Origin of the sequence: uncultured Clostridium sp. (assembly GCF_963527835.1) — a bacterium.
Lineage (GTDB): Bacteria > Bacillota > Clostridia > Clostridiales > Clostridiaceae > Clostridium.
In genome coordinates, this window is the sequence record NZ_CAURTC010000013.1 from 1 (window position 1) to 57671 (window position 57671).

The 57671-nt window shown below is 29.7% G+C and carries 53 protein-coding genes, 1 pseudogene and 1 riboswitch; of the genes and pseudogenes, 53 read left to right on the plus strand and 1 reads right to left on the minus strand.

Features of this window, described 5'->3' with window-relative positions; translation table 11 throughout:
• Positions 1–272: 272 nt before the first annotated feature.
• From RYM86_RS08350 to RYM86_RS08430, 17 genes are all read left to right on the plus strand, one after another.
• Positions 273–1589: an FAD-binding oxidoreductase gene (locus RYM86_RS08350; protein WP_315079517.1), complete on the plus strand. Its 1317-nt coding sequence runs from the start codon at positions 273–275 to the stop codon at positions 1587–1589.
• The gene (locus RYM86_RS08355) at positions 1549–1788 is read left to right on the plus strand and encodes a CHAP domain-containing protein (protein WP_315079521.1); all 240 of its coding nucleotides are present in this window, start codon (positions 1549–1551) and stop codon (positions 1786–1788) included. Before RYM86_RS08350 ends, RYM86_RS08355 begins: the two co-directional genes overlap by 41 nt.
• 44 nt (positions 1789–1832) lie before the next feature.
• Positions 1833–1932: riboswitch (purine riboswitch) on the plus strand.
• A gap of 95 nt (positions 1933–2027) precedes the next feature.
• Complete coding sequence (locus RYM86_RS08360; protein ID WP_315079522.1) at positions 2028–3431, plus strand: NCS2 family permease; 1404 nt, start codon at positions 2028–2030, stop codon at positions 3429–3431.
• Positions 3432–3665: 234 nt separating this feature from the next.
• On the plus strand, positions 3666–4364 hold the full coding sequence (locus RYM86_RS08365; protein WP_315079523.1) for a DapH/DapD/GlmU-related protein: 699 nt from the start codon (positions 3666–3668) through the stop codon (positions 4362–4364).
• 65 nt (positions 4365–4429) lie between these two features.
• Positions 4430–4600: a hypothetical protein gene (locus RYM86_RS08370; RefSeq protein ID WP_315079525.1), complete on the plus strand. Its 171-nt coding sequence runs from the start codon at positions 4430–4432 to the stop codon at positions 4598–4600.
• Positions 4601–4883: 283 nt separating this feature from the next.
• Positions 4884–6212 (plus strand): nucleobase:cation symporter-2 family protein, encoded by a 1329-nt coding sequence (locus tag RYM86_RS08375; RefSeq protein ID WP_315079526.1) that lies wholly within the window; start codon positions 4884–4886, stop codon positions 6210–6212.
• A 536-nt stretch (positions 6213–6748) separates the two neighbouring features.
• Entirely contained in the window at positions 6749–7018 is a 270-nt protein-coding gene (locus tag RYM86_RS08380; RefSeq protein WP_315079527.1) for a hypothetical protein, read from the plus strand.
• Between the two features lie 61 nt (positions 7019–7079).
• Positions 7080–8417: a sulfite exporter TauE/SafE family protein gene (locus tag RYM86_RS08385; RefSeq protein WP_315079529.1), complete on the plus strand. Its 1338-nt coding sequence runs from the start codon at positions 7080–7082 to the stop codon at positions 8415–8417.
• 30 nt (positions 8418–8447) lie between these two features.
• Positions 8448–8681: a hypothetical protein gene (locus tag RYM86_RS08390; RefSeq protein ID WP_315079531.1), complete on the plus strand. Its 234-nt coding sequence runs from the start codon at positions 8448–8450 to the stop codon at positions 8679–8681.
• 33 nt (positions 8682–8714) lie between these two features.
• The gene (locus RYM86_RS08395; protein WP_315079532.1) at positions 8715–9329 is read left to right on the plus strand and encodes a DUF2318 domain-containing protein; all 615 of its coding nucleotides are present in this window, start codon (positions 8715–8717) and stop codon (positions 9327–9329) included.
• Positions 9330–9366: 37 nt separating this feature from the next.
• Positions 9367–9543 (plus strand): cation transporter, encoded by a 177-nt coding sequence (locus tag RYM86_RS08400; protein ID WP_315079534.1) that lies wholly within the window; start codon positions 9367–9369, stop codon positions 9541–9543.
• A 187-nt stretch (positions 9544–9730) separates the two neighbouring features.
• On the plus strand, positions 9731–10435 hold the full coding sequence (locus tag RYM86_RS08405; protein WP_315079535.1) for a response regulator transcription factor: 705 nt from the start codon (positions 9731–9733) through the stop codon (positions 10433–10435).
• A gap of 4 nt (positions 10436–10439) precedes the next feature.
• Positions 10440–11864: a HAMP domain-containing sensor histidine kinase gene (locus tag RYM86_RS08410; RefSeq protein ID WP_315079536.1), complete on the plus strand. Its 1425-nt coding sequence runs from the start codon at positions 10440–10442 to the stop codon at positions 11862–11864.
• Between the two features lie 392 nt (positions 11865–12256).
• Entirely contained in the window at positions 12257–14158 is a 1902-nt protein-coding gene (locus RYM86_RS08415; RefSeq protein ID WP_315079537.1) for an acyl-CoA dehydrogenase family protein, read from the plus strand.
• Positions 14159–14220: 62 nt separating this feature from the next.
• Positions 14221–15420: an FprA family A-type flavoprotein gene (locus tag RYM86_RS08420; RefSeq protein WP_315079538.1), complete on the plus strand. Its 1200-nt coding sequence runs from the start codon at positions 14221–14223 to the stop codon at positions 15418–15420.
• A 495-nt stretch (positions 15421–15915) separates the two neighbouring features.
• Positions 15916–17421: a glutamate/gamma-aminobutyrate family transporter YjeM gene (gene yjeM, locus RYM86_RS08425; RefSeq protein ID WP_315079540.1), complete on the plus strand. Its 1506-nt coding sequence runs from the start codon at positions 15916–15918 to the stop codon at positions 17419–17421.
• A 53-nt stretch (positions 17422–17474) separates the two neighbouring features.
• The gene (locus RYM86_RS08430) at positions 17475–17606 is read left to right on the plus strand and encodes a hypothetical protein (RefSeq protein WP_315079542.1); all 132 of its coding nucleotides are present in this window, start codon (positions 17475–17477) and stop codon (positions 17604–17606) included.
• 205 nt (positions 17607–17811) lie between these two features.
• Here the strand turns inward: RYM86_RS08430 and RYM86_RS08435 are convergent, their stop codons facing one another.
• Complete coding sequence (locus RYM86_RS08435; protein ID WP_315079544.1) at positions 17812–18186, minus strand: MerR family transcriptional regulator; 375 nt, start codon at positions 18184–18186, stop codon at positions 17812–17814.
• 185 nt (positions 18187–18371) lie between these two features.
• Here RYM86_RS08435 and RYM86_RS08440 point away from each other — a divergent pair, with 185 nt between their 5' ends.
• The 36 genes and pseudogenes from RYM86_RS08440 to RYM86_RS08615 all read left to right on the plus strand — a co-directional run bounded on the left by RYM86_RS08440 (position 18372) and on the right by RYM86_RS08615 (position 57562).
• Positions 18372–20132 (plus strand): 1-deoxy-D-xylulose-5-phosphate synthase, encoded by a 1761-nt coding sequence (locus RYM86_RS08440; protein WP_315079545.1) that lies wholly within the window; start codon positions 18372–18374, stop codon positions 20130–20132.
• Between the two features lie 123 nt (positions 20133–20255).
• On the plus strand, positions 20256–21137 hold the full coding sequence (locus tag RYM86_RS08445; RefSeq protein WP_315079547.1) for a Cof-type HAD-IIB family hydrolase: 882 nt from the start codon (positions 20256–20258) through the stop codon (positions 21135–21137).
• Between the two features lie 307 nt (positions 21138–21444).
• Positions 21445–21909: a UPF0158 family protein gene (locus tag RYM86_RS08450; protein ID WP_315079548.1), complete on the plus strand. Its 465-nt coding sequence runs from the start codon at positions 21445–21447 to the stop codon at positions 21907–21909.
• A 204-nt stretch (positions 21910–22113) separates the two neighbouring features.
• Positions 22114–23292 carry a M20 family metallopeptidase gene (locus RYM86_RS08455; protein WP_315079549.1) on the plus strand — a complete coding sequence of 393 codons (1179 nt, stop codon included), beginning with the start codon at positions 22114–22116 and terminating at the stop codon, positions 23290–23292.
• A 56-nt stretch (positions 23293–23348) separates the two neighbouring features.
• Complete coding sequence (locus tag RYM86_RS08460) at positions 23349–24959, plus strand: family 20 glycosylhydrolase (RefSeq protein WP_315079552.1); 1611 nt, start codon at positions 23349–23351, stop codon at positions 24957–24959.
• A gap of 151 nt (positions 24960–25110) precedes the next feature.
• On the plus strand, positions 25111–25242 hold the full coding sequence (locus RYM86_RS08465; RefSeq protein ID WP_315079554.1) for a hypothetical protein: 132 nt from the start codon (positions 25111–25113) through the stop codon (positions 25240–25242).
• Between the two features lie 347 nt (positions 25243–25589).
• Positions 25590–26726, plus strand: coding sequence for a DUF1349 domain-containing protein (locus RYM86_RS08470; RefSeq protein ID WP_315079556.1), 1137 nt, complete (start codon positions 25590–25592; stop codon positions 26724–26726).
• Between the two features lie 249 nt (positions 26727–26975).
• Positions 26976–27752: a hypothetical protein gene (locus tag RYM86_RS08475; protein WP_315079557.1), complete on the plus strand. Its 777-nt coding sequence runs from the start codon at positions 26976–26978 to the stop codon at positions 27750–27752.
• A gap of 291 nt (positions 27753–28043) precedes the next feature.
• The gene (locus RYM86_RS08480) at positions 28044–29192 is read left to right on the plus strand and encodes a 1-propanol dehydrogenase PduQ (protein ID WP_315079559.1); all 1149 of its coding nucleotides are present in this window, start codon (positions 28044–28046) and stop codon (positions 29190–29192) included.
• Between the two features lie 311 nt (positions 29193–29503).
• Positions 29504–30340 (plus strand): MerR family transcriptional regulator, encoded by an 837-nt coding sequence (locus RYM86_RS08485; RefSeq protein WP_315079561.1) that lies wholly within the window; start codon positions 29504–29506, stop codon positions 30338–30340.
• Between the two features lie 573 nt (positions 30341–30913).
• Positions 30914–32011, plus strand: coding sequence for a hypothetical protein (locus tag RYM86_RS08490; protein WP_315079563.1), 1098 nt, complete (start codon positions 30914–30916; stop codon positions 32009–32011).
• A complete protein-coding gene (locus RYM86_RS08495) occupies positions 32011–32277 on the plus strand; it encodes a hypothetical protein (protein ID WP_315079565.1) in 267 nt (88 codons plus the stop codon). Before RYM86_RS08490 ends, RYM86_RS08495 begins: the two co-directional genes overlap by 1 nt.
• Positions 32278–32301: 24 nt before the next feature.
• A complete protein-coding gene (locus RYM86_RS08500) occupies positions 32302–32598 on the plus strand; it encodes a BMC domain-containing protein (RefSeq protein ID WP_315079567.1) in 297 nt (98 codons plus the stop codon).
• Positions 32599–32624: 26 nt separating this feature from the next.
• Positions 32625–32930, plus strand: coding sequence for a BMC domain-containing protein (locus RYM86_RS08505; protein ID WP_017353937.1), 306 nt, complete (start codon positions 32625–32627; stop codon positions 32928–32930).
• A gap of 74 nt (positions 32931–33004) precedes the next feature.
• The gene (locus tag RYM86_RS08510; RefSeq protein WP_315079571.1) at positions 33005–34495 is read left to right on the plus strand and encodes an aldehyde dehydrogenase family protein; all 1491 of its coding nucleotides are present in this window, start codon (positions 33005–33007) and stop codon (positions 34493–34495) included.
• A gap of 53 nt (positions 34496–34548) precedes the next feature.
• Positions 34549–37089, plus strand: coding sequence for a choline trimethylamine-lyase (gene cutC / locus RYM86_RS08515; RefSeq protein ID WP_315079573.1), 2541 nt, complete (start codon positions 34549–34551; stop codon positions 37087–37089).
• Between the two features lie 167 nt (positions 37090–37256).
• Positions 37257–38210 (plus strand): choline TMA-lyase-activating enzyme, encoded by a 954-nt coding sequence (gene cutD, locus RYM86_RS08520; RefSeq protein ID WP_315079575.1) that lies wholly within the window; start codon positions 37257–37259, stop codon positions 38208–38210.
• Positions 38211–38249: 39 nt separating this feature from the next.
• Positions 38250–38603: a BMC domain-containing protein gene (locus tag RYM86_RS08525; RefSeq protein WP_315079576.1), complete on the plus strand. Its 354-nt coding sequence runs from the start codon at positions 38250–38252 to the stop codon at positions 38601–38603.
• Positions 38600–39040: a EutP/PduV family microcompartment system protein gene (locus tag RYM86_RS08530; protein WP_315079577.1), complete on the plus strand. Its 441-nt coding sequence runs from the start codon at positions 38600–38602 to the stop codon at positions 39038–39040. Before RYM86_RS08525 ends, RYM86_RS08530 begins: the two co-directional genes overlap by 4 nt.
• 14 nt (positions 39041–39054) lie before the next feature.
• Entirely contained in the window at positions 39055–39726 is a 672-nt protein-coding gene (locus RYM86_RS08535) for a cobalamin adenosyltransferase (protein WP_315079579.1), read from the plus strand.
• Positions 39708–40553 (plus strand): ethanolamine utilization protein EutJ, encoded by an 846-nt coding sequence (gene eutJ, locus RYM86_RS08540; protein WP_315079582.1) that lies wholly within the window; start codon positions 39708–39710, stop codon positions 40551–40553. The genes RYM86_RS08535 and eutJ overlap by 19 nt, the downstream gene beginning before the upstream one ends.
• 15 nt (positions 40554–40568) lie before the next feature.
• Positions 40569–40871 (plus strand): BMC domain-containing protein, encoded by a 303-nt coding sequence (locus RYM86_RS08545; RefSeq protein ID WP_315079584.1) that lies wholly within the window; start codon positions 40569–40571, stop codon positions 40869–40871.
• On the plus strand, positions 40868–41131 hold the full coding sequence (locus tag RYM86_RS08550; RefSeq protein WP_315079587.1) for a EutN/CcmL family microcompartment protein: 264 nt from the start codon (positions 40868–40870) through the stop codon (positions 41129–41131). The genes RYM86_RS08545 and RYM86_RS08550 overlap by 4 nt, the downstream gene beginning before the upstream one ends.
• A gap of 17 nt (positions 41132–41148) precedes the next feature.
• Complete coding sequence (locus tag RYM86_RS08555; RefSeq protein WP_315079588.1) at positions 41149–42477, plus strand: 4Fe-4S dicluster domain-containing protein; 1329 nt, start codon at positions 41149–41151, stop codon at positions 42475–42477.
• Position 42478: 1 nt separating this feature from the next.
• On the plus strand, positions 42479–43027 hold the full coding sequence (locus RYM86_RS08560; protein WP_315079590.1) for a BMC domain-containing protein: 549 nt from the start codon (positions 42479–42481) through the stop codon (positions 43025–43027).
• A gap of 56 nt (positions 43028–43083) precedes the next feature.
• Complete coding sequence (locus tag RYM86_RS08565) at positions 43084–43746, plus strand: cupin domain-containing protein (RefSeq protein ID WP_315079592.1); 663 nt, start codon at positions 43084–43086, stop codon at positions 43744–43746.
• Positions 43747–43768: 22 nt separating this feature from the next.
• Positions 43769–44527 (plus strand): BMC domain-containing protein, encoded by a 759-nt coding sequence (locus RYM86_RS08570; protein WP_315079593.1) that lies wholly within the window; start codon positions 43769–43771, stop codon positions 44525–44527.
• Between the two features lie 39 nt (positions 44528–44566).
• Positions 44567–46126, plus strand: a complete 1560-nt coding sequence (locus tag RYM86_RS08575) for an acetaldehyde dehydrogenase (acetylating) (protein ID WP_315079595.1) — start codon at positions 44567–44569, stop codon at positions 46124–46126.
• Positions 46127–46777: a phosphate propanoyltransferase gene (locus tag RYM86_RS08580; RefSeq protein ID WP_252213616.1), complete on the plus strand. Its 651-nt coding sequence runs from the start codon at positions 46127–46129 to the stop codon at positions 46775–46777. It begins immediately after the preceding gene.
• 58 nt (positions 46778–46835) lie between these two features.
• On the plus strand, positions 46836–47126 hold the full coding sequence (eutM, locus tag RYM86_RS08585; RefSeq protein WP_012425061.1) for an ethanolamine utilization microcompartment protein EutM: 291 nt from the start codon (positions 46836–46838) through the stop codon (positions 47124–47126).
• Between the two features lie 116 nt (positions 47127–47242).
• A pseudogene (locus RYM86_RS08590) lies at positions 47243–47707 on the plus strand (transposase); the annotation flags it as partial.
• Between the two features lie 1015 nt (positions 47708–48722).
• Positions 48723–50357, plus strand: coding sequence for a DNA cytosine methyltransferase (locus RYM86_RS08595; protein WP_315079599.1), 1635 nt, complete (start codon positions 48723–48725; stop codon positions 50355–50357).
• An 18-nt stretch (positions 50358–50375) separates the two neighbouring features.
• The gene (locus RYM86_RS08600; RefSeq protein WP_315079601.1) at positions 50376–51839 is read left to right on the plus strand and encodes an ATP-binding protein; all 1464 of its coding nucleotides are present in this window, start codon (positions 50376–50378) and stop codon (positions 51837–51839) included.
• Positions 51829–54558, plus strand: a complete 2730-nt coding sequence (locus RYM86_RS08605; protein WP_315079603.1) for a Z1 domain-containing protein — start codon at positions 51829–51831, stop codon at positions 54556–54558. The genes RYM86_RS08600 and RYM86_RS08605 overlap by 11 nt, the downstream gene beginning before the upstream one ends.
• Entirely contained in the window at positions 54555–55496 is a 942-nt protein-coding gene (locus RYM86_RS08610; RefSeq protein WP_315079605.1) for a PD-(D/E)XK motif protein, read from the plus strand. Before RYM86_RS08605 ends, RYM86_RS08610 begins: the two co-directional genes overlap by 4 nt.
• Complete coding sequence (locus RYM86_RS08615; RefSeq protein ID WP_315079607.1) at positions 55487–57562, plus strand: AIPR family protein; 2076 nt, start codon at positions 55487–55489, stop codon at positions 57560–57562. Before RYM86_RS08610 ends, RYM86_RS08615 begins: the two co-directional genes overlap by 10 nt.
• The last annotated feature ends 109 nt before the right edge of the window (positions 57563–57671 follow it).

A 57671-nucleotide genomic window follows, 5' to 3' on the forward strand; every position in this document is an offset into this window, starting at 1 on the left:
CTTTTAGCTGCTTAATCCTCTTTTTAAATGTCCTTGACATAGGGTCCATTTTAAAATTTGAATCCTCTTTTTTGAGCATAATGTTAGAGTATAATTTTAGCGGATAGAAATAGTAATTAAAACTATTTAGAGAAGGTAATATTGATGATGGATAAAAAAATATAAAATATAGTTGCCAATTTTTACTTGACTCAAACCCTAAGTTATTAACATATATTATAACATTACATATAATATTATAATATATGTTAATAAGGTTGGAGGAAATCAATATGACAGAGGGGTTAACAGGACTTATTATAACTGAAGCAGATAAAAGTTATAATATTGTTCGTAGAGATGCAAATTTATATTTTAGTTACTATCCAAAGGTAATTGTATATCCTAATAATATAACAGATGTAGTTAATGCAGTAAATTGGGCAAGAAAACAAGGATTAAATATACGTTGTAGAAGTGGTGGTCATAACTATGAATCATTTTCTGTGGGAAATGATGTTGTTGTGATAGATGTTTCTAATTTACTTGATTTTGAAATAGATACTAACGAAGGTTATGTAAGAATAGGGGCAGGATATAAGCAAGAACAACTTTATCCTAAGGTAGCTAAACATGGATTTGCATTTGTTGGAGGAAGTTGTGGATCTGTTGGTGTTTCTGGAATTACATTGGGCGGAGGGGTTGGCTATTTACAAAGGGAATATGGATTAGCATGCGATAATTTAGTAGAAGCACAAATAGTAGATGCTTTTGGGAGGATAATAACTGCTAATTCATATCAAAATCAAGATTTATTTGCTGCATTAAGGGGAGCAGGTAGTAATAATTTTGGAGTAGTAGTGTCACTTACTTTTAAAGTACATCCCATCGATAAAGTAACAGTAATAACTGCTGAGTGGCCTAAAAAGAGTAGATATGAAGTAATTCAGGCATTTCAAAAGGTAGGGGAACACTTAGATAATAGGTATACGATTAAGGCTTATATGACTAAAGATACTATTGAGCTATATGGAGTAGGCTTAAGAAGCACAGAAAAAGAAATGGAAAAAGCTTTAAGCGTTTTATTAAAAGTTCTTAACAAAATGAATTATACAGCAAAGCGTATTAGTTTTAAGGAATCTGTACAGGAGCGTCCAGATTTTGTGTCTACACCAAAAGGATTTAAGACTACAGGATTATTGGCATATAAGTCATTAGGAAAAGTACCTTGTCAAATAATGTTTGACTATTTAGATAATTCACCATCTATACAACCACCTATAGAAATTGGATTCCTCCTATTGGGCGGAAAGATTGCAGAAAATGAATGTTTACCTAGTGCTTATCCTCATAGAGGTGCTAAAGTATTAGTACAAATTGATGCCGAATGGATTCCTGAGTATAGTATATATGCTAATGATATAATTAGATGGGTAAATAGTTTAAGAAAATCCTTACTTCCATATGCAGGCTTTGGATATCTTAACTATTGCGATATTAATATACCTAATTATTTATATAATTATTTTGGTAATAATGTATCTTGGTTAAAAACTGTAAAAGAAAAATATGATCCATATAACTTATTTTATTATCCTCAAGGAATATAATATAAATGAGAAAGCATATCCATATGGAAAAACTCCTAAGTTAGGGGCAATAGCAGTGTGGGGAGGTTATGGAAATAATCCATATGGTCATGTAGCTGTAGTTGAAGAAATAAATGATAGCATAATAACTTTTTCAAAATCTCAATATAGTGGAAAAGTATTTAATACATTTAAAATAAAATATAAATTTGTTGAATAGTAGGGGATAATACCGTTACATTTAGAAAATTCCATGTTATAATAAACTTATAATTTAATGATATCCATATAATTTTTGCAATTGGGCAAAGAGTTTCTACAAGAAGCCGTAAACTTCTTAGCTATGGGTTAATCCGTTTTTGCTATATAATATTCCATATAAATTTAGAAATTGTAGCTACCATTGGATTTACCTATATCCAATGGTAGCTTTTTTATATTTATTTTTAGGAGGAGAGTATGAATAATAAAGGAATTCTCGAAAAACTATTTAAGTTAAAGGAAAATGGAACAACAACTAAAACAGAAATTTTAGCTGGAATAACAAGTTTTGTAACTATAGCCTACGCCATATTAGTTATTCCCAATATTCTTAAGGGCGCTGGTATGAATTCTCAAGGAGCCTTGGGAGATGCAGCTAATAATTTAAGTATAATAAATGACCCTGTAGTAGGTGCTATATTTACAGCTACTTGTGTTATTTTTACCATAACTACATTATTTATGGGTTTGTATACTAATCTTCCATATGTGCTAGGACCAGGTATGGGGCTTGTAGCCTTCTTCACTTATGGAGTATGTTTAACTATGGGATTTACCTGGCAACAAGCGGTGGCAGCTGTATTTATATCAGGTATTGTATTCATAATATGTACAGTAACATCTTTAAGAAAGTTAATAGTAAACTCTTTGCCTCAAAATTTAAAAATTGCAATGACTTCTGGTATAGGACTATTCATAGCTTTGATAGGACTTAAAAATGGGGGAATAGTGATAGCAAATCCAGGAACTTTAATGCAATTTGGAGACTTTACTCAAAATGGAGTTTTACTTACTATTATAGGAATGGTCATAATGTTAATTTTAATGGTAAGAAATGTTAAGGGATACATGATTATTGGCATGGTTGCAACTACTCTTATTGGAATCCCTATGGGTATAACAAATTTAAATAATGTAAAAATATTCTCACTTCCTCCATCTTTGGCACCAACATTTATGAAGATGGACTTTAGTGGTCTTATATCTCATAATGGGGCTGGGGCTGTAGGCGCAATAACAGCTGTGGTAATGGTTATTTTAACATTTTCATTAGTGGATATGTTTGATACTATAGGAACTTTGGTAGGTACTTCACAGAAGGCAAATATGATAGATGAAAATGGAACACCTAAAAATATGAACAAAGCTCTTATAGTAGATTCCTTCTCAACTGCTCTTAGCGCATGTTTTGGACTTCCTACTATTTCAGTGTATATTGAATCAACTGCTGGAATTGCAGAGGGTGGTAGGTCAGGTTTAACAGCTGTAGTGGTAAGTATATTTACAGCTTTAACTTTATTCTTTTCTGGTTTAGTTGGGATAATACCTGCACAAGCTACTGCACCAGTTTTAATTCTTATAGGTATTTTAATGATTCAAACAATAAAAGAGGTTGATTTCTCAACACTAGATGAAGCTATACCAGCTTTCTTTACTATAGTTATGATGCCTTTTAGCTACTCAATAGCTAATGGAATAGCTTGGGGTATAATTACTTATCCAATAGTTAAGTTGGTTGCAGGTAAAAGAAAAGAGGTTCATCCTCTTATGTATATTTTAGCAGCATTATTTATTTTAAGATATATGTTAATACCACAATAGAAAAATTGTTATAAAAGAATCAAGTATAAGGGACTGTTACATATAGACGGACACTTATAAAAAAGTGTTCACCAGTCAAATAGTAAAAGAAAATATGAAAATGGAAATTTTGAATGGAAATAGATCTAGGCGGAGTAAAGGTAGAGCATATAAATGTTATTTATTGTATAAAATGATTAACGAACTGATCTTAAACTTAATATAATGTAATATTAAGCTTAAGGAGAATTTATAATGGATAAGAGTACAAAAAAAGATTATAAACCAATAGGACCAACAAATGTATATGCTTACTTTATTGGAGAAAATCCACCTACTTCATTTAACCCTATAAGTATATATCCTCAAATAGATAAAAGTGCATTTATAGGACCATTCTCAAGTGTAATAGGTGATATAAGGATAGAAAAGAATGTGTTTGTAGGCTGTAATGTAGTGCTAAGAGCAGATGAGGGAACACCATTTCATATAGGTTGTAATTCTAATATACAAGACGGAGTAATATTTCATGGACTAAAAGATGCTAAATACTGTGTAAACAGAAGATCATATTCAATATATATTGGAAATAAAGTAAGTATAGCTCATGGAGCATTAATTCATGGACCGTCTATTGTAGGTGATAATACATTTGTTGGATTTAATGCAATTATATTCAATGCCATAGTAGAGGATAAATGTTATATTGACACTGGGGCAATAATAACGGGTGGGGTTAGGATTCCTGCAAATAGATATGTTCCAGTTGGTGAAATTATAGACACACAAGCCAAGGCAGATGCACTCTTAGAAGTACCGAAGGAACAATCAGATTTTGCAAAAAAAGTTATTACAGTGAATGTAGAACTTTCAGAAGCCTACGACTTAAAATTCGGTGATACACGCTGTAGTTGTGGTATTTGTTGTAATCATAACACCTTAATTCACAATTAAATAAAAATCCAAGAGATATTAAAAGCAGTGTATTATGAAAAAATGAAATCCACAACATTTTTGTCGTGGATTTTTTATTTTATAAACAAGCTTTAAATAATAAAAAATGTTATTTAGAAAAGCATAACGGTGACGAAGATAAAATTAATTTTGTTTGTACATTAGCAGAAAAATATGAGATTCAAGATTTTATATTTATTTGTCAACTTATAATAAATTATGTATTGAGTTTTTAGTTATATTGCCAATTTTTGATTTAATTTATTAAAATGATAAATTAAATAACAGAGAATAGATGAAAAGCAGAGAAATAAAAAGAAAAAAATATTATTAAAATGAGAAAAAATTATCAAAGTGATAATTTTTTAGATTTTTTTAGAAGATAAAATGAATTTAATTATTATAAAGTAAAAAAAGAGATGAAAATAAGAATTTTAATTGGCATAAGTATTGCTTAATAATAGTTATAGGAATCATTGTAAACGTATAACAAAGTTTTAGCACAAGGGGGAGTTTTTTATGGAATCAAATGAGAAGTCTTTACTTTTTCAATTTGAAGGTAGACCAAATTTGAAAGAAATAGTTCCGTTAGGATTACAACATGTTGTGGCTATGATTATTGGGTGTGTTACTCCAGCTATAATAGTAGCAGGTGTATGTGGTTTAAGCTCAGAAGATAAAATTCTACTTGTTCAATCATCATTATTTTTCGCAGGGATAGCAACTTTAATTCAACTTTTCCCTATATTTAGAGTAATAGGTTCAAGATTACCTATAATTGTAGGAACAAGTTTTGCTTATGTACCAACATTAATAGCGATAGCTGGTGAATTTAATATTGCAACAATTTTGGGAGCACAAGTAATTGGAGGAATAGTGGCCGTTATTTTTGGAATATTTGTTAAAAAGTTGGTTAAATTCTTCCCATTAATAGTAACAGGAACAGTTATATTCTCAATAGGTTTATCATTATATTCAGTTGCTATTAAATATATAGCTGGTGGAGCAGGAAGTTCAACTTTTGGTTCACCTCAAAATTGGGGGATTGCACTTATAACTTTATGTGTAGTAATATTTTTAAATTATTTCACTAAAGGATCATTAAAGCTTGCATCTATATTAGTCGGAATTATTGTTGGTTATATTGTTGCTTTATGCTTTGGAATGGTTTCTTTTACAGATGTTCAAACAGCAGGGTGGATGCAAGTACCTCGATTTATGCATTTTGGAATGAGCTTTAATGCTACAGCAATTATATCTATGGTTATAATGCATATTGTAAATTCAGTTCAAGCAATAGGAGATTTTTCAGCTACTACTGGGGGAGGAATGAATAGAGTTCCTACAGATGAAGAACTTTCAGGCGGAATAATTGGTAATGGTATTAGTAGCATTGTTGGTGCGTTTTTTGGAGGTATGCCTACTGCAACATTTAGTCAAAATGTTGGCATAGTAACGATGAACAAAGTTATAAATAGAAGTGTATTTGTATTTGCTTCAATAGTTATTATAATATCAGGAATAGTACCTAAATTTGCATCAATACTAACAAGTATTCCACAGTGTGTACTTGGGGGAGCTACACTATCAGTATTTGCAACTATTACAATGACTGGAATTAAGATGATTTCATCAGTTAAACTTACAGCTAGAAATACTGCTATTGTAGGATTATCAATTGCTTTAGGTGTAGGAATAGTACAAGTTCCAGATTCATTAGCTTTATTTCCGGCTTGGTTTATATCAATTTTTGGAAGATCTTCAATAGTTGTTACTACATTAGTAGCTATATTTTTAAATTTGATTTTACCAAAAGATGAGGAAGATAGGTCAAGTGATAATGAATAATAGAATATAAATAACAAATTATAAGTATAGCAAGAAAGAGCTAATGGATTTAAGAAATTATATTTCAAATCAATTAGATTTTTTTATTTATAGTTTAACAAAATATGAATATTGTAATATATTTAGATTTTTATTAGAAATTCAAATATATGCACATAAAATATATGTAGCATAATGGAGAACAATAATAAACATAAGTATGTAAGTTAATTTACAAGAAAAAATTTTAATATAGGTTGTAATTTAAAAGAAACTGGAGCTATTTTATGGTGTCAGTTTCTTTTTATTTTATAGGATATTTAGTAACAGGAATATAAGTTCTAATAAATATAATTCGTTAAATAGGTTGACTTCAATAAATAAAATTTATTAAACCTGATAAAGTAGAAAATAAAATAAATTAATTTAATTAGAACTTATAGATATTAAATATTTCTATACTTCTACATAATTTCTACATAAGTTTTATTTAATATTAAATAAAACTTATGTAGAAATTATTCTAAAATATTAAAAATTTATAAGGAGATGTTTAAATGAATTGTTGTAAAAAAGATAAGTCAGAGAAAAAAGGACCTTTAAAATTCATTGGGATGATGGGAGCCTGCTGTTTGCTTCCAATAGTGCTAGTTGCTATGGTGCCACTTTTAAGCAGTAATTCAGGAATATCTAGGTTTATTCAATTTTTAGCACCGCTTATTTGTCCAATTATGATGGGACTTATGATGCTTGGTTTATTAAAAAACAAGGATGGGCATGGTAGTTGTTCAAAAGATGAAAAAGAAAAGATAGAGCCAATAGAATAAATAGATAAAAAGAATAAATATAACAAATTTAAAAATTACAAAAAAGAAGGGAGGAGAATATTTGCAAATAAACATTAAAACAATGGAATTAATAATTGATGGAATGACATGCGTAAATTGTGAGAATAAAATACAGAGAAAGTTATCATGTGTAGCTGGAATACAAAAAGTGAATGTAAGCTATAACAAAGGTATTGCTAAGATAAGATATGATTCAGATATTATTTCAATCAATGACATTAAAAACATTATAGAAAAGCTTGATTATAAGGTAATTAAAGACAGGAAGAATTTAAAAGGTCACATTGAAAATAAAAAGATATTTGGAATACTTATAGTCATTTTAGCAATATACAAGTTATTGCAGTATTTTGGTTTAAATAATCTATTTAATTCATTTCAAGAAGCAAGAGAAGATATGGAATATAGAATGTTATTTATAATAGGTTTAGTGACATCAGTTCATTGTATTGCCATGTGTGGCGGGATTAATTTATCACAATGTATTTCACTTACTGAAAAGCAAAATAAGAATTCAAATTGCAAACACACTTCAACTTTAAGACCCAGTGCTCTATATAATCTTGGTAGAGTGATTTCCTACACAATTGTAGGGGGAATTGTTGGGTCAGTTGGTTCTGTTGTAAGCCTCTCTGGAAATGGTAAAGGAATTATACAAGTTTCGGCAGGCGTATTTATGGTGATAATGGGATTAAATATGCTTAATATATTTCCATGGCTTCGAAAATTTAATCCAAGAATGCCAAAAATTTTTAAAGAAAAAATGTATTCAGAAAAAAAGAGCAATAGTCCCTTATATGTAGGGCTTCTAAATGGACTAATGCCTTGTGGACCACTACAAGCAATGCAATTATATGCTTTATCAACGGGAAGTCTAATAAAAGGTGCTTTTTCAATGTTCATATTCAGCCTTGGAACTGTTCCATTAATGTTTGGGCTAGGTGCACTTAGTTCCATATTAAGCAAGAAATTTACAGGAAAAGTAATGAAAGTAGGGGCAGTTTTAGTTATAGTTTTAGGAATTTCAATGCTTAATAGCGGATTAAGCTTATCAGGATTTTCAACATTGAATTTATCATCAGGAAATACTGTAAATCAAGCACTAATAGAAGATGGAGCTCAGATTGTAAAAACTAATTTATCATCTGGGAGTTATGAAACTATAAGTGTAAAAAAGGGCATTCCAGTAAAATGGATAATAAATGTTGAACGTGGAACTTTAAATGGATGCAATAATAAAATTCAAATTTCAGAGTATGGAATAGAGAAAAAATTACAGTTTGGTGAAAATGTAATTGAATTTATACCAGAAAAAACAGGAACTTTTTCCTATAGCTGTTGGATGGGAATGATACGAAATAGTATTAAGGTTTATTAAAATAAATGGAAGCTTAGGAGGTTCACTATTATGAATGAAGAAAATAAAACTTCAAAGTTTAAGTTTAGTAAAAAGACAATCATTATAGTTTTGTTAATAGTTGTAGGAATTATTTTTGTGATTGATATCTTTATGTTTAGAAATTGTTCTAACATATTTGGAAATGGACAATCACCTTATAATTCTAAATCTAACATACAGGAAGATTATAGTTCCGATTATAATATACAAGAAAACTATAATAGAGCATATGGATGTCACTAAAAATGAAATATATTTATAAAAAGGAGAAATTAGATGAATAAGAAAAATATAAATAAGAAAAACAATAATAATAAAACTATAATGGTTATTGTTGTAAGTATTATAGTTTTGGGATTTGGAATTTTTACATTTATTAACAAGGAGGGATATTCAAACTCAGATATTAATATAGTTGGAAATACTGATTTAGGTACTAATAATAATACAAATGGAAATTCAAGTTTAAATAATAATATATCAGAACCTAATAAGAAAGAAACTGTAATTTTATCTGAGACTGGAAAGCTTGTTATTCCAATAGAAGAGATTAGTGCAAAAGCAACGTTTTATCCAATTGATGTTAATGGAACAAATTTGGAGATTTTAGCTGTAAAAGCTCCAGATGGGTCAATAAGAACAGCGTTTAATACTTGTCAGATTTGCTATAGTTCAGGAAGAGGATATTATGTGCAAAACGGTGATAAGCTAGTATGTCAAAATTGTGGTAATAAGTTTGCAACAAGTGAGGTAGAAGTAAATAGAAATGGATGTAATCCAGTTCCCATTACAGGCAGTGACAAAACTGTTGATGAAGAAAATATTACAATTTCAAAGGAATTCTTAGATGAATATAAGGTTATTTTTGAAAATTGGAAGAATGAATTTTAGGAAGAATAAATGGATATAACTAGAAAAAGTTGAAGGAATGTCGTGCTCACACTGTGAAAGTGCAATTAAAAAATGTGTAGGGGATTTAGAGGGAGTAACTAGTGTATTAGTAAGTCAAAAAGATGGCACAGTAAGTGTTAAGTACAATAGTAAAAAAGTTATGTTAGATAAAATAAAGTGTGAGATAGACAATCAAGGATACGATATTATATAAAAATAATTCTACTATAAGAAAAAATAAGATCTAACATGAGTAAATGAAAAAAATTTTATTCATATTAGACCTTATTCTACTTTATAGGATATTATATTAGAATTGAGAAAATGTTATAATGCATTTGTTAAGAAATAAAATGATATCATAATATTTTAGACATGAGATAGTGGGAGGAATAATTAAAATGGATTATAGTAGTGAAAAAAACATTCTTGTTGTAGATGATGAAATTAAGATATTAGAAGTAGTAGTTTCATTATTAGAAAGTAGAGGATTTAATGTATTCACAGCAGAAAATGGAATGGATGCATTAGAAATATTCAAGAAAGAAAATATTTCACTTATTGTATTAGATCTTATGCTTCCTGATATTTCAGGTAAAGATATTTGTAAAACAATAAGAAAAAAATCACGAGTTCCAGTTATAATGCTGACAGCTAAAGTTGAAGAAAATGATTTATTAGAAGGACTAAAAATAGGTGCCGATGATTATATTACTAAGCCTTTTAGCTTAAAAGTATTAAATGCAAAAATAGAAACTGTACTTAGAAGAGCTAGTGATGATTTAGTACCTCTTTTTATAAAAAATTCATTTCATAATGGAGATTTAATAGTAGATTTTGAACAGAATATTATTAAAAAGAAGCAAAATATAATCAATTTGACTCCAACTGAAATGAAGATTTTGTCAGTATTAATTAAGTATCCTGGAAAAGTATTTACACGAGATGAATTAATACGCTTTGCATTAGGAGAGGATTTCTTAGGATTTGACAGAGCAATTGATAGCCATATTAAAAATCTTAGGCACAAAATAGAGGATAATCCCAAAATGCCAGTTTATATTATTACGATACATGGAAAGGGATATAAATTTGGAGGAGAATAAAAAAATGCAGAAAAAAAGTTTAAAAATGCAGTTATCACTCAGAATTGCATTAGTTTCACTTATTACTGTTGCATTAATAAGTTTTTTATCTAATATTTTAATAAATCAACAATTTAAGGAATATAGGTCTAATCAGCAAAAGCAAAAGGCCAAAGAAATTACACAGAGTATAAGTAACAAGTATTACGGGAAAGAAAATAAATGGGACATATCATCTATACATACAATTGGTATGTCAGCACTATATGATGGTTATATTATTAAAGTTTTTGATAAGAATAATGATATTGTATGGGATGCAGAAACTGATGATACAAATTTATGCTCTGAAATAATGAGTGATATTTCAGAAAATATGAAATCTAAATATCCTAATAGTAATGGAAAATTTTCAGTACAAAACTTTGATTTAATTTTAAATAATAAAATAATAGGAAGCGTTACTATTAATTATTATGGACCCTACTTTTTTAATAAAGATGATTTTGATTTTTTAAGCAAATTAAATATGATTTTAATAGGAAGTGGGATTTTTTCATTGATTTTCTCAATTATTATTGGCTTTTTATTGGCAAAACATATAACTAGACCGATAACAAAAACAATTGATATTGCAAAACAAATTTCTCAAGGGGAGTATGAGATTTATTTTGGGGGGAAAACGAAAACCAGAGAATTAGATGAACTTGTAACTTCAATTAATCAGCTTGCAGGTGATTTGAATAATCAGGAAAAGTTTAGAAAACAGCTTACAGCAGATGTTGCTCATGAGTTACGTACTCCATTAACAACACTTTCTACACATTTAGAAGCTATGATAGAAGGGATTTGGATGCCAACAGAAGAAAGGTTAAGTAGTTGTTATGAAGAAATAAATCGTATAATTAATCTAGTAAAACACCTAGAGAGTCTTGCTAGGGTAGAAAGTGATAATTTGAAATTGAATAAAACTGTAGTAAATGTTAAAGAAATTATTTCTACAATACAAGATAATTTTGCATTTGAATTAAAAAATAAAAATTTAAAATTCAATTTAGAAGGAAATGATACTTATATTTTATTAGATAAGGATAGAATTACTCAAGTTATTCTAAACTTAATATGTAATGCAATAAAATATACTACAAATGATGGAAGGATAAGCGTAAAAATAATAGAAAATGATATAGAAGTTATAATTGTAGTTGAAGATGATGGGATTGGAATTCCAGAAGAAGAATTATCGCTTATATTTGAAAGATTCTATAGAACAGAAAAATCTAGAAATAGGAAAACTGGTGGAGCAGGTATAGGTCTTACAATTGTTAAAGCTATAGTTTTGGCACATGGTGGCAGAGTAGAGGCCACAAGTGATTTAGAACATGGAAGCTGCTTTAAAGTATTTTTACCCAAAAATAATGAAATGTATGATGAAAATTTATTGAACTAAAATTTATGAAGATAACATTATTTATAAAAGAGTAATAAGATTGTTAAATGAAGACATTCTTATTATTCTTTTTTCTATGTAATATAATTAGATTATTTCTAATAATATCTTAAGAAGAATAGTTTAATTTAGTTTATTTATGAAATAAAATTCATTTACGGAAATAATTGACAAACAATATTAAATGTTCTATAATAATAATTATTACAGAAGAGGAAAAATTATATAATTCATTATAAGAACATGAAAAACTATATACACAGTTTAAGTACTCAACTTGTATTATTAGTATTAGTGTGTTTTTAAAATTAAAAAATGTATATCTTTATAAATTTTTAATATTATAACTTATAGAAATTAAAATAAAACGAAAAATTAAAGGAGGCAGCATTATGTTATTTAAGACTACTGAACAACACGAAACTTTTCGTGCAAAAATTAGAGAATTTGCAGAGACAGAGGTAAAACCACTAGCATTTATGCTAGACAAGGAAAGTAAATTTCCAACTGAAGCAATCGAAAAATTAGCTAAAATGGGAGTATTAGGTACACCATACTCTAAAAAGTATGGTGGTAAAGGTTTAGATGTACTTAGTTATGCCATTGCTGTTGAAGAACTTTCTAGAGTAGATGGTGGTACAGGTGTAATTTTATCTGCACATGTTTCTTTAGGAACGTATCCAATTTCCGCATATGGAACTGAAGAACAAAAGCAAAAATACATGATTCCTTTAGCAAAGGGTAAAAAGATTGGTGCTTTTGGTTTAACTGAACCTAATGCTGGTAGTGATGCTGGTGGAACTGAGACTACAGCTGTGCTAGAAGGAGATTATTATCTTTTAAATGGTGGAAAGATTTTCATAACTAATGCAGATAAAGCTGATATATATGTTGTATTTGCTGTAACAACACCAGATATAGGAGTTAAAGGTATAAGTGCTTTTATAGTTGAAAAAGGATGGGAAGGATTTACTTTCGGTGATCATTACGATAAGCTGGGAATTCGTTCATCTTCAACTGCAGAGTTAATATTTAATAATGTTAAGGTACCTAAAGAAAACTTGTTGGGTAAAGAAGGTCAAGGCTTTAGGATAGCTATGGAAACCTTAGATGGTGGGCGTATTGGTATTGCTTCTCAAGCACTAGGAATAGCACAAGGGGCTTATGAAAATGCTTTGGAATATTCAAAGGAAAGGATTCAGTTTGGAAAACCTATCGCTCAACAACAAATAATTTCTTTCAAATTAGCTGATATGGCAACCAAGATAAGAGCAGCAAGATTATTAGTTTATAGTGCTGCTGAACTTAAAGAAAATCATGAATCTTATTCCATGGAAGCTGCTATGGCTAAACAGTATGCTTCAGAAATATGTTTAGAAGTTGTAAATGATGCATTACAAATTTTTGGGGGAAATGGTTATCTTAAGGGAATGGATGTAGAAAGAGCTTATCGTGATGCTAAAATTTGTACTATTTATGAGGGAACAAATGAAATTCAAAGAATAGTAATTGCATCTCATATAATTGGGAAAATGCCTAAAAATGATAGAAGATCTTTAACTCGTGAACCAGCGACTGGTGCCCGTAAGAAAGTAATTATGAAAGATGGTACAGCAGAAGAAAGAGTTTCTAAGCTTGTAGAAGCATTAAAAAAAGATGGTTATGACTTTACTGTTGGTATTGATATAAACACTCCAATTTCTAAGGCAGATCGTGTTGTTAGCGTAGGAAAAGGAATTGGTGAAGAAAAAAATATGGAACTAGCCAAAGCTTTAGCTGTACAAGCTGGTGCTGCTATTGGGTCATCACGTCCTGTAGCTGAGACTTTAAAATATTTACCTTTAAATCGTTATGTAGGTATGTCAGGACAAAAATTTAATGGCAACCTTTATATTGCCTGCGGTATATCAGGAGCTGGACAACACCTGAAGGGAATAAAGGATGCTACTACTATAGTTGCTATTAATAATAATCCTAATGCTGCAATATTTAAGAATGCTGATTATGGTATTGTTGGAGATGTACTAGAAATAATGCCGTTACTAACATCCGCTTTAGATAATGGAGAACCAAAAAAAGAAGCTCCTCCTATGAAGAAAATGAAGAGAAGTATTCCTAAAAAGACTGTTCCTAATTGGAAGAGATATGTTTGCAATGGTTGTGGCTATGAATATGATCCAGGTGTGGGTGATGAAGAAAATGAAGTATTCTCTGGAACTTTATTTAAAGACCTTCCAGAAGAATGGATATGCCCTGATTGTGGTGAAGAGAAAGATATGTTTATAGAGATCTAATTTTATGGTAAAATATAGTAGTGAATTAAAATGTTTTGTAGTAAAAGAAGGAGGAGTAAATTATGTTTTGTGTTAGAAAAGTAAATGAAGATCTTTACTGGGTAGGAGGTAATGACAAGCGTCTAGCTCTTTTTGAAAATATTCATCCAATTCCAAGAGGAGTCTCATATAACTCATATTTATTATTAGATGAAAAAACTGTATTATTTGATACCGTAGATTGGTCAATAAGCAGACAATTTATAGAAAATATACAACATGTTCTTAATGGAAGAGAATTAGATTATTTAGTTATAAATCATATGGAACCTGATCACGGTGCATCAATTGAGGAGATATTGTTACGTTATCCTAATGTTAAGATTATAAGTACTGAGAAGGCATTTCTTTTAATGAGACAATTTGGATTTGATATTGATGGTAAAGAAGAAATAGTAAAAGAAGGAGATACAAAATCATTTGGTAAACATGTAGTAACATTCATAGCTGCACCAATGGTACATTGGCCAGAAGCTATGGTTACATTTGACACTACAAATGGCGTTCTTTTCTCAGCTGATGCTTTTGGAAGTTTTGGGGCATTAGATGGTAAGCTATTTAATGATGAGGTTGACTTTGAGCATGATTGGATTGATGAAGCTAGACGATATTATACAAATATTGTTGGTAAGTATGGCCCACATGTTCAGGCATTATTAAAAAAAGCCAGCGGAATTGATATCAAAATGATTTGTCCACTACATGGTCCAGTTTGGCGTACAAATATTGGATATTTTATTGATAAGTATGATAAGTGGAGTAGATATGAACCAGAGGAAAAAGCAGTAATGATAGTTTATGCTTCAATGTATGGTAACACTGAGAGTGCAGCTACATCTTTAGCCACTAAATTCGTGGAAAAAGGCATGAAAAACGTAGTTATGTATGATGTTTCAAGTACTCATGTATCTGAGTTGATTTCTGAAACATTTAGGGTAAGTCATGTTGTTTTAGCATCTGTAACCTATAACCTTGGTATTTATCCACCTATGCATAATTATCTTATGGATATGAAGGCTCTTAATCTTCAAAAGAGAACTTTTGCAATTGTTGAAAATGGATCATGGGCATGTAAATCTGGAACATTGATGCATGAATTTCTAGATAAGATGAAAGAAATGACAATTCTAGAAGACAAAGTTACACTTATGTCTTCAATGAAAGAAGATAATATTATAGATATGGATGAACTTGTTAAAAGTGTTATGGAATCCATGGAATAGTTATAAAACCATTATGCGAATTTCATGACATAGCATACGCCTTCTATAAAAAGTCTGCCACAGAAATGTAGAGACAGCATTAACAGGTTATACTTTATATCAATTATAATAAAAAAACACACTGTATAAGTGTGTTTTTTTATTATAAAATTTATTATTGAGTTTTTATAAAGCGAAATATATTAGGGTATTCTTATTTAGATTAATAAATTTTCTGAGTTTTTCATTCGTTTCATCTATATAATCAAAAATAAATAATTCATAATCCCTTCATATTGGATAAGTTTGTTATTTTTTTATAGGTAAAAATATGTCGCAAAATTGATTTAATTCTTGCTTCTAGTTGTATCCGCTTTATGCTGTACAATTTAGTTGTTAGTGTTAATACATAAAAATAATGTGATATGGAAAAAATACTGTTGTTGTAATTGAAATAAAACAACAGTATAGAAATGTGAAAGAGAAGATTTAACAAATTTAAAATAAGGAGGAAAAATGAAGTTAAGCTCAAAATCAACAAAAAAATTAACATTGATACCTTTGACATTAATGATTTTTACATCTGTTTATGGATTTAACAACATTCCAAGATCATTTTATAAAATGGGCTATGCGGCTATTCCTTGGTATATATTTTCAGCAATAACCTTCTTTGTTCCATTTGCATTAATGGTAGCTGAATTTGGATCTGCTTTTAAGGATGAAAAAGGTGGAATATATTCATGGATGAACAAATCTATTGGAGCCAAATTCGCATTTATAGGAACATTTATGTGGTATTTTGCTTATATAACTTGGATGGTTAATGTTGCATCTAGTATGTGGATTCCAGTATCAAATGCTATTTTTGGAAAAGATACAACACAAAACTGGACTTTGCTTGGTCTTAAAGGGTCGCAAGTTTTAGGCGTATTAGGAATTGTATGGATATTAATAGTAACTTATACATCAACAAAAGGATTAGATAAGATAAAGAAAGTAACTTCATTAGGTGGAACGGCAGTTTTATTATTGAACATATTTCTTTGGATTGGAGCAATAGCAGTATTTATTGGAAATCATGGTCAATTAAATCAACCAATTGAAGGCCTTAAGTCATTTATACAAACTCCACATCCTAAGTATACTGGAAATATAATTGTTTCATTAGCATTTGTTGTATATGCTTTATTTGCTTATGGAGGAATAGAAGCAGTGGGGGGATTAGTTGACGAAACTGAAAATCCGGAAAAAAATTTTCCTAAAGGAATTATTATTTCAGCAGCTATAATATCAATAGGATACTCAATAGGAATATTCTTCATAGGAATATTTACTAACTGGGAGAATGTGATGGGGATTAGGGATGTTAATTTAGGAAATGCAAGTTATATAGTTATGTCTAATTTAGGATATTCACTTGGCACAGCATTTGGAGCTAGTGAGAGTACAGCTACAATGTTAGGAAATGGTGTTGCTAGATATGTTGGACTTTCAATGTTTTTAGCATTATCTGGAGCATTTTTTACACTTATGTATTCACCATTGAAGCAATTAATTGAAGGTACACCAAGTAAATTATGGCCTGGAAAAATTGGAGAAACTAAAAAGGGCTTACCTATAAATGCTATGTGGATTCAAGCTATTATAGTTTGCTTAATGATAGCACTAGTATCTTTTGGTGGAAGTTCAATGACTATATTTTTCAATATACTTGTTTCTATGACTAATGTAGCTATGACATTGCCATATATGTTTATAGCTATTGCATTTCCATATTTTAAGAAGAAAACTGAAATTAATAAACCATTCATAGTTTATAAAACTCAAATAAGTGCAAACTTTTGGACTTGGATAGTTGTATTAACAGTAGGATTCGCTAATTTATTTTCTATAATACAGCCAGCTATAGAAGGAGATATAAAAACAACAATCTGGAGCGTAGCTGGACCAATAATCTTTTCAATAGTTGCATGGTTAATGTATGGCAATTATGAAAAGAAAACTAATGCAGCAATATAAGGGGATTTCAGAAGAAATTTTAAATATAAAAAGTTTATACAGATAAAGCTAAGATGAGATTTAATAATGAATTAATTGAGTATTTATTAGTATTGAAATGGTGGGATTGGTCTGAAGAAAAGATAACCAATAACCTTGTGGTACTTTGTAGTTCAAACTTAGATGAAATTAAATCTATTAAGTAAATTTTATTTTAAGGATAATAATAATGTTTTACAGATAATCTTAAACTATGTATATTGGTGAATTATCCCATAAACTATAAAATCCATGATAATACTTTGTTACTATTATCGTGGATTTTTATAGATGAATTTAATGACTAAATTAATAGCTAGACTATCTTTTGAATTTTAACATTTAAATTATATTTAGAGAAAATCTTTAAGTTTATTTACAAATTATAGATTTTTGTTCTTTAATATAATGATTTATTTTGTTATCTACAACTCTAAGATATGAATTGAAATTTTCTATCTCATTTTCTATATATTTCTTATGTTTTAAAAGTATATCCTCACGTTTACAAATAGTTTCAGGGCCTTCTATGCATAAATCAACATATTCTTTGATTTTAGCTATAGGCATATTAGTATTTTTTAAACAACATATTATATTAAGCCATTCTAAGTCCTTATCACTAAAAATTCTATTACCCTGTTTATTACGTTCAATAAATGGAAGTAAACCTTCTTTTTCATAATAGCGAAGAGTATGAACAGATAAATTATATTTTTGAGCTACTTCTTTAATAGTATATGGCATTGTGTTACCTCCTAAAAATAAGTGATATTATATTATACCCATTAGAGTTAACTATAAGTAAAGCAAAAGTTAGAAAAAATAATTATTAGAAATTATCTATTGACTTAGAGTTAGCTCTAAGCTTTATACTAATCAACATAGCAAGCATTACTGCTTTAAAACTTAAAAAATTAGGAGGCATTAATATGTCATTGAATATTTTAAATAAAATTAATGAGCCAAAAGACTTAAAAGGATTTAATAATGAGGAATTAAAATTATTATCTAGTGAAATAAGAGAAAGTTTAATAACAAGAGTAAGCAAGACAGGTGGACACTTTGGACCAAACTTAGGTATGGTTGAAGCAACAATAGCACTTCATTATGTATTTAACTCACCAATAGATAAGATAGTTTATGATGTTTCACATCAATCATATACACATAAAATTTTAACTGGAAGAAAAAATGCATTTATAAATCCAGATGAATATAAAAGTGTTACAGGATATACTTCACAAAATGAAAGTAAACATGATTTCTTTACAGTAGGGCATACATCAACTTCAATTAGTTTAGCATGTGGCCTAGCAAAAGCACGTGATGTAAAGGGAGATACAGAAAACATTATAGCTGTTATAGGTGATGGATCTTTAAGTGGAGGAGAAGCTTATGAAGGCTTAAATAATGCATCTGCATCAGGAAAAAATATAATAATACTTGTAAATGATAATGATATGTCTATAGCAGAAAACTATGGTGGACTTTATCAAAATTTAGCTTTGCTTCGTAAAACTTACGGAAAAGCAGAAAACAATTTCTTTAAATCTTTAGGATTTGATTATCATTATGTTAAAGATGGAAATGATATTGAATCATTAATTGAAACATTTTCAAAAGTTAAAGATATAGATCATCCAGTGGTAGTTCATATACATACAGTTAAAGGAAAAGGATATGAAGATGCAATGGAAAACAAAGAAGCTTTTCATTGGGTAATGCCATTTAACTTAGAAACTAAAGAATCTTTAGTTAAAAATGCTAGTGAAACATATGGAAATATTGCAGGAGAAATTTTATCACAAAAGGCAAGAAAAGATAGTAGCATTGTAGCAATAACAGCAGCTACTCCAGCTTCAGTAGGTTTAAGTTCATTTAGACATGAATTTAAAGATCAATTTATAGATGTTGGAATAGCAGAGGAACATGCTATAGCACTTGCATCAGGTATAGCATCACAAGGAGGTAAGCCTGTTGCATCTTTTGTAAGTTCATTCATACAAAGAACTTATGATCAATTATCTCAGGATCTTGCTATAAATAATAATCCTGCACTTATTATGGTTCATGGTGGAGGAATAAGTGGTGGAGATGTAACGCATCTTGGAGTATTTGATATACCGTTAATATCTAATATTCCTAATATAGTATATCTTGCACCAGCTAATAAAGAAGAATATATTGCTATGATGGAATGGGGAATAGAACAAGATAAATATCCTGTTGCAATACGTGTTCCAAATATGACTGTAGTATCGAAAGGAATTAAAGTTGAACCTAACTTTGATAACTTGAACACTTATGAGAAAGTTAAAGATGGAAGTGAAGTAGCAATAATTGGTCTTGGAAGTTTCTATCATCTTGGCGAGAAAGTACAAAAAAGATTAAAAGAAACAACAGGAATAAATGCTACGTTAATTAATCCAAGATTTATAAGTGGAATAGATAAAAGTTTACTAACTCAGTTACTAGAAAATCATAAGTTAGTAATAACATTAGAAGATGGAATTCTTGATGGTGGATTTGGTGAAAAGATTTCAAGATTTTATGGAGATAAAGATATGAAAGTATTAAATTTTGGAGCTTCAAAAGAATTTACTGATAGTGTACCGTTAGAAGAATTATATGAGCGTTATCATTTAACAGAAGAGCTAATAATATCAGATATAAAAGATACTCTCAAATAAAGTGAAGTTTAAAATATAATTTTGACATAACAATAAAAATTAAAATTAGTATATAATTTTATGTAAAATACATGATACTATATATTAAAGACAATAAATTATATTAGGAATGGAGTGATTCTAATGATAAAACTTATAGCGTCAGATATGGATGGTACTTTATTAAATAATAACCATGATATAGATGTAGAAACAGTTGAAGCAATTAGAAAAGCAGAAGAAGCTGGAATAATATTCACAATATCTACAGGTAGAGAATATGATAGCGTTAAATATATATTAGATAAACATAATATAAAATGTCAATGCATTCTTTCTAATGGAGCAGAATATAGAGATGAAGAAGGAAAAATTTTAGAAGTAATAAACATAAACGAAGAATATGCAAAACAAATAATAAAGATATTAGATGAAAACAAATTACCAGCTCGTATATTTACTGATAAAGGTGTATTCACTACATCAACAAGAGAAGAAGCACTTCAAGAAGTTGTGTTTAGAACTATGACTTTTAATCCGAATTTAACAGAAGATGAAGCTAGAAAAATGTCAGAGAAAGAAGGTTTTTTCACAAGTTTAAAATATATTGATGATGTAGAAAAATTCTTTGAAGATAACATAGAAGTAAGAAAATTTGTAGCATTTCACAAAGATATAGAATTAATAAATAAAATGAAGAGGATTATAGGAGAACTTGAAGGACTCGCAATATCTTCATCATTTCATGATAACATAGAAATAACGGATTTAAATGCTCAAAAAGGGATCATATTAGAACAAGTAGCTAAAAAAATGAATATAGATACAAAGGAAGTTATGATTCTTGGAGATAGTTTTAATGATTACTCAATGTTTGAAATATTTGAAGAAAGTGTTGCTATGAAAAATGCAATACCAGAAGTTAAAGAGATAGCTAAGTATATAACAGATAGCAATGATAATTTAGGTGTTGCAAAAGCTATTTATAATATTCTTAATAATGAAATGAAAAATATGCTTAAATAGATTTAATTGAGGGTCTGTATCAAATTTTATTGATACAGCCCTCTTTTATATTGATAATTGAAATTAAATAGAAATAAATGTTATGAATTACAAAGAAAAGTGTAATAAGTGTTTTATGAATTTAAGTTATAGTCTATAATTATAAATATTAGCTAAAAATTTATTAGATGTATTAGACAATAAGTCAATAGCTATAAAAACTGGATTGACAATAGGTTAAATACAAAGATTAAGATAAATAAAAAAATATAATTATTTTTATGTGAATGTATCAATTAAAAATATAATGCAAGTGAAGAGGTAAAGTATGCAAGTAAATTTAAGTGATGTAATAGAGGCAATAGAATTTGAAGGAGAATTACTAAGTCATTATTACAATAAAAAAACAGGTATAATTATATATTTAGAAGATGAGAGTACTTCAAATTATAAAGCAGAGGATATTAATAATATTGAAAATTTTGAAGAGTGGGAAAGAGAATTAATACTTTGTTTACATGATTTAAAGGAAAATTTTGAAGATTATATTCAATTACCAAATAAAGATGAGATAAATGAATATAGTATGATGATAGATTTTTGCAAGTCTTTAGGTGATGAAAACTTTAAAGATAAGAATTTAGAAGAATTACAAGAAGAATATTCATTACGTAAATTAAGAGAATATATTGAAAATAATGAACGTCTTGGTGATTGGTATGATTATAGAGAAAATGCAGAATATCAATTGGCTGTTAATTGGTGTGAAGAAAATAATATAGAATATATTTAAAGGTATATAATAAATAGATTTTTTAATAAAACTTATTTATATAAATTATATGCTAAGTGGAAACTTTAAACCCCATGATAATACTTTAGTAATGTTATCAGGGGGTTTATTTATAGAAAGTATTAGAAACTAATATAGTTTATTATAAAAATACATATAATAAGATTGAATTTTTAAATAATGAAGTAGTAGAGGAGTATAAATATGTGCAGATTTTTTGAAAGAGCCAAGGAAATTCAAGGAGAAATTATAAAAAATAGAATATTTCTACATGAAAATGCAGAGGTTGGAAATGAGTTACCTATAACAAAAAAATATGTAATAGAAAAACTTAAAGAAATAGGATGTAGGCCAGAAGAAATATGCAAGAGTGGAATAGTGGCAACAATAGGAGGAAAAAGAAAAGGGAAAGTAATATTGTTAAGAGCTGATATGGATGCTTTACCAATGAAAGAAGAAAGTGGATTAGAATTTTCTTCAAAGACACAATGTGCTCATACTTGTGGTCATGACACCCATACAGCAATGTTATTAGGTGCTGCTAAGTTATTGAAAGAAAAAGAAGATGAACTAGAAGGAACAGTTAAACTTATGTTTCAGCCAGACGAAGAAGGTCTGGGAGGGGCAAAAGCAATGATAGATGCAGGAGTATTAGAAAATCCTAAAGTAGATAGTGCATTTGGAATGCATATATTATCTAAAATTATGCCAACGGGACATTTAGCATATGGTACAGGATATTGTGCAGCTTCTTCAGATATTTTTAAGATTTTTATTAAAGGGCAAGGCGGACATGGGGCTATGCCAAATCAAACAATAGACCCTATAAATGTAGGAGTACATATACATCTAGCATTACAGGAATTAATAAGTAGAGAAAGTGATCCAAACGATACGGCTGTAATTACTATTGGAACATTTAATTCAGGAGATAGTGCTAATATCATACCAGAAGAAGCTACTCTAACTGGTACTATGAGAAGTTTTTCAAAGAAAAATAGAGAAAAATTACTTGAAAGATTGAATGAAGTGGTGGAATTTATTGCTAAAACTTTTAGGGCAGAAGCTAAACTAGAGATTATTGCTTCTACACCAGCTTTATATTGTGAACCTAAAATATCAGAGGAATTTGCTGAATACTTAAAAAAAGAATTAGGCAATAATATATCTAAAATAGATATAAATTTAGGTGGTTCTGAAGACTTCTCTCAAGTATTAGACAAAGTACATGGAACCATGGTCATTTTAGGCGGTGGCAGTGAACAAGAAGGATTTAAGTATGGTCAACACAATCCAAAAGTTATATTTAATGAAGAATGTTTACAAATAGGTGCAGCAGTTTATGCACACAGTGCATTTGAATGGTTAAAGAATAATAAATAGATATAAAAAACATATTAGAATTTATATATTTTAAAATATTTAAGGATGGTAAGCTAATGAGGAATACATCTAATAAGCATTGGAAGTTTATATCAATAATAATGCTAATATTAGTAATTGTTTCTATTGGAATGATTATTAAAGGCGATAATGAATCAAAAGTAACTTTTGCAGCAGAAAATAGTAATAATGATATTATTCCAAAGCCTCTAAGTTATAAAAATGGTGAAGGTAATTTTATACTTACAAAAGATACTTCAATTTATGTAAATGGAAATACGAAAGAAGAAACAGAGGAGATTAGTAAAATTGCAGAATTTATAAAAGGCAAATTAAAGGCTTCAACTGGATTTGAATTAAATATTATTAAGGGAAAAGAGGGCAAAGCAGGTAGTATTTATTTAACTACTATAGGATCAGAAGAAAATCAAGGCAATGAAGGTTATAAAATAGTAAGTACACCTAAAAACGTTAAAATTATAGCGTATAAGCCAGAAGGTATTTCCAGAGGAGTTCAAACATTAAGACAATTATTGCCACCAGATATTGAAAAAAATACTGTAGTTACTGATGTAGAATGGAATATTGCAGTTTCAATAATAAATGATAAGCCTGAATATAATTACAGAGGATTAATGATTGATGTGGCTAGACACTTTTTTACTATAGATGAAGTTAAACGTCAGATAGATCATGCAGCTCAATACAAAATAAATAGGGTTCATTTACATCTCAGTGATGATCAAGGATGGCGTTTAGAAATAAAAAAATACCCTGACTTAACTACAATAGGTGGAAGTACAGAAGTTGGTGGAGGAAAAGGAGGATATTATACACAAGAAGAATTTAAAGATGTAGTTAAATATGCAGCAGAAAGATATGTAGAAATAATTCCTGAGTTTGATATGCCAGGTCATAGTAATGCTGCACTAGCTTCTTATGGATTTCTAAATAAAGATGGTAAAAGGAAACCTTTATGTACAGAAATAGATGTAGGATGTAGTTCTTTAATGACTCATAATGAAGAGACATATAAATTTATTGAAGATGTTATAAAGGAAGTTTCAGAAATATCTCCTTCAAAATATATTCATATAGGTGGAGATGAAGCTTACAGTACTAAAAAAGAAGATTATGATTATTTTGTAGGTAGAGTATCTAAAATTGTTGAGAAGTATGGGAAAACTTCAATAGGCTGGGATCCTATTGATACATCTCCAGAAATAAATTCAAGTGTAATATTACAAAATTGGAAAGATTCAAATGAAGCAGCTAGAAAAAAAGAAATGAAAATGATTATTTCAATTGCACAAAAAGCTTATTTAGATATGAAATATAATGAAAGTACACCATATGGATTAACATGGGCAGGTTACATTCCAGTAGAAACTGCATATAAATGGGACCCTACTGATTATGCTCCAAAGGAATTAGTTTTAGGCATAGAAGCACCACTGTGGACAGAGACAATTTCTGATACAAAAGCTATGGACTATATGATATATCCAAGGTTGCTAGGCTATGCCGAAATAGGATGGACACCAAAAGAAAATAGAAATTGGGATAAATACAAAGTAAGGTTGGAAAAACAAGGAGAGAGAATGAAAAATCAAGGAATAAATTACTATAAAGATATTAGTATATGGGGAGATAAAAAAAGCAATTAATATGGAATTGAAATAGAATATGGTAAAGGTGAAAATAATGTTAATTATTTAATCAAAGATGGAAAGCTAGTAATAAAACAAGATAATTTACAAGGTATAATGAATAATATACATTTTGGTATAGGCAATATATATACCTAGTTATATTAAGGTGTATGTTCCTAGTGAAGTAGATTTAGATACTATAGATGTGAAATCAAGTAATACAAATTTCACTATAAATAGTATTAGTATTAATAAACTTTTTAGTAATAATGGTGATATAAATGTAGATTTTAAGTAATAGATTTAAAATGATGAATTTATAAATCTTTATAGTGTACATAACTTAGGGATTAAAGTTGAAGCAACAGATGAATTTATAACAATGTATTAATATATTTCACCTCATTAAAACTTGCAATGGATATTGCTAATGTATTTGATAAAATAGTAGAAGCGGTATTTAAATTATTGACTTTCAAAATGGTAGTGATATATGGATAGATAAAAAAGAAAGAGAATTGATAAAGTCAGTTTTGTGTTATTTATTATCAAATTAGTGCAAGTGAATATCTATTTTATTAAATATAATAACAATAAGTGTAAATTTTTACAGAAATAAAAGTACAAATTTGAGGAGATATTATAATGAATGAAAAAGAGAAGATATTAAATGAAGAATTATATTCTTTAATAAATAAAAAAATAAAAGAAAATAGTAAAGTAATAATTGGAATAAGTGGTATAAGTTTGAGTGGTAAGACTACTTTTGCTAATAAGATAAAGAAATTTTATAAACCTAATTATGATGTTTCTGTAATCTCTTTAGAAGAAAATAAAGATGTATTTAAAGAGTCTCTTAAGGATAAGAATCCATGTAAGTTTTATTATGAAAATGCCTATGATTTTTGTAGTGTAAAAAGTAAAATTGAAGAGTGTTGTGAAGAAAGTGATATAGTTATAATTGAAGGATTATTATTATTTAAAAATACAGTAAACATTAATTTTGATATAAAGGTATGGTTAGATTGTACTTTTACATCATCAATAGAAAGAAGTAGTGAAGATAAAAAAGAATTATATGAAGAGTATTTTATGTGGCTTCAAAGACAACATTTTTCAATAGATAATCCCAAAAATAATGTAGATATAATAATCCCAAATGATAAAGTATTAGAAAATGATCCAGAAGTTTTTGTTGGCTTATTAAATAATACTGAATCAGTAAAAAAGATGAAATGGTTATATGAACCATCAATATGGGAATTTAGAAAAAATGGAGTTTATGTAGAAACCGATAAAATAACGGATTTTTGGCAAAGAACTCATTATGGTTTTAGAAATGATAATGCTCATATGTTATATATAGAAACTGAAAAAGATTTTATAATGACAACAAAGGTTAAGTTTGATCCGGTTCATCAATTTGATCAATGTGGATTAGTAGTAAGAATAGATGAGGATAATTGGCTAAAAACTTCTATTGAATATGAATTAGGTAATCCACCAAAGTTGGGTGCTGTTGTAACAAATTTAGGATATTCAGACTGGTCTACTGAAGAATTAAATACACAAGTAAATGAGGCTGAATTTAGAATTAGTAGAGAAGGAAAAGACTATAAAATAGAAGTTAATGTTTTAAATAGAGGATGGAGACAACTAAGAATTTGTCACCTTCATAGTGAAGAAAAAATGGTTAAATGCGGAATATATTGTTGTAGTCCTATTGATAATGACTATAAAGTATTATTTACAGATTTAAAAATAGAGGAAAAATATTTCTAAAATAAAAAAAGCAAATTCCAATGCCATTTCGCCATTATACTACAATATCAACACTATTTTGAAACATAGTCAAATAAAACTAAATAACAGATAAATAGTAAAGAGGCTTGGTATACCAGGTCTCTTTACTATTATAAAAAATTAAAAGGTATATAGGGTAATTTTAAGTTTAAACATACACATACTATTTACATAAAATCATTATTAGATTTATTATAGCAATTGGATAAAGTAGTTAGGAGAAGAGTTATGAAAAAATTATTATTACCACAAAGTGCAAAGGTAACACCAAAGGAAGTATTAGATGAAATTAATAAGTTTGAATATATTAATAGAAGTCCATATAGTTTAAGTTATTATAATGTACCAGGAGTTTCTTGGGATTATAAACCGGAAGGGAGTTTAAGAATATCAGATCATTGGAATTTTGTATCTCATGGAAATAAGCATTGTCTTTTAGTTGATACAGAAGAAGAAATACAAAATAATTGGATATTAGCAAAATATATAGACGGTCAATACCATATTTTAAAAGAGTTAGGGGGAAATGTTCCAGGATATAGATTTATTGAGTTAAATAAAAATGAATTAGAGTTACTTAAATATTTATACAGTAAGGGTGGTATAGTTAGTTCGAAAGAATTGTATAGGAAGTATCGAGAGAGACCTAAATTAGTAAAGGAAGGTCATACCAAAAATAAAAAATCATTATTAAAAAGTATAGGTGATGAGAGGTTTAAAAAATTTAAGCAGGAAAATAAAGAAACAAGAAAAGTAGTTTTTATTGAAGAAAAGAATATGAATACAATTAATAAAGCGTTAATTCTATATGAAAAAAGCAGTGAACTTGATGAGTTTTGTAAAACAGAACAAGGAATTAATGAATTAATTAATACATATAAGGCTTACAAATTTAAGGAGGATGAACTTGAATCACTTGAAGAAATATTTATTTTAGTATTAGATAATGGAATGGCTATTAAGTTTGTAAGGTTGGATAATCTAAATAACAAGGTAATCCAATGAAAATGGAGAGTTAAAAAATATCTGAGGAATTTGGTGAATATCTAAAGAAAGAATTAGGCAATAATATATCTAAATTGGACACAAAATTAGGTGGATTTGAAGATTTTTCTGAAGTATTATATATTAATAATATGTTGCCTATTATCATTTTAGCGTGGTACAATGTAGCAATAGGTATTTGTTTTTGAAATTGTTATAATTTTAACATTGTAGTCTAGTCATTAAACTGTAAATTAAAGAATAACTAAATCATTCATATTTTATAAACTTAAAAATTAGGAGAGTGTGTATATGAAAGAATTTAGTATTAGCACAAATGTGTATTTTGGAGAAGGCTCTTTAAGTAGATTAAGTGAAATAAAAAATAAAAGAGTACTGATTGTATGTGATAAATTTATAGAATCTTCAGGAATGGCTGAAAAAATACAAGAAAAGTTAGTTGACTGTCAGGTAACAGTGTTTAGTGAGATAGTACCTGATCCTCCAGTAGAAATTATTGCTGCGGGTATTCAAACATTAAAAAATTGTAATGCACAAATTGTAATCGCTCTTGGTGGTGGATCATCAATTGATGCAGCTAAAGCAATAAGAGAATATTCAAAACAAATTTTAGGATTAGATTTTGAAATAGAAGATTGTTTTGCTATACCTACCACAAGTGGTACAGGATCTGAAGTTACTGAGTATGCAGTAATAACTAATAAACAAGAAGGGTTAAAATATGCATTAGCAGATAAAGGACTTCTTCCAATGGTAGCAATACTTGATCCAGAGCTTGTAACCTCTGTACCACCAGCCATTACAGCAGATACAGGGATGGATGTAATTACCCATGCTATCGAAGCTTATGTTTCAAGAAATGCTAATGATTTTTCAGACGCTTTGGCAGAAAAAGCAATTTCTTTAGCTTTTAGATTTCTACCAGAGGCTTTTTCCAATGGAGGTAACCTTTTAGCAAGGGAAAAAATTCATAATGCATCTTGCTTAGCTGGTATGGCGTTTAATTCAGCAGGACTTGGTATTACCCATAGTTTAGCACATGCAATAGGTGGTAAACTACATATATCTCATGGAAGAAGCAATGCAATAATACTGCCTTATGTAATAGAATATAATGCTAAACTTAATAATAACGTTTACAATAAAGAATATGAAATAGCAGCTAAAAAGTATCAAAGAATTGCAAAAATATTGAATCTTCATTCATCTACAATAAATATTGGAGTTAATAATTTAATTAGACATATTGTTGAGTTACAAAAAAAATTAATGATCCCTACTACATTAAAGGAACAGGGAGCTGATTTAACTCTAATAGATGAAGTTAAGGAAGATATATTAAATGCGGCTATGAAGGATATTTGTACAACAGCGAATCCAAGGGAAGTAACAAAAGAAGATTTATTAAATGTTTTAAATAAGGTTATAGGAACCAACTAATTTAACTAAAACCACCTGGAAGCAGGTGGTTTTTTATTCTTTAGGAAACTATATATCTCTAAAATATTAAATCTATATAGAGAGTCTAAGTCAGAATTTTAAAGAAGTTAAATAATTTAATTTATAGACAAAAAAGAGAGCGCAGCATTAACTTAAAAAATTAAATATGTTTAAAAATAATAAAAAAATAATTGTGTAATAAATTTACTTATTGAAAACCATTTTACAATTATGTAAAATGGTATATAGAAAGGCTTGTACTTAATTACATTATAGCTAAATTTAGATATAAAAATAAGGGTGGGTATTTTATGAGAGAAAATGAATTGTATTGTATAGGCAGAGTTGAGAAAATGTGTAATTTATCTAAAAAAACGCTTAGATATTATGACAAAAAGGGAATATTAAGCCCCGATAAGGTATCTGCTGAAAATGGTTATAGATATTATAGTAAAAAAACATTACTATCTGTACCAATGATAAAATATTACAAACAGAGTGGATTTAAACTCGAAGAAATGAAGGAATTGCTAGAAGGTAAGAATTATTCAATTTTTGCAAAAAGTTTCAGTCAAAAAATTGATGAACTTAAAGAAGTAGAAAATGAGGTGAATTTGAAACTTAAATCAATAAAAGATTGGTATGATCTTATACTTGAAGCACAGATGGTAATAGAAAATGATATTAGAGATGTATCTGTAAAATATGTTGATGCTCGTACAATGGTTTACTTAAATCAAGATTTTGATTATGACTATATGGATTCTATAATAAATATAGAGTTTACTAATTACATAGAAAGTATAAATAATGCTATAACAGGTCCTGTAGTAATAGAATTTCCTTCTTTTGAGGAAAAAATTAATGGTACATGCAATAAAATGAAGATAATGCAAGAAACAATTCTAAAGTGCAAAGATAATGAGACTATTGGTTTTGGAGGGTTTATGGTAGCCTCATGTTATCATATAGGCACTCATGAAACTATTAATGAAGCATATAAAAAGATAAAAGATTGGACTGATAAGAATGGCTATAAATGTGAAGAGAAGTCATATGAAAGGTATGTTACAGATTATTGGACAACTAAAAATATTGATAACTTTGTAACAGAAATAATGGTTAAAATTAATAGAAAAAAGAAATGATATTAACATGAAAACGTTACCCTAAGGGGAACGTATAATTTAGATATAGTGATGTTAAAAACAAGAATTCTTATAGTATTATCTAAAAGAATTCTTGTTTTTAAACTTTATTAGGGAATATTTATATAGAAGATTATAAAAGAAGTATTGGGTTTATTTACTTTAAAATATTGATTATATAGTGTTAGAGGTAACTTCTGATTTATTAAGTAATGTAAAATATGATTATAATTTTTAGAAATTTAAGGTTTAGAATTGAATTTTGAATTTATGTGTGAAATATTGTATTGACTTTCCCCTAAGGGGAAAGGACTATAATTTAATTAATAATAAAATACCTACGAAGATATAAAAAATGAAAAAGTTATTCGATAATTTCAAATTTAAATAAGATATCAATAATGAAATTATAACAATTACAAATCCTATTAGACTATATTTGCATAGAGTTTTAAAGAATATAATTAAGCCTTTACATAATTATATTTGTTTCTTAATCAAATTCAAATATAGTCATTATAAATTTTTATTTACTAATATATTAATGTTTATGAATGAAAGGGGTTTTAATTTATGAGTGAGATGTCAAATGCGGATAACTTGTCGGCAATTGCTGCTAAAAAGAAGTTATCATCTAATTTTCTTAAAAAAGGTATTTCAATCGCTTTATTCTCAGGTGTTATGTATGGTTTCTATTCATCATTTTTGACACTGGGTATGAGTAGAGGGGTTTGGGCCGATTGGTATGGAGAAAATACAGCAGGTTTATCAATACTTGTTATTACTTATTTACTAGGTGCACTTGGGAGCGCGGTAAATGATACATGTAGTGCCGTTTGGGCTATACTTTATGCAACAGTGAAAGGAAAAATTGGAGATTTCTTTAGATGTCTTAAAACTAAGCCAGGTGGAGTAATGATTTTAGCTGCTCTTATAGGTGGTCCTATTGCAAGTACAGCTTATGTTGTTGGTCTTCAAATGGCAGGCTCAATTGTTATTCCTATTACTGCTCTTTGTCCAGCTATTGGAGCTATTCTAGGTAGAGTTTTATTCAAACAAGAATTAAACAAACGTATGATGCTTGGTATAGCTATTTGTGTTTTATCTAGTTTTATGATTGGTAGTACAAGCATTGGTGGAGATGCACCAGAAGGAATGTTTTTAGGTATTTGTATAGCATTTATCGCTGCTCTAGGATGGGGATTTGAAGGATGCGTAGCTGGTTATGGTACATCTATGATTGACTCGGAGATTGGTATTACTATACGTCAAGCAATATCAGGTCTTTCAAACTTAATAATTTTAGTACCTATATTTGGTATTGTTTTTGGTGGAAGTGTTGGTTTTTCGGGTAATTTAGTTCGCCAAGCATTTACAAGTGGTCCTGCTATGATTTGTTTTGCTGTAAGTGGGCTTTGTGCATTTGTTTCTTATATGTGTTGGTACAATGGAAATAGTATGTGTGGTGCTGCTCTTGGTATGGCTTGTAATGGTACTTACTCATTCTGGGGTCCATTCTGTTGTTGGATAGTACTTGGTGTATTCGCTAAAATGGACGGTTGGGCATTACCTCCTATCGCTTGGATTTCTGCTATATTAATGATATTTGGAATCTTAACAATCGCTATGAATCCAATGGATTTATTTAGAAAAAAGGGGGATGTTAAGTAATGAAGCCACTTAATTATGCAATTTTAAAACACTTCACTAAAGTTAAAGAAGCTTGTGCTGATGATGTAATAGAAGCTTTAAAGAATCAATATGGTAATTTCAAAGCTCTTAATAAAAAGGATGTAATAACAGCATTAATGACAGCTGAAGCTAATGGACTTCTTGAAGAAACAAGATTTGACTTGGACAAGAGTAGTGAATTAAGGGTTTATTATCATGCACATGAAGAAGGAGCAGAAACAATTAATAAATATATTAAAGACTAATAACAAGGAAAGGATGTATTCTAAATGAGATATTATGGTGAAGAAGCTTTAGGTCTTGTAGAAACAATAGGAATGGTTCCAGCAATTGAAGCAGCAGACAAAATGTTAAAGGCTGCAAATGTGGAGTTGATTTCATATGAAAATGTAGGATCAACCCTTGTTACAATCATGATTAAAGGTGATGTGGCTGCAGTTACATCAGCCGTAGAAGCGGGTGCTGAAGCTGCTGCTGCTATAGGTAAATTAACAGCAAAAAATGTCATGCCACGTCCTATTAGAGAAGTTGGAGATATTGTTTCTGTACATGATGTTGATTTATAAAAACAAGGAAGAGAGAGGATATAGAGATGGCGAGATATCAAGCTTTAGGATTAATTGAAACTTTTGGTCTAGTTTTTGTTTTAGAAGCAGCTGATGCCATGTGTAAGGCAGCAGATGTTGAACTTATAGGCTATGAAAATGTTGCATCAGGTTACATTTCTGTATTAGTTCGTGGAGATGTAGGAGCCTGTAAAGCAGCAGTAGAAGCTGGCGTAAAAGCTGTTCAAGATATGGAAAATGGAAATATTTACAGCTCAGTTGTTATTGCAAGTCCACATCAGGATCTTGAAAAAATTATTGCACGTTATAAGATTGAAAATTTACTTCCATAAAGGTGAAGACGTATGCATATTGAGTAGAATATGTGGGAATTAAAAAATATTTTTAACAAAAAGGAGAGAAGAAAATGAGTACTATTGATAATGATTTACTCTCCATACAAGAATCACGAATTCTTGTTGAAAATGCTCGAGAAGCACAAAGAAAATTAGCCACATTCTCACAGGAAAAGCTTGATGAGATTGTTGAACGGATGATAGAGGAAATTAAAAAGCATATTTCAGAACTTGCTAAGATGTCCAATGATGAAACAGATTACGGTAAATGGGAAGATAAATGTATAAAAAATCGTTTTGTTTGCAAGTATTTGTTTAATAGACTCAAAGGAATGAAATGTGTAGGTATCATTAATCAAGATAAAGAGAATAAGACTATGGATGTAGGTGTGCCTATGGGTGTAATCATCGCATTTTGTCCATCAACTAGTCCTGTCTCTACTACAATATATAAAGCATTAATCGCAATTAAATCAGGAAATGCTATTATATTTTCTCCTCATCCAAGAGCAAAAAATACTATGAGTAAAACTCTAGATATTTTAATTAGAGCTGCCGAAGGATATGGTTTACCAGAAGGAGCACTTGCATATCTCCATAATGTAACGCCTAGTGGAACAGCTGAATTAATGAATCATAGAGATACTTCTTTAATAATGAATACAGGCGTTCCAAGTTTACTAAAGGAATCATATAAATCAGGTAAGCCAGTAATTTATGGTGGTACAGGCAATGGTCCAGCTTTCATAGAACGTACAGCTGATATAAGACAAGCTGTAAAAGATATTATTGATAGCAAGGCATTTGATAATGGTGTTGTTTCTGCAGCTGAACAGTCAATTGTTGTAGATAGCCCAATTGCATCTGAAGTGAAAAAGGAGTTACAAAAAAATGGTGCTTACTTTATGGATGCAAATGAGTCTGAAAAGCTTGGAACGATTTTTTATCACATGGATGGAAGTGTTGATTTTGAAGTGGTTGGTAAATCACCTCAATACTTAGCTAAAAGAGCAGGGTTTGTTGTATCAAATGATGTAAAGGTTTTGATTTCTGAGCAAAAATATGTCTCACAAAGTAATCCTTATTCTAGAGAAAAGCTTTGTCCGGTTCTATCTTACTACATTGAGGATGATTGGATGCATGCTTGTGAAAAGTGTATTGAATTGTTACTTAGTGAAAGACATGGACATACACTAATAATCCATTCAAAAGATGAAGATGTGATTCATCAATTTGCTTTAAAAAAACCAGTTGGTAGAGTACTTGTAAATACACCAGGTTCTTTTGGAAGTATGGGAGCAACAACTAATTTGTTTCCTTCAATGACATTAGGAAGTGGATCAGCAGGTCATGGTATGACATCTGATAACGTTTCTCCAATGAACTTAATCTATATTCGTAAGGTTGGTTATGGAGTGCGTAAAACAAATGAGATTGTTGATTCAGTATTATCAGAAAAAAGTTCATCTGAAAACATTGAGAAAAAGTCAGAAGTACGTGATATAGATAACGTAGAATTTCTACAGAATATTTTAAAAGAAGTTATTAAAGATTTAAAATAAACTACAATCGGACTATGTGTCTGAAATATATTTAAAGAATGAGAGGTAAGGAATTGGATATTCGTGAATTTTCAAACAAATTTGTAGAAGCCACTCAAAACATGTCTGCTGAAGAACGTGAATGTTTAATGAAGATATTTGAGGGTGTTTCAAAAGAAATTATAAAAGAAGAACCTGTTTTAGAGCATGTAGTATGTACTGAAGGTGATAAAATCCCAGATGGAATAACAGAACGTTTAGTAAAATTAAAAGAGAATTATTTAAAACATGTTCCATCAATAACTACTTATCGTGCTAGGGCAATTACTAAAATAGCTAAAGAAAATCCTGGTATGCCTAAGATTTTACTACGTGCTAAATGTTTCAAATATTGCTGTGAAACTGCACCATTAGTAATTCAAGATAATGAATTGATTGTAGGAGCTCCTTGTGGTGCACCTCGTGCAGGAGCTTTTTCTCCAGATATTGCATGGAGATGGATGGTTGATGAAATAGATACTATAGGTACAAGAGCTCAAGATCCATTTTATATTTCTGAAGAAGACAAGAAAATCATGCGTGAAGAACTGTTCCCATATTGGGCAGGTAAGTCTGTTGATGAATACTGTGAAAATCAATATCGTGAAGCAGGGGTTTGGGAACTTTCAGGAGAATCATTTGTTTCAGATTGTTCTTACCATGCTATTAATGGTGGCGGAGATTCAAATCCAGGATATGATGTAATTCTAATGAAAAAGGGTATGTTAGATATTCAATTAGAAGCAAAAGAACATCTTGAAAAACTTGATTATGAAAATCCTCAAGATATTGAAAAAATCTATTTCTATAAAGCAATTATTGATACTACTGAAGGTGTTATGATTTATGCTAAGCGTTTATCTAAATATGCTGCTGAATTAGCTGAAAAAGAAACAAATCCTAAGCGTAAGGCAGAATTACAAAAAATATCTGAAATTAATGCAAGAGTACCAGCACATAAACCAAGTACATTCTGGGAAGCAATACAAGCTGTTTGGACCATTGAATCTTTATTAGTGGTTGAAGAAAATCAAACAGGAATGTCTATAGGACGTGTTGACCAATACATGTATGAATATTATAAAAACGATATTGAAAGTGGTCGTATGAATGATTTTGAGGCATTTGAATTATCAGGATGTATGCTTATTAAAATGTCTGAAATGATGTGGATTACAAGTGAAGGTGGTTCTAAATTCTTTGCAGGCTACCAACCATTTGTTAATATGTGTGTTGGTGGTGTTGATAGACAAGGACGCGATGCTACAAATGAATTGACTTATCTACTTATGGATGCAGTTCGTCATGTTAAAATTTATCAGCCATCATTGGCTTGTCGTATTCATAACCAATCACCACAAAAGTATCTTAAGAAAATTGTGGATGTAATTCGTGCAGGTATGGGTTTCCCTGCTTGTCACTTTGATGATGTTCATATAAAGATGATGCTTGCTAAAGGTGTTTCTATCGAAGATGCAAGAGATTACTGCTTAATGGGATGTGTTGAACCTCAGAAATCAGGAAGATTGTATCAATGGACATCTACAGCATATACTCAATGGCCTATATGTATAGAACTTGTACTTAACAAAGGCATTCCTCTTTGGTATGGCAAACAAGTTTGTCCTAATATGGGAGATATAAATAATTTTAAAAATTATGAGGAATTTGAAAATGCTGTTAAGGAACAAATAAAATACATTACTAAGTGGACAAGTGTTGCTACAGTAATTTCACAACGTGTTCATAAAGAACTTGCACCAAAACCTCTTATGTCTATTATGTATGAAGGTTGTATGGATAAAGGTAAGGGTGTTGAAGCTGGTGGAGCTATGTACAACTTTGGACCAGGAGTAGTATGGAGTGGACTTGCAACGTATACAGACTCTATGGCAGCTATTAAGAAGTTAGTGTTTGAAGAAAAGAAATATACATTGCAAGAATTAAATGAAGCATTAAAAGCTGATTTTGTTGGATATGAAAAACTTAGAAAAGATTGTTTAGAGGCACCTAAATACGGTAATGATGATGATTATGCAGATTATATTGCTGCTGATTTAATAAATTTTACAGAACTAGAACATCGTAAATTCAAGACATTATATTCAGTACTTAGTCATGGTACTTTATCAATATCTAATAACACTCCATTTGGTCAGTTAACTGGAGCAACAGCAAACGGACGTAGAGCATGGATGCCGTTATCTGATGGTATAAGTCCATCACAAGGATCTGATTATAAGGGCCCTACTGCAATTATAAAATCAGTTTCTAAAATGTCTTGTGACAGTATGAATATAGGTATGGTTCATAACTTTAAGCTTATATCTGGATTATTAGATACCAAAGAAGGAGAAGAGGGCATTATTACTTTATTACGTAGTGCATGTGTTCTTGGTCTTGGTGAAGTTCAGTTTAACTATCTAGATAATAATACGTTAATTGAAGCACAAAAACATCCAGAACAATATCGTGATTTAATTGTCCGTGTTGCTGGATACAGTGCATTCTTCGTTGAATTATGCAAAGATGTTCAAGATGAAATTATTAGTAGAACTATGCTTACACACTTTTAAAATCCTGTAAATTGTTTTACAAATTACAGATAGTAAAGAAGTATATTTTGACACTAAATTAATTTTTATAAAACTTGTCACTAACATGATTTAACTCATGTTAGTGTGCAAGAAACATTTAAAATATTATTTAAAATCAAGATAAATAAAACTGGAGATTGAATACTATGGGGAATATGAATTTAGGAATGATTGAACGAAAAGCAACAATTTTTAATATACAAAAATACAATATGTATGATGGACCAGGAATAAGAACGCTTATATTTTTTCAAGGATGCCCTTTACGTTGTAAGTGGTGTGCTAATCCTGAAGGAATGATAAAAAAATATAGGGTAATGTTTAAAAGTAATTCATGTGTTAATTGTGGTGCTTGTGTTGATGCTTGTCCAGTCGGAATACATACTATTTCAAAGGAAAGTTTAAAGCATGAAGTGAACCATAATATTGATTGTCTTGGATGTGGAAAATGTGTTGATGCTTGTCTTGAATCTTCATTGTCTATAGTAGGACAGGTAAAGACTATTTCTGAACTTTTAGAGATTATAGAAGAAGATAGAGCATTTTATGATATTTCCGGTGGCGGTGTTACATTAGGTGGTGGTGAAGTTTTAATGCAACCAGAAGCAGCTTGCAATCTGCTTATGGCATGTAAACAAGAAGGAATAAACACTGCAATTGAAACTTGTGGTTATGCAAAGCTAGAATCAGTGCTAAAGGTTGCTGAGTTCACAGATTTGTTCCTATTTGATATAAAGCATATTGATTCTGACAGGCACTTCCAGTTAACGGGAGTGAGAAATGAACAAATCTTAGAGAATTTAAAAGAACTTATTCGTCGTAAATATAATGTTAAGATTCGAATGCCTTTATTAAAAGGAGTAAACGATAGTAATGAAGATATTGAAAATGTTATGAAATTTTTAATTCAGTTTAAAGATTATAAGAACTTCAAAGGCATTGATTTGCTTCCTTATCATAAGATGGGAGTAAATAAATATAAGCAACTAGGAATTGAATATCCTATTGAAGGAGATCCAAGCTTAAATAATGAAGATTTAGATAAAATTGAAAGCTGGATTAAAAAATATGATTTAACAGTTAAAGTGATTCGTCACTAAAGAATTTTTAAATAGATAATAAAATGGAAGGTAAGGGTTATGGGAGAATTTCGTGAAAGAAATATTGAGCGTGTTATACAAGAGTCAGTACCTGGGAAGCAAATTACAATAGCTCATGTTATTGCATCACCAATGCCTGATATATATGAACGTCTAGGAATTGATGAAAAGGGAGCTATAGGAATTTTAACTTTGACTCCTTTTGAAACAGCTATTATTGCAGCTGATATTGCAGCAAAGGCTTCAGATGTTGAAATTGGATTTTTAGATCGTTTTACAGGATCAGTAGTTATAAATGGTGATGTAGAAAGTGTTGAAACGGCACTAAATGCAGTAAATGATACGTTGAAAAACTTGCTTGGATTTACTCAAGCTCCCATTACAAGAACATGAGAAAGAAGAGAATAATGGTGATAGGTCCTTCACGTTGTGGCAAAACTACATTAGTTAATGCGTTAAATGACTATAATGGGCAATTAAGGAGAACACAGGATATTATTTATGGTAAAAATACTATAGATGTTCCTGGTTCTTATATAGAAAATGCTTGGATGTATAAACACATAATTGCAACTTCTCAGGATGCATCTCATATTTTGATTTTAGTAGATCAATCTAGATGCACAGAAGTATATTCTCATGGCTTTGCAAAATCATTTAGATGTCCTGTAATTGGCGTAATAACAAAAAGCGACTTGATGCCTGAAAATGAAAAGTTATGTTTAAGGCAGCTAAAAATGATAGGAGTATTAGAACCGTATTTTCATGTTAGTTTTCCAAATGAAACAGGTATTGATGCTTTAAAAAAATATTTATTTGAAAAAAGGTAAAAGTAAAGGGGGCAATGATGAAATTTATTACTGAAGAGTATTTGCGAGCTTTATATAAGAAAGAACCTTTTAGTGTTTACGAATTAGATCAAGGAGAGCGTCTTACGCCTGGAGCAAGACAATATCTGTCAGATAAAGGTATAAAGATGTGGGATGATGCTTCTTGCAAAAATAATAAAATTCCTATAGTAAAGCAATCAGAAGCATTGTCAGGGGAAAATAAAAATTTTAATAAGAAGATTTGCTTCAAACTAAAATCTATAGAGGCATTATTCCTTGTTACTAGTAGTGAAATTATAAAGGAAGATATTATTTTAGCACAAAGTATTATTAATTTAGAAAAAAGAATTTCAAACATTAGAAATTTTATAGAAGGAAAAAGTACAATTGAAAAACCTTGTCATAAAGAATGTACTGGAATAAATTCAGAGAATTTTTGTGATGATATTGATGATTGTTTTGAAATAACAGAATTTCATATGCAACTTGAAAAAAGCAACGAAATTTTAAAGTTAAATGCACTACGTTGTGCTACTCGTGAAATAGGACCAATTGTGTTTGAAGTATATGGAGACCATAATAACGTAGGAAATCAAATTATAAAAAATATTAATTCAATTATTAATTCATTATCTCAAATGATTTGTCTAACTATTGGAGGAGGAAAATGTCAGAGAAAAGCATAAATTTTGAATACTGTGATAATCTTGTTCATGATTTTGAAGAAGTTATAAATAAAACCATTGTAAGTGAAACATCTACATATTACACAGGCGTTGATCTTGGAACTGCCTGTATAGTATTAGCAGTTTTAGATGAAAACTATAAACCAGTTGCAGGTGTATACAGATATGCAGATGTAGTCCGTGACGGTATGATTGTTGATTATATTGGAGCAGTAAGAATTGTTAGAGAATTGAAACAGGAACTTGAAGAAAAATTAGGTACAGAGTTACTTTATGCAGCAGCAGCAATTCCACCAGGAACAGATGCTTTGGATTCAGGGGCAATTAAGAATGTAGTACAAGCTGCTGGATTTGAATTAACAAGTCTATTAGATGAACCTACAGCTGCAAATGCAGTGCTTAAAATAGAAAATGGTGCAGTTGTAGATATTGGTGGTGGAACAACAGGTATTTCTATTTTGAAAAATGGAAAAGTTGTATATGTTGCTGATGAACCTACCGGTGGAACTCACTTTTCATTAGTTATTTCAGGAGCATATGGTATGTCTTTTGGAGATGCTGATAAATACAAAAGGGATAGTAAAAAACACAAAGAATTACTTCCTATACTAAAGCCTGTAGTTGAGAAGGTTTCAGCAATCATCAATAAACATATAGAAGGTCATGATGTTAAAGAAATATCTTTAGTAGGTGGTACATGCTGCTTAGAAGGTATAGAAAAAATTATTGAAAAACAAACAGGAATATATACTCATAAACCACACAACCCTATGTTCGTTACTCCCTTAGGGATAGCTCTTAGCTGCACAAAAGAAATCATTGAATAAGGAGAGTGTTAAAAGGTGGATTTTAGAATTATAAAATCACCTTCTGAGAGTACTATAGATATTCTTAGACGGCGCATGGATACAAAATGTAAAACTGGTTTAGATATGGTTGATGCAGTTGGTCTTGTGCAAGGCAGAATTATAGATATGATTTATGCAGCAGATATTGCTGAAAAAGCTGTTGGAGTTACAGTAGAAGATATTAGAGGTTGTTGTCCTCAACATATGGTTTTAATTGGAATCTTCGGAGATACAGCATCAGTTGAATCTGCAATTACGGAAATTAAACTTAAGATGGAAGAAGGAAAAGTTTTATGATAATAGCAAGACTGATTGATAATGTATGGGCAACTAGAAAAACAGAGTTGCTTAATGGATTTAAATTTATGTTAGCTGAGGAAATTGGAGGAACAAGAGAAGGAAGAAGACTAGTAGTAGCAGATATTATTAGTGCAGGTATAGGAGACAGAGTCATTGTATGTACAGGTTCTTCAGCTCGTAGAATGTTAGGCGATGATAATATTCCAGTTGATGCAGTTGTTGTTGGAATCATTGATGAAGATTGTAATTTCGGATAGATTCAGGAGGTATAAATATGAGTCTTTTAGATATAGTAAAGGATGCTGGTGTTATAGGTGCTGGGGGAGCAGGTTTCCCTACACATGCGAAACTTGCATCAAAGGCTGAGTATATACTTCTTAATGGAGCAGAATGTGAACCACTTTTAAGAGTTGATCAACAATTAATGGAATTATTTCCAGATGAGATAATAAAGGGTTTTGAAACTGCTAGAAGTATAGTTGATGCCAAGAAAGGCATTATAGGAATCAAAGGAAAACATAAAGAGGTAATTTCTATTTTAAGAAATAGAATTAATGAGTTACAAGTAGGAGATTTAATTGAAGTAAAAGAACTTCCAGATATTTATCCTGCAGGAGATGAACAGGTACTTGTTTATGAACTTACAGGTAGAGTAGTACCAGAAACTGGTATACCAATTCAAGTTGGATGTGTAGTAGTTAATAGTGAAACGGCACTAAATATTTATAATGCTTCTATAGGAAAATCAGTTACTGAAAAGTATATTACAATTGCAGGAGATATTCCTAATCGCAAAACTGTAAAAGTTCCAGTAGGTATTCCTATTATAGATGTATTAAAACTTAGTGGAATTGAAAATTTTCATGATTATTCAGTCATTGATGGTGGACCTATGATGGGCCCAGTTATGAAAAATCTAGATGGATATGTTACAAAGAAAAATAAAGGATTTGTAATATTAAAAAATGATCATCCACTAATTCGTAAAAAATCTGTTACTATGAATCAGGCAAAAAAGATAAATAAATCTTCTTGTGAGCAATGTCGTATGTGCACAGATATGTGTCCACGTTTTCTACTTGGACATAATACACAACCACACAAGATGATGAGAGCTATGTCTTACAATTTGGATAATGTGGAAGGACAAAAAATTGCACAACTATGTTGTCAGTGTAATTTATGTGAGCTATTCTCATGTCCAGCAGGACTATATCCTAAATCATCAAATCTATATTTTAAACAAAAGCTGGCAGAACAAAATATTAGATATAAGCCAGTTCAAGATAAGTTTGAAGTAAGACAAGCTAGAGAGTATCGTTTAGTACCAAGCAAAAGACTTATAGCAAGGCTGGGTTTACGAGATTTTGATAAACCAGCTCCTATGACAGATGTTTTAATAGATTCTGAAATAGTATATATTGCAACCCAACAACATGTAGGTGCCCCTTCAATTTCTTGTGTACATCTAGGACAACATGTTGAGATTGGTGAAGTAATTGGTAAAATTCCAGAAGGCAGTTTAGGTGCTCCAATTCATGCAAGTATTTCAGGAACTGTAATTAAAAATGAAGATGGTTTCGTAGCCATAAGGAGGGATTAATATGGCCAATGCAATAGGAATGGTTGAATTTATAAGTATTGCACGTGGTATTTATGCAACAGATCAAATGTTAAAGACTTCTGATGTTGAAATAGTTACAGCTAATTCTGTTTGCCCTGGGAAATATATTGCTATAGTTAATGGTGATGTTGCAGCTGTTAAAGAATCAGTAAGTGTAGGAGAAAAAATAGCAGGAGAATTTTGGGTTGATTCCATTATTATACCTAATGTTAATCCTTTAGTTTTTCCAGCAATTACTGGTGCAACAATGCCTGATAACATACAGGCATTAGGGATTATGGAGTCTTTCTCTTTAGCAACCATGGTTATAGCTGCTGATGCTATTTTAAAAGCTGCTAATTTGGAACCATTAGATCTAAGACTTGGAACTGGATTAGGAGGAAAATCATTCTTTACTTTTACCGGTGATGTAGCTGCAGTTGAAGCTGGTATTGATGCAGGAAAGTCTATTGCAGAAGAAAAAGGTCTATTAGTTAATGCAGAGGTTATACCATCTCCATCTGATAGATTACTACAGTCTTTACTTTAAACAAGTTTTAGAACTAAGAATTATATAGAAGTATCATAATGAAAGGATGTGAGGATATGAAAAAATTGATTTGTGTAAAAGATATTGAAGCCTTGATAAAACAGGGTGAAACTAAATTCTATGTTGATGATAATGTGATTATAACACCGTCGGCTAAGGATTTAGCAAAAGCTAATGGTATAGTATTTTCTACAGAAGTGCCTAAGTGTGAAGTACAACATTCTGAAATTCCAAAAGTTTGTGCCGATGGAATGGACAGTGAAATGATTCTAAGTTTCTTTAAGTCTATGATGGAAAAGGGGCTCTTGCAGGAAATGCTTAATTGCTTAAAAAAAGATAAGGATATGCCATATGTTTCAGAATGTGATTCTGGTGGATTGAAAGTTGTTAGAGGCAATACAGTTAAAATGGATGTATTTGATACAGGAAATCCAAATGCAAAAGCTTATTATCAAGAATTAGTTAGTAAAAATGAATCTAAAATGAGTGCTGGATTTTTAGTAATTGAAAATTCAAAATTTGATTGGGAGCTAACTTATGAAGAAATTGATTATGTTATCGAAGGTACCTTAACAATTGAAATCAACGGTAAGACATTTACTGCATATCCAGGAGATGTATTATTTGTACCATCAGGTTCTAAGGTAGTTTGGGGTTCACCTGATAAGGCAAGGGTATTTTATTCAACATATCCTGCCAATTGGGCAGATCTCTTATAACAAACTTTAGGGAGGATAAACTATGCAAGCACTTGGGTTAATAGAAACAAGAGGATTATTGGCAGCTATTGAAGGTGCAGACACAATGCTTAAGTCAGCAGATGTTAGCATTTTGGAGAAAACTTATGTAGGTGGAGGTCTTGTTTCAATTGCAGTAACTGGAGATGTAGGTGCAGTAAAAGCAGCTGTAAAGGCTGGCGTTGCAGCTGTAAAAAAACTAGATAGTAAATTGTTGATTTCAGAACATGTTATACCTCGTCCTCATGATGAATTAGATAATATAATTGGAATAAAAAGTTCTTTAAAAAAGTTAGAAGTTTCGTCTGAACTTGAAAATGAGATTTGTGAAAACCTAAATGAGGGTGTTGAAGTTGAGGTTATTAAGAATGAAATTTCTGAAAAAGAAGAAACAATAGAAACTATTTACTGTATAATCAATGATTCTGAGGAAACGAATTTAGAAATAGATGAAAATATTGACTGTATAGATACTAAGTCTGAAAAAATAAATTTAGCAATAGATGATTCATTGCCTAAGGATCTACAAGAGGAACATTCTAATGATTCAAAAATTGATTTAAATAATTTGCAAAAAGCTACTGTAGATAATTTAGTAAATGAAAGTGGAATAGAAAAAACTATTAAGACACTATCTAAACTTAAAGTGGCAAAACTTAGAGAATTAGCTCGTCAATACAAGGATTTTAAAGTTACAGAAGGAAAAATTTCTAAAGCAAGTAAAAAGCTATTGATAACAAAATTTAGAGCATATTACGAGTAACTTTAATACACAAATACGTTAAAAAAGGAGTAATTTGATATGGAGAATTTTGATAGAGATTTGTGTTCAATACAAGAAGCAAGAAATCTTGCTCGTTTAGGAAAAATTGCAGCAGAAAAAATTGCTGATTATACTAAAGAACAAATTGATAGAATTTTATGCAACATGGTTAAGGTTGCAGAAGAAAATGCTGTGAATTTAGCACAAATGGCAGTAGAAGAAACAGGTTTTGGTAAGGTTGAAGATAAAACTTATAAGAATCATATGGCATCTACTATCTTATATGATTCAATTAAAGATATGAAAACTATTGGTGTTATAAAAGAAGATGAAACTAATAAGTTAATAGAACTTGCTGAGCCAGTCGGATTAGTAATGGGAATAGTACCTTCAACAAATCCAACATCTACAGCTATTTTTAAATCAATGATTGCTATAAAATCTCGTAATGCAATAGTATTTTCACCACATCCATCAGCAGCAGAATGTACAATAAAGGCAGCTAAATTGATGAATGAGGCAGCTATAGAGGCAGGAGCTCCAGAAAATATTATTGGTTGTGTTTCTACTCCAACAATTGGAGCTACAAATGAATTAATGAAGAGTAAAGAAGTTGCTATAATAATAGCAACAGGTGGTCCAGGAATGGTAAAAGCTGCTTATAGTTCAGGAAAACCAGCACTTGGAGTAGGGGCAGGAAACTCTCCAGCATATATAGAAAGAAGTGCTAATGTTGAACAAGCTATAAGAAATATTATTGCAAGTAAAACATTTGATAATGGTACAATCTGCGCATCAGAACAATCTATTATATGTGAAGAATGCAATCATGATGAAGTAGTTGCAGAATTAAAAAAACAAGGCGGATATTTCATGACAGCAGAAGAAACAGATAAAGTTTGTAATCTGTTGTTTAAGAATGGGTACAGCATGAATGCTAAATTTGTAGGTAGATCTCCACAAGTTATAGCGAGTTCAGCAGGAATTTCTATTCCACAAGATACAAAGGTACTTATAGGAGAACAAAAGGGTGTTGGTGAAGGTTATCCATTATCTTTTGAAAAACTTACAACAGTACTTGCATTCTATACAGTAAAAGATTGGCATGAAGCATGCGAATTAAGTATTGAATTACTTCAAAATGGAATAGGCCATACAATGAGTATTCATACTGAAGATAGAGATATAGTAATGAAATTCGCTAGAAAGCCAGCATCACGTATTTTAGTTAATACTGGTGGTAGCCAAGGTGGAACAGGTGCAAGTACAGGACTTATACCATCATTTACACTAGGTTGCGGTACTTGGGGAGGTAGTTCAGTTTCTGAAAATGTTACCCCAATGCACTTGATTAACATCAAGAGAGTTGCTTATGGTTTAAAGGATTGTGCAACATTAGCTTCTAATGATCCAACTTTTAATCGCATTAAAACAGAAAATAATTGTCACCATACACAAAATCAATGTGGAAGCTTGAGTCCTGATCAGTATGCAGCTGCATCAAAGTGCATCAATACTGATAATATTAAAAATGCTAACAATGAAGAACTTTTGGATATGATTAATAAGTTAGTTAAGGTGATGAAGGGGGAAGCATAGATGGATGAATGTGAAGCTATGTTGAAACTTCTGCTGGAAACTTTACAAGCTAATTTAGCTAATGGAGAAGTGAAAAAAGATTCATGGGAAATTCCAGTAGGTATTTCAAATAGACATATACATCTTTCAAAAAAAGATTTAGATATTTTGTTTGGTGAAGATTATAAAATGACAAAGATTAAAGATTTATCACAGCCAGGTCAGTATGCCTGCAAGGAGACTTTAACAATTTGTGGTCCAAAGGGTGCTATTGAAAAAGTTAGAATACTTGGACCTATAAGAAGTAAAACACAGGTTGAAGTGTTAGCAGGAGATTGTTTTAGTCTTGGCGTTGCACCACATACAAGGTTATCTGGAAATTTATGCGGAACACCTGGAATTACTTTAATTGGTCCAAAAGGTTCAGTACAGCTTCAAGAAGGATTGATTGTTGCACAAAGGCATATTCACATGACACCACAAGATGCTAAGCATTTTGATGTTCAAGATGGACAGATAGTTTCAATCCAATTTGATGGTTTGAGAGGTGGCATTTATAACAATGTAGCAATTAGAGCAAATGATGATTGTGCACTTGAATGTCACATTGATATAGACGAAGCAAATGCTATGATTGTTAATTCAAAGTCAAAAATTAAAATTGTGAAATAAAAAAATTAAAATATAAAAAATAATAAAATAATAATGAAGAAATTAGGAGGAATTTAAAATGAAATTTGATGCATTAGGAATGATAGAAACAAAAGGATTAGTTGGTTCAATTGAGGCTGCAGATGCTATGGTGAAGGCTGCGAATGTTTATCTAATCGGTAAAGAATATATTGGTGGTGGTCTTGTAACAGTTATGGTAAGAGGTGATGTAGGAGCTGTAAAAGCTGCTACTGATGCAGGAGCTGCTGCTGCACAACGTGTTGGAGAATTAGTATCAGTTCACGTTATCCCACGTCCACACTCAGAAGTAGAAGTTATACTTCCATCAACTAAAGAAACTGCAAAATAGTTTAAAGTACTTAAATTATACAAAGAAAAGGGGCTGTATCAAAATAAATTTGATACTAGCCGATGAAAAAAGAGAATTCATTAATTTGAATTCTCTTTTTTGCGCATAATATTAATATGAAGAAAAACAATATTATAGCAGATGATGATTCAGTAAGATTGCTTTATGATGTTACGGAGGGGGTGGATTACACACAATTATATGAAACTTACTCTACCATTGGTAGAAATCCAGCTGTCTTACCTGAAACCATGTTTAGAATTATAGTTTATGGCTATATGGAAAGTATCTATTCTAGTCGTGCACTTGAAAAGGCGTGCAAGAGAGATGTTAATTTCAAGTGGCTTTTACAGGGCAAGAACCACAAAGTCATAATTCAATATCCAGATTTAGGAGTGAGAATTTAGCTACTTGTATAGAAAATTTATTTAATCAATTTATTAGGAATTTGGGTAAACTTAATGAAATAAAATTTAAAAAAATATTCATTGACAGAACAAAAATCGAAGCATATGCAAATAGATATAGCCTTGTTTGGGCAAAAGCTACAGCAAAATTTGAGGCTAAGTTACAAGAGAAAACAAGAAAAATATTAGAAATAATAAATAATGATTTTGAATTAAAAATTAAAAGTAATGATGATAAAGTAGTAGTTTCTGATATAAAAAATATTTTAGATAAGCTCTATATTATTAAAGAAAAAGAAAATATAACTTTTGTTTATGGAAAAGGTAAAAGAAAGAGTAAGTTACAAAAGTATATTGAACAACTAGAAGAATTCATAGATTAATTATTTGGAATTAAATACATAAAATTTGATGAATAAAATGCGGAAACATTAGAAAAGGCTGTATTTAGAATATCATTGATTATATGGAGTATTATTTTTATATAATCTATAAGAATGTGTGATATTAAAGGCAAGATAAGAATAATTAGATCAATTAGAAAAAAAATTATTGGATAATATTAAGTACTTTTATACTAAAGAACCATAATAATAATTATTATTTTAATAAATCTAATGAAACTCAAAAAAGAGAAGCCGCATCAAGCTTGATTAAAAAAATTAAACTGATACAACCTCTTTTCTAAATCCTCAGATATGAGATTATAAGTGGTTCTAATAAGGTATAATATTTTGTTTTTTAGATTAGAATCAATAGTAGAAAAAGAGTTGTTTTTAACAAAATATTTTATAGATGAAGTTATAAATATGAATGCAAGATAATTTTTGATGATAAGGAAATAATAATGACAGAAAATTTACATTAACTTTTGAAAAGGATAACTGTATTAAAAGAATTAATTAAGTAATATTGTTCGGTATAATTTAAAAGATTGAGTTATAAGTAGAGAAATGGAGATGAAATAATATGAGAAAGTGTTCTGAAATTTTACTATGTAAAAGTAATATATAGAAAAAATAGATAGGTGTAAAACTTCTTATATATAATCGGAAGTTAGAAACAGTGAGTTAAATAAAATTATGAAGAAAATAGTTCTTGATATTGAATAATATAAGGTATAAAAAATGATATATTTATATTATAATTATAGCTATGGGAAATTTAAAATAGAATAGGATTTGGACAAATGTGTAGATATAAATTAGTAGATTTGTTTGCGGGTGCAGGCGGCTTAAGCTATGGATTTTTGCAAACGGGTAAATTTAAAGTCGAAATGGCTGTAGAGATAAATGAAAGTGCAAAGGAAACATATAGAAGGAATCATAATAATGAAGATGTTGATATAAGAGGAAATATTTTAGAAGTTGATTTTAATCAAGTTAAAGAGAAATATGGTGATATAGATTTTGTTATAGGTGGACCACCATGCCAAGGATTTTCAAATGCTAATAGGCAGAAATCTACGCTTATATCAAACAATAATAAATTAGTTAAAGAGTATATTAGAGCAATAGATGAATTAAGACCAAAGGGATTTGTTTTAGAAAATGTCAAAACCATGGACTCTGAAACTCATAAGTTTTATTTAGCTAAAGATGATGTTAATGATGAGATAATAACAAAACTTCATAAAAGATCTGAAAAAGTTCAAGTTGCAAGTAATAGCAATATTATAAAAGATACCAAAGAGTTGCTATTAGATATTTATAAGGGGAATAATAACATTAATTTATATTTATTAAATGAAAATGTATTAACATTTATTAAAAATATATCAAAAACCAAACAATTACATACTTATATAAATAATAACAAAAGTATATGGAAAGTTACTAAAGGAAATTGGAGTAAATATCATAGTATTTATATAAGTGATAAATATGAGAAACTGTTTAATAAGCTGTATGACAAATTAAACAATAATTCTTATAATGAAGTAATTACGATTAGTAATGATATATCAAATATTCAGAAGTTACTTTACAAGTTAAAAGAAATTATTGATAACAAAATTATAATTAATAATTTCGATTTAGATGGGGATAACGTAATATTTGAGATGTTAAGCTATAATATTTTCAAATATGTAAAGGAAAAATTAATCTCATTAGGTTATGAAGTCAAACACTATATTCTTAATGCAGCAGATTATGGAGTAGCTCAACAACGTAATAGGCTTATAGTAATAGGCATTAAAGAAAAGTTATTGAATGGACAAGAAATTGAAGCCCCTAATGCAATATATACAAAAGATCAATATATGAAAATAGGCGATGCAATTAGGGATTTAGAAGATTATGAGGTTTCATTTAGCGTAGATAAAAGTAGTAAGGTTACAAGAGAAAAAAACTTGGTTTGTGGAACGTTAAATGGATATTTAGCAGATTCAGAAATAATTTCTAATATGACAATTACTGAAACTAGAAAAGTAGCTATGGATAGATTTAAAGCGTTAAAACCAGGCGAAAATTTTCATAGTCTTGACAAATCATTAAAGACTACATATGCTCAACCAGGTAGAACTCAAAGTTCAATATATAAAAGATTAGATTACGATACAACGTGTGGAACAGTTACAAATGTGAGAAAATCAATGTGGATTCATCCTAAAAAAGATAGAGCTTTATCGATTAGAGAAGCAGCTAGACTACAATCATTTCCAGATAGCTTTGAGTTTGTAGGAACTAAAGATGAACAATATCAACAAATAGGAAATGCAGTTCCTCCTATGCTAGCAAGAGTAATAGCAGAAAGAGTTTTAAATCTTATTGGAGATAAGGCAATTCAAAGTCTAGAGGGTATATTAAAAGGAGAAAAATAAAAAAAGGGGTTTTTATTTATGAGAGATATAGAGTTACCACCGTTTGCTCCATTGTTAATGGAGTCAACAAGAGCAATTGGATATAATTTGGAGACAGCAATAGCAGATATACTAGATAATAGTATATCTGCTGAATCTAGTAAAATAGTAATAAAGTATTCACCATATGATGAGCCATATCTAGCTATATTAGATAATGGTATAGGAATGGATGAAGAGGAATTAACTAATGCTATGAGATATGGAAGTTATGATTCTACAAAGAAAAGAGATGAAAAAGACTTAGGTAGATTTGGCTTAGGGCTTAAGACAGCATCATTATCTCAATGTAGAAGATTAACTTTGGTTAGTAAGAAAAATAATGTTTTAAATTCATGTAGTTGGGATTTGGATCATATAAACAAAACGGGAAAATGGAGCTTGTTGATTTTAGATGATAGTGAAATGAGTCAATTACCGATGATAGAAGAATTAAAATTAGGCTCTAATGGTACATTGGTTATTTGGCAAACTATTGATAAGATTAGTATAGATTCAAAATCTTTAAGTGATGTGATGATAGATAGAATGGAAGATGTAAGAAAACATTTATCATTAGTTTTTCATAGATATTTAGAGGGTGAAAATGGGATTAGGAAAATTAGTATAACTATTAATGGAAATAAATTAACTCCTATTGATCCATTTTTATCTGAAAAAAGCAATCAGTTATTTAGGGAAGAGGAAATAAAAATAGGGGAACATAAAATAGTTGTTACACCATTTTTATTGCCTCATATTAATAATTTGACAACATTTGAAATAGAGTTACTAGGTGGTAAAGACGGATTGAGAAAAAATCAAGGTTTCTACATATATAGAAATAAAAGATTACTAATATGGGGAGATTGGTTTAGATTAACACGAAAAGATGATTTAAGTAAGCTAGCAAGGGTAAAAGTCGACATTCCAAATACGTTAGATTCAGAGTGGACATTAGATGTTAAGAAATCAACTGCGACGCCTCCTTATGTAATCAGGAAGAATTTATCGGCAATTACAGATAAAATATGTAATTCTAGCAAAAATACTTGGAACTTTAGGGGAAAAAAAGAGACAAGCAATGATCTAGTACATATTTGGACTAGATGTGTTAGTAGAGAAGGAATTTACTATGAGGTTAATCAAGAACACCCTTTAATTCAAGAGATAATTAAAACAAGTGATTATAGCAAAATCTTTTTGGAAGTAATTAAAATGTTAGGAATATATTTACCTATGAATCAAATATATTCAGATTTAACACATGATAAAAAGATAAATCAAATTAATATGAGTGACGAAGAACAAAGTGTTGAGTTATTTTTAAATGATATAGTATCAACTTATGATAGTGAGATAGCTAATAGTTATTTAGACTCATTGATGAATGTAGAGCCATTTTGTAGATATTTTAGTAAAATAGAGAAGTTTAAAAAAGAGGGTGTTAATTATGGTAAATAACAATAATGTTAAGGCACTGGAGAGTATTGTAAAAGGTCAAATTCTGCATTTATATAAAGAAAATTCAATTACAGAAGCTCAAGTGTTAGAGATAGCAAACAGAAGTAGAATTATAATTCAAGTAAGTGATGAAGAGTTTGAACAAGCAATAAAAAATATACATTCAAATATGTCAATAACAATGGATGAAGGTATATTAATAAAAGGTGATGAAGAGTATGTTGAGTGGTACGATTCAAGAAGAGCAGAGATAGAACTTAAATTTTGGAATAGATATAAAGAATATTTAATTATTAAAAAGGGGTGGAGTGAAGCTGTTGTAAATACAATTGATAAGGTTTCAAATGATATAGTGGCACTTTTAGGCGATCCACAGGCGAAAGGTTCTTGGAAAAGAAGAGGATTAGTAATAGGAGATGTTCAGTCAGGTAAAACTGCAAACTTTACAGCCATATGTAATAAAGCTACTGATGTTGGATACGATGCTATTATAATTTTGACAGGAACAATTGAAAGCTTAAGAAAACAGACTCAAGAGAGACAAGATACTGATTTAGTTGGGTTTGATAGTTTTAAACTTTTAAATGATAAAGGTGTGGCAAATAGAAGGGTTGGAGTTGGAGAAATTAATAAGCAAATAAGATTAAATACATTTACCTCAACAAGAAATGATTTTAGGAGTGCAATCGCTGATAATGTTGGATGGTCATTAGATCCAAATGGGAATACAGCTTTGTTTGTTGTGAAAAAGAATCAGAAAATATTAGAAAATTTGGAGAAATGGTTAAAATATCATAATGCAGATGAAAGTGGTTTGATAAATAGTTCGGTATTAATTATTGATGATGAATCAGATAATGCTTCAGTAAATACTAAAGAAGAAGAAAATCCGGCAGCTATAAATAGGTGCATAAGAGATTTATTAAAATGTTTTAGCAGACAATCTTATGTAGCAGTTACTGCAACCCCATATGCCAACATATTTATTAACGATGAATCTTCAGATGATGTTGAAGAAAATTTAGGGCAGGATTTATTTCCAAAAGATTTTATTTATTGTTTAACACCACCATCTAATTATATAGGAGCAAAAGATATATTTTTAACTGATGGTAAGTATTATGATTCATTAGAAGTAATAGATGATGCAGAAGAAATTATACCAATAAAGCATAAAAGTAGTTTTGATATAAGTGACATACCAGATAGTTTAAGAGATGCTATATACCACTTCATATTAGTTAATGCAATAAGAGATAAGGAAGGGGATACCAATTCTCATAGATCAATGCTAGTAAATGTAAGTAGATTTACAATTGTTCAAAATCAACTTGCAGATTATTTAGGTGATTGGCTTGAATTAATAAGAAGAAATTTAAATGGATTTGCGTGCTTATCTAATGAAGAGAGTATGAAAAATAAATATATTAAGGATATATGTGGAATTTGGAAAAAATATGATTTTGAAAAAATTAGTGGCTATAGATGGGAAGAAATAAGAGGTGAATATTTAATAAAGTCAATTTTTACAATTAAAGTTCAGGCTGTGAATCAAAGTACAGGAGCAACGAGTTTAGATTATAGCCAATATAAAAATGAAGGACTAAGAGTGATTGCAGTGGGTGGAAATAGCTTATCAAGAGGAATTACTTTAGAGGGACTATGTACAACTTATTTTTATAGAAATTCACAAGCATATGATACATTAATGCAAATGGGAAGATGGTTTGGATATAGACCAGGATATGAGCATTTATTTAGAATATGGATGACAACAGCTGCTATTGAATGGTATGGAACTATTTGCAGTGCAACTGAAGAGTTAAAGAGAGAAATAAAAAAGATGAACAAGAGAAAGTTCACGCCAAAAGAATTTGGACTTAGGGTTAAGGAAAATCCGGCTTCTCTTATCGTAACAGCTAGAAATAAGATGAAGCACACGCAAGTAATAGTACAGGATATAGATATAAGTGGAAGAGTAATAGAAAGTGTAAATATAGAAGCTAAAACGAAGATGTTAAAACAAAACTTTAATACTATAAAAGGATTTTTATCGGAAGTCAAAGGAAATAAAATTGAACAAGAGACAGTATTTGATTCAATTATTGTGAGAGCTGTTGATAAAAGATTAGTTGAAGATTTAATATTTAGGCTAAACACTCCAGATGCTAATTTGAATAATCTCGCTTACAATAAGAATACTCTGATGGATTATATTGGAAGTTCTGCTCATTTAGGTAAATGGGATATAGTAATTCCAAAAGGAACCAAAAGCAAATTACAAATAAATATAGACAATAAAGGTTTTAATATTAAAAAGGAAAAAAGATTACTAGTAAGTACTGAGAAAGATAAATTTATTAGTGTTTATAAAAAGAATGGTCGTATCATAACTGGAGACAGTTTAACTACAGGATTAAGTGATGATATTAAAGAGCAAATTGAAAATTATGTTAAGACAAATGATCCCGAGGGAAAGGTTACAGATAGTGATTACTTATATGAAGGTAGAAATCCCCTATTATTTATTCATTTTATAGATACAGCTGATTTTTTAAAAAAACCAAATGATATTGAATTCGAGGAGAATACATTTGTAGCAATAAGTTTAGCTTTCCCTATGACCAGTGAGTTCAATAAACAGAAAGCTATTGCGAGATATAGAATTAATACTGTAGCTATTAGGCAACAATTCACTTTTGAGGAGGATGACGAATGATGAATTATGATTATTTTGTTGTAAGGTGGAAATCAGCCTCAACAGATCATATAAGGGTAGATAATACACATCCGCTAGATTTTTATTTATCAAAAGGTGCACATGGTGAAAGTAGATTAGTATTTATAGGTGGAAATAGAAAAGTAAAAATTAAAGATTCAGACATAATAAAAGTTGATATTGGTAAAAGAGCTGATAATAGATATTCATATAGTTTTATGCTAATGGATGAAAACTTCTCTGATCAATTTTATAGATTATGTTATGACTTAATAGATTCATCAAGATACTGCAATAAGAATGAGGAAAGTTATAAGTATGTATTAAATTTGTTTTTTAAGTGGCAAAGGATGATGAAAGCTAGTGCCAATAATAAGCTTAGTATAGAAGAAATTAAAGGTTTAATTGGAGAATTAATGATTTTATATAGAGAGCTTAATTTAGGCAGGGATAGTGAGGAAGTAATTAATTCATGGCAGGGGCCAGAAGGATATTATCAAGATTTTGTCTTTTCAGATACATGGTATGAAGTAAAAGCTATAACTAAAAGAAATGAAAAAATATATATCTCTTCTGTAGAACAGCTAGATATTAATATTGAAGGTACATTATATACAGTCTCTTTAGATAAAGTTGATAGTATTACTAATAATACAATAACTTTAAATTCAATAATAAAAATGATAAAAGAAAAATTAAAAGATAATTTGATACAGTTAGATAAGTTTATGGGCAGATTAGATCAAATGAGATATTCTTACTCAAAGCAGTATGATGAGTATATTTTTGAAATAGGAAAAATAAAAGCATATTCGGTAGATGATAAATTCCCAAGGTTAAGAAGAAAAAATCTACCTATTGAAATAGCGAAGGTAAAATATGAAATTATTATTTCATGTATAAATGATTGGTTGGTGGTGGATGAAGAATGGAATTAGGAGATTATAGAAAAGAGTTACTTGAAGAAATTAGAGTAACTGCAAGTGCACAGAATGAATCTAAGGCAAATATGTTTGTAAGAACTTTATGTAACTATTTAGTTGATTTAGAGGTAATAACTGCATATGAAGAATGTTTTATTAGCATAGCAAGTGCTAGAAATAAAAGAAGAACAATTGCAATGGATGCATACTCTTACGATTCAGTAGATAAATCACTAACACTCATAGCTGCGATATACAATGATAGTGATGATAAAGTTACTTTAAGTAAGGGTGATGCAACTAAATTATTTACTAAGGTAGAAAATTTAATGAAAGAAGTTTTTGATAATCTTTTGAATAAGAAATTTGATATGAGTACAAATCAATATGATTTCATAAATGAATTTTCAAATAAGCAAGAAGATATAGCAAAGATAAGAATATTGATAATTACAGATTCTGTAGTAAGTAAATCACTTTCAAAATTAGAAAATGGAAGTTTAAATGGATTAACTGTAGAATATGGGATTTGGGATATTAGCAGATTTTACAATGTTATTGGAACTGGTGATTATAAAGAAAACTTAGAAGTAGATTTCAAAAAATATGATCAAAATGGCGTACCATTACTATATGCTAACAATGGAGGGTGTGAGTATAAGTCATACTTAGGCGTAATACCTGCAGAGGTATTAGCAAATGTGTATGATGAATATGGGAGTAGATTATTAGAAGGCAATGTTAGATCATTTTTAAGTGTTAGAGGTAGCGTAAATAAAAATATAAGAAGAAGCATTTTAAATGAACCAGAAATGTTTTTTGCATATAATAATGGTATTTCTGCAACTGCAACCAATATAGAACTGCAATACATTGGAAATATGACGTATTTGGTAAAAGCTAAGAACTTTCAGATAGTTAATGGTGGACAAACTACAGCATCTTTATCAACAGCAAAATTTAAAGATAAAGCTGACTTAAGTAAGGTGTTTGTACAAATGAAACTAACAGAAGTTGAAGGGGAAGATGACGTAAAGATAATACCGAAAATTTCTAGATGTTCTAATAGTCAAAATAAAGTTAATGAAGCTGATTTCTTTGCGACAAGTGGGTTCCATATTAGAATGGAACAAATATCAAGACGTATGTATGCACCTGCAACAGGTGGGAACCAATATGATACACACTGGTTCTACGAGAGAGCTAGAGGGCAATACTTACAAGAACAATTAAAAATGACTACATCACAAAAAAGGACATTTACTAATCAGAATCCAAAGAGCCAGTTGATTACAAAAACTGATTTAGCTAAATATATAAATTCTTGGGATGGATTACCACATATAGTTAGTAAGGGTGCACAGGCTAATTTTTTAGCATTTGCAAATGAAGTTGACCCTAAGTGGAGAGAAAATGATGAGATATATAACGAACAATATTTCAAGGATACTATATCTAAAGCTATTTTATTTAAAAGTATAGAAAAACTTGTATCAAGTCAGACTTGGTATCAAAATTCATATAGAGCCAACATTGTAACATACTCAATTGCTTTATTTGCATATAAAGTAAAAAATCAATTTAAAGGGTATGATTTTGACTTCTTTAAGATATGGAACAAACAAGAAGTACCACAAGATATATTAAAAGTATTTGCTGAAATTACTGAAAAAGTATTTGATAGCATTACTGCACCTGGTAGAGCCATAATGAATGTTACACAGTGGTGTAAAAAACAAATATGCTGGGATCATATCAAAGAAATTGAAATTAATTTAGATAACAGTATTTCAAAATATTTGATAGATAGATTTGAAAAAAGGAAAAAAGCTTCAGAAGGTAAAAAAGATCAAAGATTTATGAATGAATTAGAAGCACAAACTAAGGTAATGTCTTTAGGAGAAGCTTACTGGCAAAAGGTTCTTAAGTTTGGTAGAGAAAAAGGATTGATAGATAATGATGATGAGAAAGTCTTAAGCGTTGTAGTATCAATGAATTCAATAAGAATACCGAATAATAAACAATGTAAGCGACTATTTAATTTAGTAGAAAAGTTGAAAGAGGAAGGGTTTATTTCATAGGTATTATTCATGAATTAAGAGTTATAGATGATGAATTAATTAATGTTTTAATAGTATTATGTCGAGGTGCATACAGATAAATCTGATAAATTTTCATGGTTTTGAATTT

Coding starts and splice junctions, on each gene's coding strand:
- RYM86_RS08485 (WP_315079561.1), top strand. CDS start 29,504: ATGAGAGAAAATGAATTGTATTGTATAGGCAGAGTTGAGAAAATGTGT.
- RYM86_RS08415 (WP_315079537.1), top strand. CDS start 12,257: ATGTTATTTAAGACTACTGAACAACACGAAACTTTTCGTGCAAAAATT.
- RYM86_RS08365 (WP_315079523.1), top strand. CDS start 3,666: ATGGATAAGAGTACAAAAAAAGATTATAAACCAATAGGACCAACAAAT.
- yjeM (WP_315079540.1), top strand. CDS start 15,916: ATGAAGTTAAGCTCAAAATCAACAAAAAAATTAACATTGATACCTTTG.
- RYM86_RS08600 (WP_315079601.1), top strand. CDS start 50,376: ATGAGAGATATAGAGTTACCACCGTTTGCTCCATTGTTAATGGAGTCA.
- RYM86_RS08580 (WP_252213616.1), top strand. CDS start 46,127: ATGGATGAATGTGAAGCTATGTTGAAACTTCTGCTGGAAACTTTACAA.
- RYM86_RS08380 (WP_315079527.1), top strand. CDS start 6,749: ATGAATTGTTGTAAAAAAGATAAGTCAGAGAAAAAAGGACCTTTAAAA.
- RYM86_RS08375 (WP_315079526.1), top strand. CDS start 4,884: ATGGAATCAAATGAGAAGTCTTTACTTTTTCAATTTGAAGGTAGACCA.
- RYM86_RS08440 (WP_315079545.1), top strand. CDS start 18,372: ATGTCATTGAATATTTTAAATAAAATTAATGAGCCAAAAGACTTAAAA.
- RYM86_RS08605 (WP_315079603.1), top strand. CDS start 51,829: ATGGTAAATAACAATAATGTTAAGGCACTGGAGAGTATTGTAAAAGGT.
- RYM86_RS08420 (WP_315079538.1), top strand. CDS start 14,221: ATGTTTTGTGTTAGAAAAGTAAATGAAGATCTTTACTGGGTAGGAGGT.
- eutM (WP_012425061.1), top strand. CDS start 46,836: ATGAAATTTGATGCATTAGGAATGATAGAAACAAAAGGATTAGTTGGT.
- RYM86_RS08405 (WP_315079535.1), top strand. CDS start 9,731: ATGGATTATAGTAGTGAAAAAAACATTCTTGTTGTAGATGATGAAATT.
- RYM86_RS08550 (WP_315079587.1), top strand. CDS start 40,868: ATGATAATAGCAAGACTGATTGATAATGTATGGGCAACTAGAAAAACA.
- eutJ (WP_315079582.1), top strand. CDS start 39,708: ATGTCAGAGAAAAGCATAAATTTTGAATACTGTGATAATCTTGTTCAT.
- RYM86_RS08610 (WP_315079605.1), top strand. CDS start 54,555: ATGATGAATTATGATTATTTTGTTGTAAGGTGGAAATCAGCCTCAACA.
- RYM86_RS08350 (WP_315079517.1), top strand. CDS start 273: ATGACAGAGGGGTTAACAGGACTTATTATAACTGAAGCAGATAAAAGT.
- RYM86_RS08490 (WP_315079563.1), top strand. CDS start 30,914: ATGAGTGAGATGTCAAATGCGGATAACTTGTCGGCAATTGCTGCTAAA.
- cutD (WP_315079575.1), top strand. CDS start 37,257: ATGGGGAATATGAATTTAGGAATGATTGAACGAAAAGCAACAATTTTT.
- RYM86_RS08525 (WP_315079576.1), top strand. CDS start 38,250: ATGGGAGAATTTCGTGAAAGAAATATTGAGCGTGTTATACAAGAGTCA.
- RYM86_RS08460 (WP_315079552.1), top strand. CDS start 23,349: ATGAGGAATACATCTAATAAGCATTGGAAGTTTATATCAATAATAATG.
- RYM86_RS08355 (WP_315079521.1), top strand. CDS start 1,549: ATGATCCATATAACTTATTTTATTATCCTCAAGGAATATAATATAAAT.
- RYM86_RS08565 (WP_315079592.1), top strand. CDS start 43,084: ATGAAAAAATTGATTTGTGTAAAAGATATTGAAGCCTTGATAAAACAG.
- RYM86_RS08455 (WP_315079549.1), top strand. CDS start 22,114: ATGTGCAGATTTTTTGAAAGAGCCAAGGAAATTCAAGGAGAAATTATA.
- RYM86_RS08450 (WP_315079548.1), top strand. CDS start 21,445: ATGCAAGTAAATTTAAGTGATGTAATAGAGGCAATAGAATTTGAAGGA.
- RYM86_RS08575 (WP_315079595.1), top strand. CDS start 44,567: ATGGAGAATTTTGATAGAGATTTGTGTTCAATACAAGAAGCAAGAAAT.
- RYM86_RS08500 (WP_315079567.1), top strand. CDS start 32,302: ATGAGATATTATGGTGAAGAAGCTTTAGGTCTTGTAGAAACAATAGGA.
- RYM86_RS08615 (WP_315079607.1), top strand. CDS start 55,487: ATGGAATTAGGAGATTATAGAAAAGAGTTACTTGAAGAAATTAGAGTA.
- RYM86_RS08430 (WP_315079542.1), top strand. CDS start 17,475: ATGAGATTTAATAATGAATTAATTGAGTATTTATTAGTATTGAAATGG.
- RYM86_RS08505 (WP_017353937.1), top strand. CDS start 32,625: ATGGCGAGATATCAAGCTTTAGGATTAATTGAAACTTTTGGTCTAGTT.
- RYM86_RS08510 (WP_315079571.1), top strand. CDS start 33,005: ATGAGTACTATTGATAATGATTTACTCTCCATACAAGAATCACGAATT.
- RYM86_RS08570 (WP_315079593.1), top strand. CDS start 43,769: ATGCAAGCACTTGGGTTAATAGAAACAAGAGGATTATTGGCAGCTATT.
- RYM86_RS08435 (WP_315079544.1), bottom strand. CDS start 18,186: ATGCCATATACTATTAAAGAAGTAGCTCAAAAATATAATTTATCTGTT.
- RYM86_RS08530 (WP_315079577.1), top strand. CDS start 38,600: ATGAGAAAGAAGAGAATAATGGTGATAGGTCCTTCACGTTGTGGCAAA.
- RYM86_RS08445 (WP_315079547.1), top strand. CDS start 20,256: ATGATAAAACTTATAGCGTCAGATATGGATGGTACTTTATTAAATAAT.
- RYM86_RS08555 (WP_315079588.1), top strand. CDS start 41,149: ATGAGTCTTTTAGATATAGTAAAGGATGCTGGTGTTATAGGTGCTGGG.
- RYM86_RS08410 (WP_315079536.1), top strand. CDS start 10,440: ATGCAGAAAAAAAGTTTAAAAATGCAGTTATCACTCAGAATTGCATTA.
- RYM86_RS08560 (WP_315079590.1), top strand. CDS start 42,479: ATGGCCAATGCAATAGGAATGGTTGAATTTATAAGTATTGCACGTGGT.
- RYM86_RS08400 (WP_315079534.1), top strand. CDS start 9,367: ATGTCGTGCTCACACTGTGAAAGTGCAATTAAAAAATGTGTAGGGGAT.
- RYM86_RS08475 (WP_315079557.1), top strand. CDS start 26,976: ATGAAAAAATTATTATTACCACAAAGTGCAAAGGTAACACCAAAGGAA.
- RYM86_RS08595 (WP_315079599.1), top strand. CDS start 48,723: ATGTGTAGATATAAATTAGTAGATTTGTTTGCGGGTGCAGGCGGCTTA.
- RYM86_RS08495 (WP_315079565.1), top strand. CDS start 32,011: ATGAAGCCACTTAATTATGCAATTTTAAAACACTTCACTAAAGTTAAA.
- RYM86_RS08390 (WP_315079531.1), top strand. CDS start 8,448: ATGAATGAAGAAAATAAAACTTCAAAGTTTAAGTTTAGTAAAAAGACA.
- RYM86_RS08395 (WP_315079532.1), top strand. CDS start 8,715: ATGAATAAGAAAAATATAAATAAGAAAAACAATAATAATAAAACTATA.
- RYM86_RS08535 (WP_315079579.1), top strand. CDS start 39,055: ATGATGAAATTTATTACTGAAGAGTATTTGCGAGCTTTATATAAGAAA.
- RYM86_RS08360 (WP_315079522.1), top strand. CDS start 2,028: ATGAATAATAAAGGAATTCTCGAAAAACTATTTAAGTTAAAGGAAAAT.
- RYM86_RS08470 (WP_315079556.1), top strand. CDS start 25,590: ATGAATGAAAAAGAGAAGATATTAAATGAAGAATTATATTCTTTAATA.
- RYM86_RS08480 (WP_315079559.1), top strand. CDS start 28,044: ATGAAAGAATTTAGTATTAGCACAAATGTGTATTTTGGAGAAGGCTCT.